The sequence below is a fragment of the Spongiactinospora gelatinilytica genome, assembly GCF_003236385.1.
Taxonomy (GTDB): domain Bacteria; phylum Actinomycetota; class Actinomycetes; order Streptosporangiales; family Streptosporangiaceae; genus Spongiactinospora; species Spongiactinospora gelatinilytica.
This window is the reverse complement of sequence record NZ_POUA01000006.1, coordinates 1-53759: the sequence shown is the minus strand read 5'-3', so window position 1 is coordinate 53759 and position 53759 is coordinate 1. Positions and strand designations below refer to the sequence as shown.

Below are 53759 nucleotides of genomic sequence, written 5' to 3'. Positions count from 1 at the left end.
AGCCCCGCCCGTGCCATCGATCCCCGCCGCCCGCACAGGCCGGTCGGAACGGCAGGGGCGTACGGCGCGGCCACGGCGGCTGCCGTCCGAATAGCAGGCGGGTGGGATAACGCCAGGCGCATAGCCGTACCCCTCGAGTTCGAAGGCGGCTTGCAGCCCCAGCCAAAGGCGTGGTCCATGCTGACATGCGGGCGTATGACGGTGGAGGCGTCTTAGCTTCCGCTGGTTCACAGGGGCACCCTTGCTGACTCCGATACACACCTGGGAGATAGGACATTTACACCATTAATTAACAAATTTCTCTTATGCCCCTATCGTTAATCACTTCCGATGCCATGATCCGCTTCTAGTGCAAAGTTTTGCTATTTTCTCTAAGATGGCATTTCTTTGGACCGAGGGGACCGCGGCGTGCCTTCTCGTAAAGTCGTGGGTTACGAACATGCTATCGAAAAAGCGATATCCATGTTCGGTTCGGAGGTAAAGCCCAAGCTCAGAGGGGCAGGCTGGCCCGAAGACCAACTGCGTGGCCCTCTGGAGACGCTCGTGAAGGTGGCTGGTCGCGGCCTCGGCCTCAGCGTCACGTTGACAGGGGAAGTCCCACTTGTCGACCTCGACGCGCGTCCTGACTATGCGGTTGAGGTCGCTGGAGCGGCAGTCGGACACATCGAGCTCAAAAGGCCGGGCCTGGGGGCCGATCCGGAGAAACTTGTCGGCCGCAACGCCGCGCAATGGGCAAAGCTCCGCCTCCTGCCGAACGTGCTCTACAGCGACGGCAACGAATGGGGACTCTACCGCAACGGGCAGCGGATCGGAGAGATCGCTCGCCTGTCCGGCTCCATCCGGACCGCTGGCGACCGGCTTGCCCCAGCAGACAGCGGGTTCGCTCGTATCTTGCAAGACTTCCTTACTTGGAAGCCTCAGCCACCCCGCAGCATCGGTCAGTTGGTTCGAGCTATTGCCGGTCTGTGCCGTCTGCTCTGCGAGGAGGTGAAGCAGGCGATCAAGCTGGAGAAGGCCGGTAAGCGGACCCGAGTCTTCACGGTGCTCGCCGAGGACTGGCGGCGCCTGCTTTTCCCTGAGAACAGTGATGAGGATTTCGCTAATCAGTACGCGCAGACTGTCGTATTCGCTCTTCTGCTGGCCCGCGTGGAGGGCATCGTCTTCGAGGGCGAAACCATCCACGGAATCGCCACCAAGCTCGGCAAGAAGCACTCCCTCATGGGCAAGGCCCTGGACATCCTGACCAGCGACTCTTTGGAAGGCCTGTCCACCACGCTTACCACGCTGCTGCGGATCATCAGCCCTGTCGACTGGAGCCTTCTCGACAACGGCTCGGGAGACGCCTACCTGCGGCTATATGAGGACTTCCTGCAAATCTACGACCCCGAACTGCGGGAGCGGACCGGCTCGTACTACACCCCCAACAAGGCCGTCTCCGCCATGGTCCGGCTCACCGAGGACATCGTGAGACAACGCCTCGACGTCGCCTCCGGGTTCGCCTCGCCCGAGGTGGTGGTCGTCGACCCGGCGATGGGCACCGGAACATTCCTCCTCAACGTCCTGGAACGCTCCGCCGCGGCGATCCGGGAGGAAGAAGGCACCGGCGCGGTAGGCCCCCGTCTGCGGGAGATGGTGGGTAGCCGTCTGGTCGGGTTCGAGATGCAGACCGGCCCTTACGCTGTGGCGGAACTGCGCCTGCACGCCACCCTCAAAGACCACGGCTCTACCGCACCGGCGGACGGCCTTCGCCTATACGTCACCGACACATTGGAGAACCCCAAGGACGACTTCGGTTGGCTCCCCAGCACCTACAAGCCGATTGCCGAATCCCGTAAACAGGCCAACAACGTCAAACGCCACGAACGGGTCATGGTCGTCATTGGCAACCCTCCATACGACGCGGTACCCCAAGGCGCCGGCAAGTGGGTAGAGAAGGGCGACCCCGAGTCCGGCGAAGCCGCCCCTATGGACAACTTCCGGCTCGACGGCAACGGCACCTACGAGTCGAAGATGTCGAACATGTACGTCTACTTCTGGCGGTGGGCTACCTGGAAGGTCTTCGACTGTCACAACGATGCCCCCTTCGGTGTCGTCACCTTCATCACGCCGAAGGCATGGCTCAAAGGCCGCGGGTTCGCTGGAATGCGCCGTTACCTGCGTGAGGCCGCGGACGAAGGCTGGATCATCGACGTCTCTCCAGAGGGACAGCGACCGGACGGCTCCACCCGCCTATTTCCCAATGTCGCCCAAGAGCTTTGCATCGCCATCTTCGTCCGCTGGCGAGACAGGCAGGACGGGCCTGCTGTGGTTCGCCATCTGCAGATCGCCGGGCATCGAGATGACAAGCTCGAACGGCTGTCGACGCTGGCGCTCACCGATCCGCAGTGGCAGGATTGCGCAGACGAATGGACCGCCCCGTTCCTGCCACCAGGCAGCGATCTATGGGAGACGAGCCCGAAGTTCGGGCACCTCATGCCATGGTCGTCGCGCGGGGTGACACCGGGACGGGTGTGGGTGTATGCGCCCGACAAAGCGACGCTGGCCGAGCGCTGGCGGCTTTTCCTCGCCGCTGATACCGATGACCGTCGCGAGATGCTTGGGGAGGCTAGAGACCGCAAGCTCGACAGCATCGTCCCTTCCTTGCCAGGCATCGCCTCGCGCGATGGGGTGACGCTCGAAGACGAGCACCGGCCCCATCCGAAGGCGGTAAGGGTCGGGTACCGGTCCTTCGACCGCCAGTGGATCATCCCCGACTACCGGCTGATGGAGGTCGGCCGTCCTCATCTGTGGCGGGTACGCAGCGCCCGTCAGGTCTACGCGGTCGAACAGAATGCCCAAGCTGTAACCGGCGGGCCCGGTCTCGTCTTCAGCGCTCTTATCCCCGACATGCATTACTTCAACAATCGCAGCGGATGCACCCGGCCCCTCTACCGGGACGCTACGGGCACCGCGCCGAACCTGACACCAGGGCTGCTGGAGATGCTGAGGCAGCGGCTCGGTGTGCCTGTGGAGCCCGAGGACGTCCTGGCCTACATCGCGGCGATCGGCTCTCACCCCGGCTACAGCGAACGCTTCCGAGAGGACCTGGAAGTACCGGGGGCACGCATCCCGCTGACGGCCGACCCTCGACTGTGGAGCCGCGGAGTGAAGATCGGCCGGCGGGTGCTGTGGCTGCACACCTATGGCGAGCGGTACGTCGACGCCGACGCCGGACGTCCGGCAGGTGTCCCCCGGCTTCCTGCGGCTGACCGACCCCAGTGCGTCGAGGAGATCCCTGACACACCGGACGGCATGCCGGACGGAAGGCTCACGTACGACCCGGCTACGCAAGATCTGCGGGTGGGGACTGGGCGGATCACGCCGGTACCGCCCGAGGTCCGGAGCTACGCGGTCTCCGGCATGAATGTCCTGGACAAGTGGTTCGGTTATCGCCGGAGGAACCCTGCGGGCAAACGGCGCCTGCAGCTTGATTACGTGGTCGCGTCCCGCTGGGCACCCGAGTGGACAACGGAACTGCTGGCCCTACTCAACGTGCTGGGGCTCCTGGTACGCGAAGAACCCGCTCAAGGCGAGCTGCTCGCCGAGATCTGCGATGGCCCGCTCATCACCGTAGAGGAGTTGACGAGCGCGAACGTTCTGCCGGTTCCCTCTATGGGTGTGGGTCCCCTGAAGCACAAAGAGGAAGGGGCTCTCTTCGATCTTTAAGCCTCGTAGCATTTTCTACGTCGACACGATCTTCCGGAGACGTCCCTACGTGCGGTTCGCCAGGAAGTCGCCACCCGGCGCGTGCACATACTGCGTGTGACCGCCAATCCCACCGGTGCAGGGACGATACAGCACGTCCGCAAACTACTCATTACCCCGGGACGCGGATCGGCTCGTTCGGCCTTTTCATCCGCGACCGAGAAACCAAGGTCCCAAAGTGTTCGACGAAATCTTCGCCGGTGCGCGTGACGGTGGTCAAGACGCCGCCGCGGATGCCGCGGGCGAACTGCTATGTCGAGCGGTGGGTGCGCACCCTATGGCTCGCGTGCACCCGCCGCATGCTGATCTCCAGCGAACGGCATGCCGTGCTGGTCTTGGTCGACCTGAGAAAGGACGAGACCTTCCACAGGCTGGCGCTGGATTCGGCGTACCGACGACAACCGTCTGCCAGGCAAGACTCATGACCTGAGCGCCGACCGCATTTGGGACATCCTGCGGGAACTGGATGAGGCCGGGATCATCGCCTTGGCCGAAAGACGCGCCAATGAAACCGAAGGCCTAGTCTACAAGGGCAAGAACAAGCCGGAGTTCGAAAAACCGGCCATCCGCTGCCATGCCAGGCTCCGCGGCGCTGCCGCACATACGAATGCCGTCTCCTACAGGGCGGTCCGAGCAATGTTCGAGCTGTGCGCGTCATCGGTCGCTAGGCTGCTGCCTGCTCTGGGCGGTGATCGCCTTCTCAGACCGCCGCACCCATTGCAGGGCGAGGCCGAGATTGCTCAACGCCCCGCCTTCGCCGTGCCGATCGCCGGTCTCACGGCAGATGGCCAACTACTTCTGGATGTTAAGGCTGGCAAGCATGGCGGGCATCGGACGCTGCGCGGTGGAGTTGGGTCGGCCGGTTGCCTCAAAGGGGAACAGGTTGTCGACCCACAGCAAACCGGAGAGCTCTGAAGGTATGTCCCAGCGTGATGATGGGAAAGTCGAGCTGCCGATGTAGCCATCGCCGATGTTGAACTGGAAGGTCATGCTCATCTCGCCTGCGAGAAAGTCGTCCAGTTCACGAAGTGTGAGGCCGGTGAAGGGATGCGCACCTACCGCCACAACCAGCGGGAGGTCGTGTTCGTCGACTATCCGGCGGTACTTGCTGATCTTTTCGCGGACTCCGGGGACGATCTGTGCTGCGCTGACTTGGCCTGCGATGGAGCTTGGCGGCTCGAAGCAGGCGCGGAGGCCGAAGGGAGATGGGATTTGGCGGCCGTACCGGTCCGCCAGGACCAGAAAGGTAAGGCCCAGACTGGTGGTTATCCTCGGTGGGCATAGCACACTGCTCAACGCCCTTTCGACCTCCCTCGCAAGCCGCTTGGCCTCTTTTGAGTCGGGCGGGTCAATCGGGCTGCCGGTTGACTCCAGCGTGAGCACCACACCGATCGGGATCTTTTTGAACTGCTGCGTCACTTGATGCCACGCTCGCATCGACCTGTAGGTTCTCTGCGGCGGGGAAGCGGTGTAAACCTCAACCAAGCACAGCGGCTCGCCGGTGGCCGCCATGACGGTCCAGTCCGGTGTCTGACGGCCCCAGAGGTGGTCGTAGACGGCGTTAAGCCCTGCTTGGCGCAGTGCTGCGCCAACGGCCATTTCGAAGTGGACTGACCAGTAGTGGTCGTCCTGCCACACCTTCCGCGCTAGCTGGTCGGCCTGCTTGGCAGGTAGGAGGTTCAACTGCCTGCTCAGCCACTCTCGACGCGGGGCGAACTCGTCGTTCACGGCGTTGTCGTAGGTCAGCTCACGCCCTTGCGGCGTTTTGCTGCCGTGGCGTCGGCGGTATTCCTCGACAAACGCCGGACCGAACCGGTTCGGGAAGGTTTCGGTATTAGTCACGTCACGAAGTGTTACATGGCTGCTACCCGTCCGAGGGCGAATCGTGCATCTCCCTACGGGGTGCACACCCACTCCCTGAGTGGGCGTTTGGTCCTTTCTGATCCCGAGTTCAGGTGCCGCGCCATGTGGGGGTGGTCTCGCCGGTGAGGCGGCGGGTCATGAGGTCGATCATGGCGATGTGGACCATTGCTTCGGAGTGGTCGGGGCGTGTTTCGTAGTCGCGAGCGAGGCGGCGGTGGAGCATGAGCCAGCCGAGGGTGCGCTCGGCCGCCCAGCGGCAGGGCAGGGGGGTGAAGCCTCGGGTGGCGGGGTCGCGGGTGACGACTTCGACGTCGATGCCGAGGATGGCGGCGCCGTCGATGACGGTGGTGCGGTAGGCGCTGTTGGCCCAGGCCTTGGTGGGGTGGGTAGCGGCGACCTGGGTGAGCAGGGGGGAGCCCGGCGGCGCTGTCGGAGACGCCGACGGCGGTGACCATCGCGGCGAGGAGCAGGCCGAGGGTGTTGACCACGATGCTGGGCTTGCGCTTGGCGATCTTCTTGCCTGCGTCGTAGCCCTGGCTGGGGGCTGGGACGTTGGCCGAGGTCTTGACGCTTTGGGTGTCGATCACGCATGCGGTGGGTTCGGCGTTGTGGCCTGCGGCGGTGCGCACAGAGCGGCGCAGCAGGCCGGACAGTCGGTCGAAGACGCCGTCCTTCTGCGAGTTGCGAAAGTAGGCGTAGGCGGTCTGCCGGGGCGGGTGGTCGTGCGGGAGGTAGCGCCAGGGGATGCCGGTGCGGTTGACGTAGAGGATGGCGTTCAGGATGGTGCGCAGGTCGTGCTCGGGCGGCCGGCCGATGGGCAGGGCACCGGTGCGGCGTTCGGCGCGCCAGTGCTGTAGGCGGTCAGGACGGGTTCGACGAGGGCCCATCGGGCGTCGGACAGGTCGCTGGGGTAGGGCCGCGGTTCGGTCATGTCTTGGGGTACTGCGGGGCGGAGGCGTTGGCCAGACGGCTGTTCGGCCGTCGATCAAAGTGGGGCGAAGCACTATGCTTCGGGATGAGACGGGATTATCGAGCCTAAAGGCGGTAAGTACCCCCCTTGAATCGCCTTCTTGGTTCCAAAGTGGGGCGAAGCGTGCGCCAGTCGGCGATCGATTGGTTGATGTAGGGCGGTAGATATGCCCCCATCTACCCACTAAAGGTGCGGCCGATCCAGCGGCTGCTGCGTGCTGCTCTGGGCGCGGCCATCGGTGCGGACGGGCGGATCAGACGGGTCCCCGACTTCCGGCGGGTCCGGCAGATCATCGGCTTCTCCCATGACGAGCAGCGCCGCGTGCAGTGGCTACACGATGATGCCCCGCTGCATGTGGAGTACGCCACCCCGCTCATCGACATGGGCCTGACCCGCCAGGGGTGCCAGCACCTGCTGGCCTGGCACGGACGCCCGAAGGTCGTCAAGAGCGCCTGCGACGTCTTCCCTGTTGAGTTCCGTGCTGTTGCGGTGCAGGGAAGACGTCGGCCAAGACAGCGCTCGATGGGGCAGGCTCAGCGCTTGGGCAGCAGCGCGTTGAGCCGCGTGAACAGTTGGTCGGCGCGTGCGATGGTGGCAGTATCAATGCTGGCCGCCAACTGAGACTGCTCGCGGAGGAGGGCCGCGGCCGGCTTGTAGTGGTTGAATCGCTTAGCGATCTTCCGCTTCTGGAAGACGGCTTCGATCTGCCGGACGATGCGTGGGTCTTTGGCGTTGAGCTCCGCGGCGGTGATCGGAGTCGCGAGTTCTGAGCTGTAGGCCCGGTTGACGAGCTCAAGGTAGAAGTCCCGCTCGAACAGGTCTTCAACGTCGGCGTCGGCGGTTCCGGTGAACTCCCTGATCTCGACAAGGCCGTTCTTGGCGAGCTGGCCGTTGTCCCGAAGGCGTTGGACAGCTCCGACGTCCTTGGTGCTGGAGTCAACGAGGACCGCGACGTTCAGCTTGTTTGCGCCCAGAAGTGTCACGAAGGTGGAGAGCTTGCCGGCGCCTCCGATGGGCGTCTTGACCCAGCGGGGATCAAGGCCAGTGGAACCGGCTGATTCGGCCACGTCCGTGAGGACGTCCAGATAGATCAAGTCGCTCGGGCCTTCAAGCAGCAACGTGTGTTCGCCGACGAACAGCGTCTGGGTCATTTCGACGCCCATCGCGGCCAGCAACGGGAAGGCGGTGTCCTCGTCGGCCTTGAAGATCTCTGCGGAGACCTTGGCGCCCCCTCGTTCCAAGTCGATGACCGTGCGGACCCGGTCGAGGTGCTCGGGGTCGACCATGAAGGGCGAGTGGGTCGTGTAGAGGACCTGATGCTTGGGCGCCAGCCGCTCGTCGATCAATCGAAGGAGATCCTCCTGGGCGCGGCCGTGGAGGGACAGGCCGGGCTCATCGAGCAGGAGGATCAGGTCGGTGGTGCCTGCCGCCTCCAACTCATTGAAGTAGGCCAGAAAGGAGAAGAACCAGACGAAACCACGCGAGCGCTCGTCGAACGGCACCGATGCCCGGTGCCGCCGGTTGAAGACGCGGACCTGAAGGATCGGCCCCTGATCGTCGGGAGGCAAGGCGCCAGGCTCCGGGGCGAGGGTCTTCAGCTGAACTTCCAGCTCCTTGTTCTGCGACCAGTACTCGAAGACCTCGTCAGAGATGACGTTGCCCGCGTTTTCCAGCTCGCGGATCAGGCGCTCGTGCTCGTCGGAATCGTTGAATTCCTCAGGGGTGACGCCGGCGATGTCGAGGAGGCTGAGCAGGGCCCGTTCTCCCCGGGTGATCTCGCCCGCCTGGCGGCGTCGGATCAAGTCGGGCAGGGACACCTTGCCGGGCATCGAGTCGTAGTCGTCGAAGTAGACGAACTTGGGCATCCATGCAGACGCATAATCGTCGATGAGATGCTTCACGAGACTGCACTCGCGCCATCCGCGGATCCGCTCCGCCAGTGCGTTCGCGCTGGAGGGCGGCTCCTCGAGTTCATCGAGAGCGTCAAGGAGCTTCGCCGTGGTGGTGGCGCTGCTGAGCGCCTGGGCAGCCGCAGCCGGCAGGTCCAGCGTGGATCGCAGGTGGTCGACGATGGCGGCCTCGTCATAGGGGATCGCGAAGATCTTCCTGCCGTCCCGGTAACCGATGGTCACCTCGAACTCAGGGTTGCGAAGCGCCCCAGGGCCCAGCTCCGCCTCGATGATCTTGATCTCCTCCTCGGTGAAGCGGAAGGTCGCCCGGACAACCGGGACCTGCTGCTTGACGGGGAGTTGCTTGCGTTCCTTCGTCTTGCGGGCCGGATAGTCGATCACCTCGTCGAACCCGACGCTCTCGACCGGCTTGAGCCGATAGAGCGCCTGCAGGAGGGTCGTCTTGCCCGATTCGTTCTTGCCGACGAGACAGGTGACGTCGTCCTCAATGTCGAAGGTCTCGGAGTCCTCGACGGAACGGTAGTCGGTGACACGCGCCCGGATCAGTTGCACTCTCGCGTAAGTCCTTTCGCAGGTCTGTGAGGAGACCCGGGGCTAGGCGGTGAGACGATGATCACATCGCTCTTGCTCTGCGTGTCTTGGGCGGTGCGATCGAGGTGAGTTCCAGACGTCAGTGTGGAGCGACCCGGGCGCCCGTCGACCTCGACGACGCCGGGGTCCTCAATGAGCTGATTGAGTCATAAAGCTGTATCAGAGCGTAGCGATTCCCTCCGACATTCCGGAGCCGATTTCCGTCGCCCTCGCCAGGTTCTGAGGGGTTTTGTGACCCGCTCGCCAGGAGGTCTATCGGGCGGCATCGAGATAGATGAACCTCCGCCGCCGGTCACTTCGGTCACCAACGGCCGAGGTGGGCTCAGGATCTGGCCGGAAGTGGCCTCACTCTGGCGGCCTGACCTGCCCTGGCCTGCCGGAGCTGGTGGTTCTCGACGGTCAGCACGTTGACCACCCGCGCGAACTCCTCGACCTCGGCGACGAGCCGCCGGTTCTCGGCCCGCGTCTCCTGGAGCCGGCTGCGGGCCCGCCCCAGCGAGCACGACAGCCTGATCGCGATGCTGACCAAGGCCGCCTGCGTCTACGGTGTGGCCACCACCGCCGACCTGATCGAGTACTTCCGCCTCCCGTGCGCCGCGGCGGCACAGGCGCTGCCCCACACCGGTCTGCTCGACGCCACGGTCGAAGGGTGGGAGCAACCGGCCTGGATCCACCCCGAAACACTGAACCAGGCCGACACACCAAGCACCCGCACTTCAGGCGCCTGGCCGGCCGCGCCGCCGGTGTTCCTGACCCCCGTTCGACAACCTGTGCAAGGCCATCGCGGTACTCCAGAACTACGAAACTGCCCAAGGATGAAAAAAGGTTCAGTACAACTCGTTCCCTTGCCCGAAGTGGGACGTTCACGGGAGCTGCTACGGCGTGAGCGTTTGACGGCGCAGGGATAGAAGGGGTGCCGACGGCACGCGCTAATGTTCCGTTGGCGCGCGTCCTGGTTGTGCTGCCCGGTTCTTGCTGCCCCGGGCTGCGCACAGCCCATGCACGATCCGGCTGAGGAGGCCGACCTCGCGGATCAAATACAACGACGGCTGGTCGTCAACGATCTGATCAACGAGTACCGCCGAGCCGCAGGGCCGAGACGCCCGAAGGCCAGGTGATGTGATGTGAATTTCGCGTGCATCCTTCATTCGGGTCTGGCGAGTGCGATGAGTGATTCCCAAGAACCTCGCGCGTTCTTGATGATGCTCTCTGTTGCAAATATGTATCGCCAGTTGCCGAACTCTGCATAGTCTCGCACAAAACGGGCCCAGTCTTCCGCTGCTCGCTTTTTGTCCTGTACTTCGGTGTCGTTGGCGCGATCGTCAGCCTTGCCTTCGACGACCCAATGAGTCTCGTTCGTGTCCAAGACGATGAAGTCCGGGTAGTACTTCTTGCCGTTGTCTCGCTCGATCCAGATAGGACCTGGATCGTAGTTGCGTAGCCACCATTGGACACTCGGGGATGAGTCGAACAGGTGCGCCAAAGCATACTCGGTACTCTTGGCATCGAAGGAAGCGACTGGCTCGATGGAGTGTTCCCACCCTTCGTACCAGAGGTCTTTGCGGAAGTTCGCCCACTTATTCACAACATTCGACGGCATGGGCGGTGGTGGCACCGTCGGAACGTCGATGGGCCGGAAGGCGTACGTAGGCTGGAGCTTACGGTTATCGTACGCGGCCTTGACGAGCTTGCCGAGAGCGATGGCAGCTTGCCGGGCGCGTAGCTCTCCCCACTCATGCCCTTGATCCTCGGCTGTGACGCCGGCGCCTTTCAGAAACTCGCGAACTACACGCTCGGCTGCTCGGGATTCGGGCAGGCTCTCCTCGGTGTAACCATTGTTCCAGATCCGGTCGTATAGATCGTCGCGGAGCTCGGCGACAGAGATGTGCTTTTGGGTAGCGTCCACGGACTCCGCTGCCTTGAGGTTCACGCCAACCGTGCCATCGACGCCCCGTTGCGCATCGACGGCCTGGCGCGCGAGTGTGACCTTGAACTCGTGTTCGTAGGCACGGCCCTCGGCTTGGGCAGCAGCGTCGGTGATATAGCTAAAGGAGAACCGGACGGGGAGGATTTCCTGTTCCCGTCGCGGGAAGCGAATTGTTGGTGCGCCTGCGACCTTGGCGCGCAGTGTGGAGACAGCCTTCCTGTCGCGCTCACCTTGGGCGATAGCATCGTCCATCGACTCCACCTGCAGCAGCAGCGAACCATCCACAATGTCGTCGCCCAGGAGGCGTGGACGGGAGGTGAAGTTCAGCATTTCCTGTTGTGATGGTTGGTCGTCGTCGTTCGGCCGGTTAGTCCCGAGGTCGGAGCGGGGACGGCCGTCGTCTATCTCCCCACCACCAACAGGCAGCACCCTCTGCAACAGAGCTTCCTTGTTGGCCAGGAGTTGCCTGTACGACTCGTGTGCTACCAGATCGACCGAGTCGACCATCGGCGTGCCGACTCGTCGCCCATAGGGAAGCCGCAGCCCGCGTCCAAGGACCTGTTCGGTAAGAGTTTCGGAGGCAAGGGCACGCAGGCCGACGATGACACCAATGTTCTTGACGTCCCAACCCTCCTTTAGCTTGTTCACCGAAACCACGGCGCGGACCGGCGAATCTGGCTCTTCTACCCCGGCCAGTGCACGCAGTGCGACCTCGCTGGACTGAGAGGTGATGGTCAGGACCTGTCCCTCGCCGGGAAACAAGTCATCGGCCGTTAGCCGTTCGGCGACTCGCTCTGCATCGGAGATGTCGCGGCAAACCACGAAGAGGACGGGATGGACAGGGAGCTTGCCCTGGCTTTCCGCCCACGCGGTCCAGGCAGCGTCCTTGATTCGGAGAAGATGACATGCGTCGGTCAGGACGGTTTGCTCGTCCTTGCGCCCATCCGGGCGGTAGACGATCACCGGAATCTTCACGTACCCATCAGCGATGGCCTCAGCCAGGGAATAGCGGAAGATCGGCTCAACCCCTGGAGCGGGCGTTGCTGTCAGACCAACCACTGCTCTTGCGCCCAGGTCGTCGATCGCCTGATTAAACGCCTTAGCTTTGGCGCTGTACACGTGGTGTTCGTCAGCGATCACCACCAAGTCGTCCACGCCTTGGAGATGTTGATACAGACCAGTTCCGATGAACTCGTCCTGGGCACGGACTCGGCGAGATGTTTTGTCGCTAGGCCGAATCAACTGCTGGACGTTGAAAACGAACAGCTTAGTGACGGTCTCGTCGTGTAGTGCATCACCCACCTGGCCACGGGCGAAGTTCTCTGACGTGATCACTAGCGGTTCGACATCATTACCAGCCACATACTTGGGGTGACCGGGCGTGAAGTTGGCCACCGTCTTGTCCTGGATGGTCGTGCCTGGTGTGACCACGAGAATGTTGCGGACTCCTTGCGCTGAGAGGTAGTCCACCAGGCCAGTGAGAATATAGGTCTTGCCTACGCCGGTAGCGAGGTCGCAGACCACTTCCCGACCGCTTCCGTCAGCGATTGTCTGGGCTACGGCGCGGATGGCGTCAGCGTTGGGCTTCCGAAGGTCGAGCCTGGCTGCAATGTCATCCACCAGCCCTGCATCATAGGTGATCCAGGTCACCGCACTGCCCTCCCACGTCGCACGAGGTCACGCGGTGCCTTCAGCACCCTTGACCCACGACTCAACTCGCTGACGAGACTCTCCGCTTCAGGGGTGACCCCTCTGCCCACCAGCACTACGCGCTCGCCTTCGTCCAGATGCCCAAGAACCCCACGTGCCACCACTTCGTCCACCACGCCATCGATGACGGCCAAGCGCGCCCGTCCGCGACGTCCGCAGAAAGGCCCGACCTCCATACCGTCGCAGGTGAAGCCAAGCTGCGCGGCCACGACTGCGACAAGATCTTCGCCTCGGGCCCATTCTGCAAGGAAGACACGATTCTTCGCGATCTCGAATGCGGACGGAGCCACATGCATACTCCGGAATCCGCCGCCGCCCGCCCATCCGACTGCCTTGGTCACTCCACCTGGGTCATCACCCGAGACGACCTTCTCCAGGCGCGGTCGGGTGAAGGTCTCCATTGTCCCTGTCGACAGTTCGGCAGCGATCCAGCGCCGTCCCATCTTGTGCGCGACCGCCGGGGTTGTCCCTGAGCCCGCAAAGACATCGACGACTACGTCGCCGCGATCGCTGGCAATCTCGATCACGCGCTTAAGAAGCGCCTCAGGCTTCGGGGTGGAGAAGATGCGTGATCGGTCGAACAGTCGCGTCACCTCGCCTTTGGCTTGGCGATTATCTCCCACTTCGTCATGCGTCCAGAAAGTAGTGGGGACAAGTCCCCCGAGTTCCGACTGAAATCGCTTTCTAAACGGGAAAGTCCGCCCGGTTTTGCCCCACCACAGCCGGTTGTCTTCGCGCAGTGCCTCAAAGGTTTCCTGAGAGCAGGACCACCACCGGTTGCCGCGTGGGGCAAATGCATCTCCATGTGGTCCTATCACCTCATAGCGGCCGTCTTCGTAGGCGTGCGAGGCAGTCAGATCGGATCTACGCCAGGGGCCGCGAGGGTCGTCGTCAGGATTCCAGAACTCCTGGTCGCTCAGCTCGGTGCGATCGATACGGTTTAGGACCAGGTCACTCTTGGAACGGGCATAAACAAGTAGGTAGTCGTGGACCGTCGAGAGATGCTGGGCCGAGTTGTTTCGGGCATGAATCTTCTGCCAGACAATGGTTCCTACGAAGTTGCCCCGCCCAAAGATCTCATCCATGAGTACCCGACAGTACGCCATCTCCGCGTCGTCCAGATGCACCCAAACTGATCCGCCGGGCGCCAAGAGTTCGCGGATCAGAAGTAGTCTATCGCGCATCATCGTCAGCCATACCGAGTGCTCAAGCGAGTCGTCATAGTGCTCGAATGCCTGGCCGGTATTGAAGGGAGGGTCGATGTAGACGAGTTTAACCTTCCCTCGATATTCCCGACTGTACTCCGGAGTGCGGGTGAGAGCCTGTAGTGCACTGTAGTTGTCGCCCTGAATGAGGAGATTATCCGAGGGCGTTCCCGTGACCTCGCCAGTCTTGCCAATCTCGCGCAGCAGGCGGATCTCGGTGACACGGGGATCCTGGCGGGATACCCACTCGTAACCGCCATCCGCCGTGTTCAGCAGGGACTCGTCTCTGCCGACCCAGGACAGAGCCAGACGCCCGCTCGCCACCTGCGATCACTCCCTTGCAGCTCGAACAGAGTGTGACCGTTCATCACACAGTCCAACACCGGATGCCACCGTACCGGTCCCCACCGACGAGACGAGCTCGATCGAGAGCTTCATATGCACCTTGGCGTGATCTCGCGATCATTTTCTGCACTGGCGCTATCAACAAGCCGCCTTCAGGGCCGCGCGCCGAGTCGCTATCCGGTCAGACCCCGAACCGGGCTGGTTGCGCCGCATGTGTCTGGCACTTCTGGCAGTGGCCCCGATGACGCCTTGAACCGCCACGATTCCGGCAGGCCGCCGCTCATGGCGGTACGACCGCCTCTATCGGGACGACCAGCGGACGGTGCCGCTCGAAGGCCGCGGCGTTCAGCGCGGTCCGCAAGGTGGCGTGGATCCGCACCACAGTGGCGGACGACAGATGGTGGCCGGTCGGCGAGGGACGGGACGTCAGCGTCGCGAGCAGTCCGTTGACTTCAGTGATCACCTAAGCTTGCTGCAGGGCAGCAGTGTTGCGACGACCCCTTGAATCCAAGCAGTACACCAGTGCCGCGTTCGCTGCTTTGGCCGATCGGCCGGGGGTGCGGTTGTCACTCGGGCGGCGGGGGCAGCGCTGGGACAACGCGGTGGCCGAGTCGTTCTTCGCCACGATCAAGGGCGAGGTGCTGGAGGGCCGGTTCTGGCCGACCTGGGCGCGATCTTCGAGTGGATTTGACCCGGTTTGGTGGACACCTGATCTCTGGGGAACCCGGGTTCCTGGAAGAAGGAGCCGACTGTGCCGAACAACGGTCCGCCGGATTTCGCCGGCAGATGGTGAAGCTGGTACGCGCCGGGCAGACGTGAAGGAGCCGGCTCAGGAGTTCCAGCCCTCCACGCAGTCGGCCCACACCTGGGTGCGCCAAGCCGACCTGGATGACGGCCGCCGCCAAGACGGCCTGGCCAGCACCGACAAGGACGAGCTGGCCCGGGTGCAGCGCGAGAACAGATTCTGCGCGAGGAGAAGTAGAACTTGCGAAGGCCGCAGGCGCTACACCCCCGTGCGACGTGACATGACCTCAGCGATGGAGGAGGCCGGGCCGCCGAGCCTGTTCATAGGGCCCCTTCAGACGCCACCGGGCATCGTAAGGGTCTTCTGCTCCCACGGACACGTGTGAGTTGGGCGGCGAATTCCACCTTCCGTCGATGGCGTTGTTTCCAGAGGACGGCGAGCCATCGGAGGGCGGTGGTGCGTTGGGCGGCACGGAAGCGTTTGATCGACGAGTGGTCGACTCCGAGTTCGGGTATGAGGGTGTCCCAGGTCTCGTCGCTGACGCTTCTGGCACTGATGTGCTCGATCAGGTCTGCGGCGTCGAAGGCGGGGCCGCTGCGGCCGGCGAACTCGAAGTCGACACAGCCGATCGTGCCGTCGTCCCAGAGCCAGTTGAGCAGGTTGGCGTCTCTGCGGGAGAAGACCGGCTCAGCGGGTTCGCTCAGGAGTTGCCGGTCTCCGGAGGCGTCCCACTGGGTGAGCAGGCGGAACATGTCGGCGGTGAGTGGGTCGTCGTGGTGATCGGCGAGTTGTCGCGGCCAGATGGTGGTCAGGCGGTGGATGTAGTGCGCGGCGGAGTCGATGCGGTCGGTCTCGGCGAGCAGGCCGCGCAGGGGGAGCTGTTGCAGGCAGGTGTGGGCGGTGGCCAGGGCCTTGAGCTGTGAGACGTCCGTGCTGTCCAGGTGCGTGCCGGGCACCATGGTCATGCCTATCGCCGGATGCTGGGGGTCTGGGGCATGCCAGAGTGGCAGGGGAACCTGTTCGATACGGTTTTCTGCCATGAGGGTCAGGGCTGACCATTCGCGGTCTGCCTGGCGTCGTTCATCGACCTTGTAGAGCTTGATGCAGGTCTCCTGGCCGGAGCTCGTCCAGCGGTAGACATGGTTGTTCCGGCCTCCGGTGAGTGGGCGCAGGGCCCATGCCGCGCACACGGTGTCGATCCCGGCTTGGTCGCCGCTGGCGAGCGCGGTGCGGAGTTCGGACAGCAGCCTGCTCGGTACTGGGGCATGCATGCAGACTCCATGATGATGCTGTGATTGCGCTGGTCAGCCTATGCATGGTCGGCTGGGTGTGCCGGGGTTCCGTTGGGGTTGGTCTGATGGGCGGCTGATTGTTGGACCGTGTGCTGGACGGCCTGCACGGTGGACATGGAGCCGGATCGGCGCTGGATAGAGTCAGTGGGCGTATTAGCCGTCCCTGCAGGTGCTTCTGGGCGACGATGCCATCGGAATCGGCCGGTAGGCCGGCCTCTGTTTCCCGTGCTGTGGTGAGCCTTGGCCCGGAAGCTGACGGGCCCGCGCTGCGCGGCTCACTTTTCTGGTTCGAGTTGTGTGCCCCGGTAGATACATAGGAGAGCCGAGAGCGAATCGGCATGGATGGTTGACCGTGCCCCTTGGAGCGTCGTTCTCTGTGTGAGAAAGTTCCCGAAAGCTTCTTCACGGAGGCAGGCATGAGGATCACCTTCTTGGGTTCGACCTCGCAGAACGGCGGCTCGCCGACCCTCTACGCGACGGACCGGAACAGTCTCGTGGTGCGCGGCTACCAGATCACGGACCCGCAGGCGCTCGCCGATCTCGGCGAGGTGCCCGCGGGCGAAGCCGACATCGAGATTCCGCTGGAGTTGCTGCGGTACTACACGCCGCCCGCCGCCCACGACGAGGCGACGAGTACGCCGACCGCGGAGGACAAGGCGAAGGAGGGGCGTTGACCCTGGTCTCCGGTGAGGCGTTCGGTGATCTGTTCAGGTCATTCGAGCGCACGGCGTTCCGGCTGGAACCGCGGGAGCGTTACAACTCTCCCGGTGAGCAGGAGCCGCTTCGCCGGTTCCTGGCCGGCGAGCCGGATGACCTGGGTTGGAACAGGCCCTGGCTTGATCTGATGGCCGAGCATGCGGCCAAGCGGAAGTTCGTGCATCGGGTACGGGTGGTATCGGTCCCGTTGTCGGAGTACTCACGCTTCGGCCTGTGGTGCGCGCAGTTCGCCCTCCAGGCCGGTGAGGACATCCGCTACCTTGATCGAGCGCGAGCGCAAGGCCTGCCGCAGGACGACTACTGGCTGTTCGACTCCAAGTGGGCCGCTGTGCTGCGATTCGACGACGATGACGTGCTGCTCGGCGCTGAGATCGTCACTGATCCGGCCACTGTCGCGGAGCTGGCGGCCGGTCGTGACGATGCCTGGCATCGAGCGGTCACCCGGGACCAATTTCTCGCAAGTCTGGCAGGGAGTAGGGCGCCTGAGTAGAAAAGGACGCGTGACCAGCGTCCAACGGGCCAGAGAGGCGCTCGGCACCAAGCTGCGCATCTTGCGCACTTCCGCCGGCCTGACAGGACGGGAGCTTGCCGAACGTCTCTCCTGGCCTGCCTCCAAGATCTCCAAACTGGAGAACGGGAAGCAGACTCCCAGTGAGGGCGACGTCATCGCATGGGTGAGCGCCACGAGCGATGACGAGCAGGATGCGGCATCGGCGCTGGCCATGCTGCGCGCCATGGAGTCGGCGCACGCGGAGTGGCAACGGCTGCTCAGCGGGGGCGCCCGCCACCATCAGAACACCTGGGCGGAGATGGAGCGTAAGTCCGCACGGCTGCGCGTCTTCGAGCCGGCCTTTGTGCCCGGCCTGCTTCAGACGGCGGGATACGCCCGGCATCGCCTTGCCCAAGCCGTCGCGGTGTTCGGCCTGGGCGACGACATCGACGATGCGGTTCGTGCCCGGCTGGCCCGCCAGGAGATCCTCTACGACCAGCGCAAACGCTTCCATTTTGTGATCACGGAGGCGGTTCTGCGATATCGGCTCTGCCCGCCGGCGCTGATGCTGGCCCAGCTCGATCGATTGGTCGCCGCCTCTACCTTGCCCAATGTCCGGCTGGGCGTGATCCCGTTCGAGGCGCCGTTCGTGATCGCTCCGGGCTCCGGGTTTTGGATCTTCGACGACCGTCAGGTCCTTGTGGAGATCTTCTCGGCTGAGTTGACCTTGACCCAGGATCAGGAGATCGACCTGCATGGGAAGGTGTTCGGGGCCATGGCCTCGGTCGCGTCCTACGGGGCGAACGCTCGCGCGGTCATCACCGGGGTGATGGAGGACCTACATGCGGGCCTGCCCGACGATGATGACGCAGACTCGTAGCTCGATGTTTCGCTGCGCCGCTGGATAAGGCTGAGTCACGAGAAATCTCTAGAAACATCCTCGATCCTCGGGCGGCGCGCATGCCACGCTAGCGGCGACATCCACGGTCCGTGCCTGGAGAGTGTCTGTGAGCACACCGTTCTCTTCCTGCTGCCGCAGGGCGTTGCGGCGGCACCTCCGTGCCACACCGGCAGGGGGGTCGAGCATCGCAAGGCCGCCGGGCTCGCGGGCTGACGGTGGCCTGCTCGCTCCAGGCCACGTTGCCGACCGGCCCTACGATCAGAAGGAGGGAGATCATGGCTGCTCAGACACCGAGTCTGACGGGCTCCGATGCCGATCTCGCGGACCTGTTCAGGTTGGACATCACGTTCATCGAGCACGGGCCGAACGCGAACGCAGTGATCGCCATGACGGACGACAACTGTGGCACCACCTGCCCGAGCACCTGCACCACTTCAGCCGGCGCATAGCCCGGCCCGCAGGCGCTTCCCGCGACGGTGGCAAGGGCCTGCCTTCTGGCAGCGCCTCTACGGCCAGCGGGTGCTCGTGATGCCGTCTGGTACGGATCGATATGGATTCCGGCGGATGGACACCGCGCTACTGCGAGCCACCACCCAACCCGGGGAACCGGCGCTGCCGCTGTGGCCGACGCCGGAGGCGGCGGCGAAGGCCGGACCTGACCGATGGGTCGCGTGGTTGCGTCAGACCTGGACCGACGAGCGGATCGCTGATTCCGTTGAGGTCGCCAGTCCAGCCTTGGCCGCTCGGATCGAGGCTGTGGTCGGCGGAGCGGTGATCGATGCGCGGCGCGCGCGGCGGATGGCGCTCGCGCTCGCCCGCTATGTACTGCGGGCCAGGTCACGCGCGATTCCGTACGGGCTGTTCGCCGGTGTCGTTCCGGCTGAATTCGGGACCGTGCCTGATGTGCGGTTCGGGCAGCGGCATCGTGGTCGGCTGAGGCCGAGTGCCGAGTGGCTGGACATGGTGACCTCTCGCTTTGAGCACGACCCGGTGCTACTGCCCCGCCTTCCCGTGGTCGCCAATACGCTGTGCCGGGCCGTCGGCGACCGGCTGCGGGTTCCCGCTCGGCCCGCCAGCGACACAGGCTCGCGCGAGGTTTCCTTACGGCTGACCCCTGCAGTGGCCTTCGTCATGGACGTTGCCGCATCGCCGGTGCCGTCCGGAGATCTGGCCGCGAAACTGGCGGCGAAACTTCAAGGCGCGTCCTTGGAGAAAATCGACGCGCTGCTCGGCGAGCTGGTGACGCGGCAGGTGTTGATCACCGCTCTGCGCCCGCCCGCGACCAGACCGGACCCTCTTGGATATCTCCTCGATCAGCTCTACGCGCTCGGTGCGGACACCTTGCCGCATCTGGCCCGCCAAATTCGCATGCTGACCGAGATCCGCTCAAGTATGGCCAAGTTGGACAACGTGCAGATCTTCTCCAAGGAGAGCCGGAGTTCGCGCGCCAGCGTGATGGAGAGCATGCGCGAACTCGCGCCGGCAGGCGACGCACCGCTGGTCGTCGATGTGCGGATGGACGGGCGCATCGTCTTGCCGGACACGGTTGGCCGTGAAGTAGAGAGGGCCGCCGAGGTACTGGCCCGCCTTGCCGCCTACCGGCAGGGCACGCCCGCCTGGCACGAGTATGCCGAACGGTTCGCACGCCGATACGGGCCCGCGGCCCTGGTCCCTGTCACTGAACTCGTCGATCCCCTGCTGGGCATGGGCTACCCGACCGGATATCCCACTTCCGCGCCAGCGACCCCGCCGACACTCACGGTGCGTGATGAGCGTCTACTCGCATTGGCACAGCGTGCGGCACTTGATGGTGCCACCGAGGTCATCCTGACCGACACGATGCTCACAGAGCTGCGGACGTCGGAAGAAGAAGCCCATTCCCGGCTGCCGCCGCATCTGGAACTCAATGTGCAGGTGTACGCCGAATCGCTCGACGCCCTGGCGAAGGGAACATTCACGGTACGAGTGCTCGGTGCCTCACGCGCGGCCGGAACCATGACCGGACGCTTCCTCCCCCTGCTGGAGCCGACAGACAAGGCGGGATTGGTCGCCGCGCTCACCCGCCTGCCTACCATCACGGACCAGGCGACCACCGTCCAGTTGTCATTCGCACCGCTACACGTCCGGGCCGATCACGTGGTGCGCGCTCCCCGCCTATCGCCGTCTGTCATCAGCCTTGGTGAACATCCCGACCCGGCAGCGGACCAGGTCCCGCTGAAGGACGTGGCGGTCGGCTGCACAGCCGACCGTCGATTGTTCCTCGCCTCGATGTCCCGGGAGCGCGTGATCGAAACACTGGCTCCGACGTCCTTGAACTACCGGTCCGCCGCGCACACTCCTCCACTCGCCCGGTTCCTGGCCGAGATCTCCCGCTCCTCCACCACTCAGGTCACCGGATTCGACTGGGGTGCGGCCGGTGGGCTGCCGTTTCTGCCCGCGCTGCGGTACGGCCGCATTGTCTTGAGCCCTGCTCGCTGGAGGCTGTCCCACGCCGATCTGCCCGGTGCGCAGGCGCCCTTCGCCGAGTGGATCGACGCTCTGTACGCCTGGCGTGAGCGGCGCCATGTGCCGACCCGGGTCCTGCTCGCCGAAGGCGACCAGCACCTACTTCTCGCCCTCGATCAACATGGTCCGGCTGAGCTGCTGCGCGATCATCTGAACCGCGCCGGGCGGGCGACTTTGATCCAGGGGCCCGAGCCCAGCGACCTCGGATGGTGCGAAGGGCGGGCCCACAGCCTCGTCGTCCCGCTCGTCTCGACCCAACCTCCGGCGCCATCGCCCCATGTGGGTGCTTCGACAGTGATCCGCCTGCGTGACCAGGGATCCATGCCGGGAACGCGACCTCGTTTGGATGCCGAGCTGTCAGTCGCCGCTGATGTACGAACCCAGGTCCTCCTCCGCATACCCGACCTGATGAAGTCACTCAGCCCTGTCACCGTGTGGTGGTTCGACCGCCACGGCGACCGCGAGGCGGTCTTGCACTTGCACATCGTGCTGCCCGGGGAAACGGGCTTCGGGGAGGCGGCCGAGGCCCTCGGTTCGTGGGCCGGCGTGCTTCGCGCGCAGGGGCTGCTGCGCGAACTCCAGCTTGCCGGTCATACCCCCCAGGTCGGGCAGTGGAGGACCGGTGAGGTATGGGCCGCGGCCGAGCGTGTGTTCCACACCGACTCCCGGGTGGTCCTCTCCCAGCTCACCATGCCCCACGGATTCGACGCGGCAGTAGTCGGCGCGGCGAACCTCGTCGCGTTGGCCACCGGTTTCCTCGGTGCTCCTGATCAGGCGATGCGCTGGCTCGCCGGCCGGCCGCGGCTTCGCCCTGCCCTCTCGCCCGTGCCCCGCCGAGTCCATGCCGACGCGGTCCGTCTCGCGAATCCGGCTGGGGGCTTCGCCGCCCTCCATCTCGGGCTCGGCAGTACACCGGCCGATCGTGAGGCGTGGCAGGAACGCGCGCAGGCACTTGATACCTGCCGGCACATGGCACGCCAGGACGAACGCAATGACCTGGATGCGATGCTGGCTGCGCTGTTCGACGCCCACGCCCGGCGGGCCTTCGGCGCGGATGACGTCCAGCGCCACTTCAGCCTGCATCTTGCGCGTGCCGCCGCTCTCTCTTGCCTGTACGCGAAAGGAGCAGCGTGACCTCGACCGCCCCAGCCGCCCAGTTGTCGGCCGCTAGCGGGGCCGCCGAGCAGATCGCGGATCGACTCGCCGAAGAGCTCGCCGTACCGCCACGGCTCGATGACCGGTTGCCGGGGTGGTGGCCGCAGTCCCTCGCCCACGGTGGTGTCGGCATCGCGCTGCTGCATATAGAGCGCGCGGCGAGCGGCAGGGCATCCTGGGGCCCGGCTCAGCACTGGCTGAGGTTCGTCACCTCCGGCGAACTCAGCATCGGCACCAACGCCGGGCTCTACTTCGGAGCTCCTGCCGTGGAGTTCATGGTCCACGCCGCCGCGCCGCATCTCCACGGCCTGGCCGAGCACAACCTGCCGACACTTCAGGAGGCCACTGATCGCGTCATCGGTCACCGCCTGGAGGCGGCTCGGCACCGCCTGAACGTGCGGCGGCGACCGACGCTGGCCGAGTTCGACGGCATCCGCGGCCTGGCCGGACTCAGCGCCGTCCTGCTCTGTCGTGCCGACCCCGCCACCGGCCCACTCGACCAGGCGCTCGCGCACCTGGTGGCGGTGACTGAACCGCTCATGGATGACCCGGACCTGCTGCCCGGCTGGTGGAGCGATATGGCGCCTGATGGCACGCTGTCCGTCGAGTTCACAGGCGGGCACGCCAACACGGGGATGGCGCACGGAATCGCCGGTGTGCTGGCCGTGCTCGCCATGGCTCTCCAGCGGGGATTCGCCGTCACCGGGCAGGCGACCGCCATCGCACGAATTCTGGCCTGGCTGGATCGCTGGCAGCAGCAGGGCCCGGCAGGTCCATGGTGGCCGTACTGGATCACCCGACCGATGTTGCGCACAAGCGGGCCCATCGAGCGGCGTCCACAGCGTCCCTCATGGTGCTATGGAACTCTGGGCGTGGCCCGCGCCCAGCAGCTGGCGGCGATGGCGCTCGGTGATCCACACCGCCGAGCACATGCCGAGGGCGCCGCCGCGGTGGCCCTATCCGATCCGCACCAGCTTCGCCTCATCAACGACTCCTCCCTGTGTCATGGGTACGCCGGAGTGATCCACATCGCCGGGCTGATGGCCACCGATTCGCCTACGCCGCGCACGCTCGCCAGCACGATCGCGCCTCTTCTGGAGCCGCTCACGCGTCACCTCACCAACCAGCAGGACCCCGGCTGGATGGAAGGCAAGGCAGGCATCGCCTTGGCCTTGCACGCGCTGGCCGTACGCCCGCGCACCGGCTGGGATCGCGCGCTACTGATCGCCTGACCCACCACACCCTCAATCGGGGAGCCGCCCGCTCATGACATCACAACGCCTCGGACAAGCTGTGCTCGCCGTCCTGGCCGGGGAGTCCTGCGAAGTCGCAGCCGACCGCTTCCAGTACCCCGAACCCGATCTGCGCAACGCCGCTGAGCTGTATCGGACGGCCGGCGAGGCGGCGCTGCTGCGCCTGGCCGAACGGGCGGCCTGGCTCCAAGTCACCCTCACCAGCACATGCCAGGACACCACCGGCCCCGGACTCTCGCGCACCGCGCTGGCCCGGCTCGCGACCGAGCTGAGCAAGGCCGAGGACGACTACGTGATCGACGGCTACCACTTCCTGTACAAGGAGGGCGGGCTACGGTTGCGCGTCCGCCCCAACAACGAAGCGGCAGAACACCGGCTGACCAGCATCTTGAACAACCTCACCGCTGCCAGCCAGATCAGCGGATGGACGCGTGGCATCTACGAACCGGAGGAATACGCCTTCGGTGGCCCGGCCGCCATGGAAGTGGCTCACACGCTGTTCTGCGCCGACTCCCGCATCGCCTTGACCACCGCCGGTGCCGTACCCACTCCCTACAGACCAGGTCGGCGCGAACTCGCGGTCCTGCTGGCCAGCGCCTTTCTGCGCGCGGCAGGCCTGGACTGGTACGAGCAAGGAGCGGTATGGGCGTTGGTCGCCGAACACCGCCCAGCGCCGCCGTCGCCGCCGCCCGGACAGGTGGTCGATGCGCGAAGCGCAATGCGCCGTCTGATGACCACCGTCCCTCCGGCGCATCGAGCCGGTGCGTACTGGACCGCCCGGCTGGCCGCGTTCGAGGCCGCCGGACGCCGACTCGCTCACCTCGCGCGTGCCGGGCAACTGCAGCGAGGCCTGCGCGCCGTCCTCGCCCACCACCTCATCTTCTCCTTCAACCGGGCAGGGCTGCCCGCCGGACAACAGGCCGTCCTTTCCTATCTCGCGAAAGAAGTCATCATGAACGAACCAGCCATCCCCACCTCCGAGGACGACAAGAGCATCGCTGCCCAGGCGGAAGCCCCCGCCGACGCCGAAGACCAAGCCATTCGACTCCGGGCCCACCTGGTCGCCGGACTACGAGAGCGTGGAGTGATCCATTCGTCGCGTATCGCCGACGCCATCGCGGCCATCCCACGGCACAAGTTCGTCCCCGGTGTGCCCCTCGTGGACGCCTACGCGGACGCGGCGATCTACACCAAACACGACCGGAGTAGCGGCCAGGCGATCTCCGCCGCCTCCCAGCCCACCATCGTCGCCATGATGTTGGAGCAGCTCGATGCCCAGCCCGGCGACAACGTGCTTGAGGCGGGCGCCGGAACCGGCTACAACGCCGCCTTGATCGGCCACCTGGTCGGCCCGCAAGGAAACGTCATCACGCTGGACGTGGACCACGACCTCATCGCTAATGTCCAGGCGAACCTCCAGTCGGCCGGCATCGGCAACGTCACGCCGCTCGTGCGAGACGGTGCTCTTGGCCACCCGGAAACGGCTCCCTACCAGCGGATCATCGCCACCGTGGGCGCGGGTGACATCCCTCCAGCCTGGCCCGATCAGCTCGCTCCCGACGGACTTCTCCTCGTGCCGCTCCGAATCCGCGGCGGGGTCTCCCGCTCGATCGGATTCGTCCGTGACCAGAGCGAGGGAGTCGAGCACTGGCACGCCACCTCTCATGAGATGTGCACGTTCATGCCGCTGCGCGGCATCGCGGATGACGCTCGCCGCGTGATCCCCCTGACTGATGACGGCCAGGTCAGCCTGCACACCTACCGTGATCAGCACATCGACTCCGATGCGCTGGCGACCGTCTTGCGACAGCCCGCCACCGAGATCTACACGGGGGTGATCTTCCGCAAGGGGGACCCATGGGAGTTCACCAACCTCTACCTGGCGTGCGCGCTGCCCGGCGGGATCGTGCGTATGCCCGCGGATGGCCCTGCCGTGCGATCGGGACTGGTACGGCCCCAGTTCCCCTGGGGAGCGATGGCGGCCGTGGACGGCGACTCCGTCGCCTATCTCACTCTGCGTGCGGGGCACGATGATGAGGGTCCTTACTGGGAAGGAGGCCTGATCGGACACGGCCTTCGCGGTGGTGAACTGGCTGCCCAGGTCGCCGAGCACCTGCGGGTATGGGGCCACGAGTACCGTGACACCAAGCCGACGATCCGCATGGCGCGTGGTGAGCATCGCGCCTCGCTGACCGGCCAGTTCGTCATCGACAAGCCCCACGTCCGGCTGGCCATCGACTGGAACTGAGATGAACCGGCAGACGATAGCCCGCCGGTTCCCGCTGGTCTCCCGCTCCCGGCCCCCGGGCCTCGCCCTTGCAGCCCGGGTCGCCGAGCTCCGGAAGATCGCCGAGGAATCGTCCGGGCTCGACGACCACCAGCGAGTGATCAGGGCCTGCGAGGTGTGCAACAAGGCGGCCTTGATCGCTTCGGACTGCGCTCTTCCGGAGCTCGCCCGCGAGCTGTGCTGGCGACAGTACGACGCGTTCACTCAAACCCGTCCCCTCCCTGTATGGGCGGGGAAGCTGGCCCTGCAACCTGTACTGAACATCGCTCGCCAACTGATTCGCGAAGGCGATGGGGATGGTGCTTACCAGGTCCTCCACGGGCTCCTCATCGCCGCCCTGAACCGAACCGACACCGAGATCGTCGGCCGGCGGGTCGATCTGCGAGGGTTGACCGAAAGCCCGGACGATCACGAACTGTTGAGCAAGCTGCTGTGGGCGGCACTTCTCGCCGACGGCGCCCGTGCGCTCGCCCTGGCCGGACGCTGGCAGGAGGCCGCCGAGCATGCCGCCAAGAACCGCGGCGTCGGCACCCGCCTGCTCGACGGTCGCCAAGTCACCATTGTGGCCCTTGTAGAACGCGGCGACATCGACAAGGCCGCTGCCATGGTGGACGAGACCTTGCCCGCTGAACTCTGGGAGAAGGCGGTGGCTGGCTTGCTACGCGTCTACTGCCTACAGGCGGTGGGCATCGGTACCGATGAGGACACCACCGCGATGATCCTGCGCACCCTCGAACTCTTTGAGTATGCCGACCCCTCGACGGCGGTCTTCCGCACACGGGTCGGCATGACCGCACTCGACCTGACCGCGAGCTACGGCCAAGAGCCTGCCCTCCGCTTGCAGAGGGCCGTGATGACCGGAGCGATGTCGGACGCCTACGCCAGCCGAGAAGTACTTGGGCACGCCTCTCTTCGCTCGGCGATGACATCGCGGCAGCAGCGAGCGATGCAAGCCATGGTCCAGGCGGCCGGCCTTGGAAGCGGCGCGATACCGCACGGTCTTCTGGTCGATCTCATGGCCTCGGTCGCCAGAGCCGAAGCTCAGTTGATCCCATGACCGGTGTGGCCCTTGAGGTAAGGGAGTCGATCTATGCATCTTTTCGCTGCACAGATCCCGTCATGCGAGCCGGTGCTTCAGCCAGGTGTACCCGGCCCTGGCTTCACTTTGATAACCAGCGCGGGCGGACTCGGGTCCGTACACAGCCTTGTAGAGGCGGAACAGAGTCCATAGTGCTGCGAGCCCTGTCACCAGATCGCCTGGCGCGGATCGCCACTCCCTCATGTCCATCAGCGAATTCTCCGCCTGCTGCGGGGGGTGACCGGCGGAGATCAGCCACGGCGTGAACATCACGGCGTCGAACCACGTAGCGCCCTGGCAGGCGAATCCCCAGTCGAGCACGAAGACGCTCCGGCCCACCATTCGGAAAGCCCCCGTGTGCATCTCATAGTGCAGCAGCGTGTCGCCCTCCAGTCCGGCCACATCAAGCCCGTCGAGCGCGGCTCGATACATCGCACGGTCGCCTTTCGGGAGCGCGCTGTCGTCGTCCAGCATGGCGTACGCCTTGGCGAGCATGCGTGTGATGTAACTGGACAATGGCGGCACTCCCGGAGGACACGGCGTGAGCAGGTCGCCCAACCGCGCAATGGTCGCCAGTACTCCGGGGACGTCCCGGGAACCAGGTGACAGGACCGCCGGTGATCCGTCCACGTAGGTGTGGGCGAGCGCGATCCATCCGTGATCAGCGCTGGACCACGGCATGCGCGGGGCCGGCACGACGATGGGCAGGATCCGTCCGGCCTGGCGCTCCCGCTCGTACAGCCAGGCGGCCGGATGGTCGGCAGGGCACGCCTTGAGCCATGTGCCCGCACCGGACTCGTGCAGCAGCCGGGCCGTAACGCAACGCGCGGGGCCGATGGCCCTGGACTCCGCCTTGACCACCGCGCCAAGGTACGTCTCCATGTCGGCGCGGAGCGGCTGCGGCAGGTTCTCCCATCGCATGCGCATCAGCGCTCCTCCTTTCACCGTTCGGGGCGACAGCTCCTTCGGGCGGCTCGTCGGCTTGGGCGGGAGCGGCCATCGCTGACTTTCTGCAGCAGACGTGTCCGGAAGACGCTCAGGCGGTCCAATGGCAGCCCTCTTGGAAAGGGCGCGGGCGGGCGGCGAACCTGGGGGTGGTGGACCGCCCGCCCACGCGGGCACGGGAGCTACCAGACTCCCCGTGCGGCGCGGTCCGGCCTGGGAAGGTATGGGGCCGCCGCGCGTCTTGGGTGGATGGGTGGCGCGGGCAGGGAGAAGGCCTCGTACCTGCCCGCGCCGGGCGGGCCCCCGACGGCCCGCCGTACGGCACGGCGGCGCCCATATCCGCACCACGCCGCCGTGCCCGATCATGGAATGCTCTCCCAGGCGTCACCGGCCACCGCGACGGTCGCGCCGTTCTTGCGGTAAGCGGTCAGCAGCGTCTCCCCGTACTGGTAGCCGATGCCCAGGACGGATAGGCGCGCGTACCGTACGCGGCCACGACCTGACGGGAGGGCGTCGAGGGTCTCGAACATGGCGGTCTCGGCCGTCTGTTCGTTATCGCTCACACCGCCAGCGCTGTGGTCGTGGGCTTCGACCTCCCAGACCACGAGGAGGGGGCGTGCGGTGCAGCCGAGGTGGGAGCAGTCAGACGGGAGTTGCGTCATGGGGCTCCTCCGCGATCTGCACTGGGGTCAGCAGCGCGTGGTCGTCGACCAAGGCTTCGGCGGCCCCGGCCACAGTGCCGCGATGCACGTAAAGCGGGATACCGGGTCTGAGCTCACGCGGGCTGTGCCACCAGATCCCGTCCTCTTGAACCATGGCGACGAGACCGTGGCAGACCGACACCAAGACTCTCCTCTGATCGTTGGTGAGGTCGGTGTGGATACCGTGCGCGGCGAGCGCGTCCTGAAGCCTTCGGGCGGTTTCCTGTAGAAGTGGAGGTGCCGAAGGTTTTGGGCGGGTCGGCCGGTAGACGAGCATGAAGGCGTTCATCAGCCGGCCGCCGGGATAGTTGCGTAATCCAGCTCGGTGGTCTCTGGCGCTCTTTGGCCCGCTGTGGCGTAAGGCATGATCGACCTCCAATTGTCCGTTATGGTATGAACGGGACATTTCTGTTACTCGGTCGTCCCGAGTGTGCGGGATTCTTGGCACCAAAGAATCTGCGGCCTGGTCACCACGAACAACCCGCCAGAACGGGGAACATGATGCCGGGCATCCCCGTCAGACGGGGAAAAGCTCGTTGATCTGCAGTGTTGGCGTGATTGCCGGTGTAGCGTTCGATTGTAAGAACGCGGTTACTCGGGACGGTGAAAGTGGCCGGCAGTCAGGGAGTTCGGCAGGCCCAGATGCGGCATGCGGCGACGCTGCGCGCCCAGGGATCGACATGGGTGGAAATAGCTGAGCAGATTCACCGGAAGTTCCGCGTGAACATGCGGGTCGCTTTCCGTATAGCGCGAGGATGGAGTCAAAGCGAAGCTGCGAGGGCCTGGAATCAGCGATGGCCGGATGACCCGAAGACCAACAAGATCATTTCATATTGGGAGGCGTGGCCCCAGGCCACTGGCCGACTCCCCAGTATGGACACGCTGGGGAGGCTCGCCGAGCTGTACGAGTGCAGTGTGAGTGCCCTGCTGTCGGACCACTACGACTTCCGGCATCTTGATCAGGCGTATCAACGCCGTGGATCCAGCGGGGCCCCGCAACCACCTGGCTCGATCGCGTCACCGGATACGGCAATGGCAGTAGCGCGAGGGGGACACATTCTTAAGCGACCGCGCCTCTCCCCTGGACTTCTCGAAGGTCTCACCGCGATGACACAGACCTTTCGCCAGATGGACTACCTATCCGGCGCGCGAAGCGTACACGGCGAAGTCAACGCTCATCTACGCCGCATGCTGGACTTGAGGGACCAAGGTCGAACTTCCGCTACCAATAGGGAACTGCTCTGTGCCACTGCCGATGTCGCCCAACTGGCAGCTTGGCTTGCGATCGATGGGCAGGAGTACACAACCGCCAAGCGTCACTGCCGACTGGCGCTCACGGTCGCCGAAGAGGCCAAGGATCACGGCATGCATGCCTATGTGCTCGGCGTGATGAGCTACATCTCGTTGCATGCCGGTCGCGGTCATGACGCACTGAAGCTTCTGAGCGCCGCAAGTGAGATGGCCACACATGCCGTGCCGCCGGCGGTCCGCTCGTGGATCGCGGAGGCGAGGGGTGAAGCCCTCGCTCTGGCAGGTGACCAGCGCGCCGGACTCTCGTCTCTGCACGCGGCCGAGGTCGCGTTCGACAAGGTGACCGAATCGACTGCGCCGCCCTGGCTGGCCTTCTACAACAGCCCTGTCCACGCGGCTCGCCTGAAAGGAAGATGTCTCGTTCGGTTGGGGCACGCGAATGCGGCTATCGAGGTGCTGAACGACAGCCTTCGTCAACTACCCCCTACGTATGTGCGGGAACGAGGAGGCACACTGATCGATCTGGCGAACGCTCTGGCCCAGGCCGGGGAAATCGACGAGGCATGCCGCATCGCGGCGCAAGCAGACGAACTCTCGCGGGCAACCTCGTCACAACGGAACCTACGCCGACTGCGGGAACTCCTGGTAGTGCTAGTGCCATGGAACCGATCCGCCTGCGTACAGGAGCTCGCCAGCAGGCTTCTACTCAGTTGAAATCGGCGCCCACGGTGCAGCGCCTTCTATGAACCGCCGCATATGGTGGGCGCTCGTCCTTCTTTCTGCTCTATGGGGCGCGGCATACCCGCTCATCGAGATCGCCCTTCAGGGGCTATCGCCCGTGCATGTGGTCCTCGGGCGGGTGGCCACCGCAGCGGTGATGCTCACCCCACTGGCCCTTCGCTACGGGGCGCTGCAACCGCTTCTTCGTCATCCCCGCGCGGTGATCGAGACCGCCCTGATGCAATCGACGGCTCCGCTGCTGCTGCTCACCGTTGGGCAGCAGTACGTTCCGTCGGGGCTTGCCAGCATTCTCGTAGGAGCGCAACCGCTGTTCGTCGCCCTGCTCGCGGTGCGTTTCGCGCCTGGGGAGCGACCACGGGGGTGGCCCGGCATTCTCGGGCTCGTTCTGGGCTTCCTTGGACTGATCCTTCTCTTCGGGTTCGATCTACGCGGCGGGCCGGAGGAACTACTCGGCGGCGTACTGCTTGTGGGGGCCGCCGTCTGCTATGCCGCCGGCGGGCTGATGATCCACCGTCGCCACGCCGACGCTGAACCGCTTGGCGTCGCCACGTGCTCCATGCTGGTAACCACCTGTGCTCTGCTCATTCCTGGTGTTCTTTCACTGCCCAGCAGCGTTCCGGACCTGTCGGTCCTCGGCGTCCTGATGGTTCTTGGGGTCGTCTGCACCGGTGGAACGCTGGTCTTGTTCTACACCTTGGTGAGCAGAGCAGGACCGGCACGGGCCGCGCTTGCCTTCTACCTATCGCCCGCGTTCGCCGTCCTCTTCGGTGTTACTCTGCTGCACGAGCGGCTGACCGCGGTGACCGCCTTAGGCTTGGTGGCCATCGTGGCGGGAGCTGCCCTTGCGGGTAGATCGGAGAAGACGGCGGCCTTGTGAATTGACACGAGGCCGAGCCCACCGCGCTTCGCTCTGAGCGAGCCTATGTACCCGGATGGGACAGGCCGAGCCGTTTGACGATTTCTGCGATTCCGGTTTCCGGCTCAGCGAAGTGTACGACGGCCATACCGAGGTCGTGGGCGGGGGCCAGATAGGCGGCGGTGTCGTCGGCGAAGATGCACTCGGGGGGATTGACGCCCAGGCGATCGGCGGCGAGCTGGTAGATGGCCGTGTCGGGTTTGCTGATGCCGACCTGGTCGGAGATGACAACGGTGTCGAAGTGGCGCTCCAGGTCGTAGGCATCGTAGACGTTGTAGTCGCCGCTACCCCAGGAGTTGGACAGCACGCCGGTGCGGAAGCCCTGATGCCGGGCTCGGGCGACCAGGTCCAGGACGGGCTGGCAGGGCTTCAGGTGGGCCCCGATACGGGCGATGATGCCGCGGCCAGGGATACCGAGCGCGCCGCCCAAGGTCTCCTCGAACTCGTGCTGGGTGATCCGTCCTCGCTCGGCATCGACCAAGCGGGCGCGGACCTCCGGACGAGTCGCCAGGACATACTCGATGGCGTTGGCCGCCAGGCCCTGACTCGCGCAGAAGGTACGGATCGCGGCGTAGAAGTCGGTGGTGATGACACCGCCGAAGTCCAGCAGGAGCGCGCGTGGCCTCATCGCATGCCTTTCACGTAGTGAAGGTGTTCGCCCAGCCGGCGTCCGGCCGCCGAGGGAGTCTGTCGCATGTGCTGGTGCAGCCGGTCCACTCGCTGAAGGCTGGCGGTGTGGCCGGTCTGCTCGATGATGTCCAAGGCCTTGATCGCGTGATCGGCCGCGTCCTCCATGCTCGCGGTGGCGGCGAGGGCCTCGGCCAGGTCGATGTGGGCGGTGCAGCGGTGTCGTTTCAATGACGGATCCAAGCAGGCCAGGGACTGGGCCAGGATGGCTTGGGCGTCCTGGTACCTGCCCAGGCGCATCAGGTCTCCTCCACGGTAGGCCAGGAGCTTGTCGCCGCCGAAGGATCCGATGCCGATCCACCGCCGGTCCGGCGCCGCATGTGTCAGGTGGATCTCCGCTTGGGCGAGGCGGCGTTGGCATTCCTGTTCCTGGCCGAGGGAGGCGTGCATCTCGGAGGTCACGGCCAGCAGCCAGGCGTGAGTGCGTGGATGGATTCCGCGGCGGGCCGTATCCAGGGCCGCGTCGGCGAATCCGAGACCGGCGTGCGCGTCCTTGTTTCCATAGGCGGCCAGGAACGCGCGCCCGCCGAGGGTGAAGGCCATCAACTCGGCGTCATTGACCTGCTGGGCGGCGCGCATCGCAATCGTGATGTAGGGCTTGGCCGCCAGAGGGTCGTCGAGATCCAATCCGAGCACGGTGGCCAGGAGCGTACCCATCTGGCCGATCAACGACACCACCCGGTCGCACTGTGCGCCCGCCTCAGCGGCGAATTCGGTGAGCAGGTTCAGAGTTCCGTGGGCTGGTGCCAGGAGGCAATGGGCGCTGGCCGAGCGGTAGGACTGCCGAAATCCCGACACGATCTGTTCCAGACCGTGGACGGTGTCGGCGTCCAGCCGCACGCTCTTCCCTTTGACCGCCGACAGCCGTTCCGTAAGGCCCTCTTCGATGCCGGGCCGGAGATGGTGCAGGACACTTGTCACCGTTGCCGAGGACTGCACCAGGAACCAGCGCCGCCGCTCAAGATCGCAGATGTCCCAGCCGGTGGGGTCGATCAGCAGGTGCTGGAGCGTCATCGGCGGCTGCGAGCCGTGGCCGCGTTTTTCGGCCTGGTCGGACTCCACACCGATGAGGTAGCTCAGCTCCACTCGCAGAACCGTGGCGATCGTCCGCAGCAGGGCGAGACTGTCCACCCGCATCACCCCGGTCTCCACCTTGGAGACCCAGCTTTCGGAGCGGCCGATCAGGGACCCGAACTCCAGTTGCGACAACCCTCTGCGGCGGCGGCTTTCCATGATGCGTTGCGCGATCAACCGATCATGCTCGTCCACGACCACCATGTGCCCCACTCGCTGGTCTGATGTCGCGGCCAAGTCTCCATCTCACGCGACGCAATCGCAAGATGACCTTACGTTATCGGCGAGCTTCTGGAGCTCTGCCCTACCCGAACCGGTGTCGGCCGGTCAGACCGGAGTTCAGCGGATTCACCACCGTGCTGGGCCGGAGCGGGGCTCCTACCTCGTAGCGGCACTGACGATCAGGTACCGGTCCCCTTCGTACCGTCCCCATGCATCCAGCGAAAGGGAAGGCATGGAGATACGGACCGGCGCGACGAACGCTCCGATCGTCGCCGCAACGATGGAAGTACCCCCGCACGGCGACGGCCGCCAGATCCGGAGACGCTTGGGCTGGCCCGGCCAGCCCGGGATGGGCGAGGTAGCCGCCGAGGTACGCCGCTACCTGGCCACCCTTCGAGCGAAGCAAGTGACGCTGCCTGACGATCTGCGCATGGTCAATGGCCCCGATGGGCTCGAAATGCGGCATCGACGAGTGGACGGGACGGCGTTGACCGAGCTTCCCGGACCCCAGGCCGCTGAGTTCGTCACAGCGGTTCGCCGTGTTGGCGATTGGGTGAACCGGCTGCACGACAGTGAAGCCCGGCTCGATCCCAGCCTGGCCGGCTTCGTGCTCGATCGCGGCGCGAACCTTACCTACGTCAAGGTCGTACCCCCGCTGCTGACCACCCGCCGCCCTGTGGAGACGACCCCCTGGCGGCAGATCCTCGGCGCGCTGCGCTACGACCGCAACGTCACCTTGTGCGCGATGGCCGGGTACGCGGCCCGGCACCTGCTTCGGACCCTGGAACCCGGCGAACCATTGACCGGCCACGGAGCCGCAGTGATCGCACTGTGCCCTGGCCATCCCCGTCCCAGTACACGCCCGGCCATGTGGTTCCACGCCCGCACCCGCGCGGCCGAGTTGGCCCTGACCGGCCGTATCGCCGTCCAGCAGGCAATGGCGGTGTACGCCGCTACCTCCATGCTCGTGCTTCGCGGGGTACCGCCCTCCGATCAGAGGGCCCACATCGAGGTCGCGCTCGCCGCGGCGGCTGCTCTGAGTCGCGACAGCTCCGGCAAAGCCCCGCGGATGTAACCGGAGAGCGCCGGACCACATGCCACCCCCGCCTGCCGGTCCACCAGGGGCGACCAAGCCATTTCTCTTTTCGGAGGTCATCTATGTTCATCCGCGCGGCCATCGTCGCCGTCTCTATCGCATGTGTCCTCATGCCGGCGGCCCCAGCCTCGGCCTCGGCCGAACGCCGGGTATGGGAGAGCGCCAACCGGCGGGGAAGCGTCACCGTCAACTCGGGACGCGACGTCGTCACCGTATGCGACTTCCAGGCCGATGACACCTACGTCGAGGCTGAGTACGCCACCAGCTTCCTGGCCATCCACAAGGTGGCCGACAGCAACGGTGCCCTCGCGGGCTGCGCCGTAGATCGAGTCATTCTGGGACGCGTCGATGTCTTCAAGCTCTGCTATGGCAAGCGTCACGTCTGGAGACAGTGCGATCAATCCATCTGGCTCAAGCACAGGAAATGATCTCGGCGTATGAGCGAGAGGCATTGCTCATAGCGAGGCCTGATGACCCATATTCGAACAGGAGGCTACTCTGGTGCGGGGAAGAGGCTTTGGCCTACAAGTGAATCAGCGGCTGCTTCCCCGGTCGCTGCGGTTGGTGCAACTTTCGACCGTGCTTCCGCTGGCTGCCGCCGCCTCGCTGGCTCCTCCTGTATCGGCCAATGCGGTACGTACTGACTGTCCAGAAGGTCTGACTCCACTAGCCGATCAGTACTGGGATATGCAGAAGCTCTGCGACAATCTGGCCCGGGACGCACTGAACGGCAAGTCGGACAATGTGGCCAACCGCTTCGAGGAGGCACAGCGATTTCCGGAACCCCATGTCGGCTCACCGCCTGTCGCGAAGGTACCGATCCCCCCGCAACCAAAATCTCGCCCCGACAGAGACGGGGTGGCCAGGCGACATCCACGTCCCAATCAGGAGGCGCCTGCGATCGATAGGCGGAATGAAAATGTTCGGCGCAGCCAGCCCATTGTGGTTGACTCGCCCCAGCCATGGACTGGAGGTGTAGGAAAGAAGACACACCGGGCGCAGGGGCAGAAAAAAGCAGAACACGACAGGTCGCAGGTGAAGAGGACACGGCCGGCCAAGCGAACAGCTCCAACACGCCCTCCCACGACTGAGCCCGTACCCGCACATCCATCGCCGACGCTCTCGCCCGCGACATCGAACAAAAAGAAGATGGGCCGCGCAGATCCGGTGGATCGACAGTCGGTTGGCGTCAATGTCGGCTCGGCCCTGTTGTTCGGGGTAATGGTGATGTTCGGTAGCGCGCTGCTGGCTCGCCGCCTTCGCAGTGCGTCACATTCACGCTCTGTCTCCTTGAGTCCTTCGGAGGCCGGTGCGGTGGCGGTGCAGCGCTCTCCCGTGGATCTGACGCCCACCTACTCCGAGGCCGACCTCGAGGGCGCGTCTCCCAGTCCACCGGTGCATCAGGACGCGACCCCCACGCCCGACATTGTGGCGGATCCCCCAGAGGAAGCCGCCCAAAACGCATCCGCGCCTTCCAGGGGCTCCTCGAAGGCGAAGGTTCAGGTGCTGGGTCCGTTGCGGGTGGTCGTGGGGGCCGAGGAGGTGTCCTTCCGGCGTACGGAGGGACGGGACCTGTTCGCGTTGCTGGCCACCTCGCGGGATGGAGAGTCCCCCGAGACGGTGATCGACCGACTGTGGCCTGATGAAGGAGAGCGGGGCATACGCAGGTTGGAGTCGGCGATCAGGGATATCAATGCATCGATGCGGCAGGCCACAGGCCTTGCCGCCGAGGTCAAGTTCGTGCTGAAGACTGGGCAGCGGCGGCGCTTGGCACCGGTCTACTTCGATGTTGACTGGTGGCGCTTCGAGGATAGCTATGTCAAGTCGAATACCGCGGAGAACGAGGCTGATCGGCTGAGTGCCCTTCGGCAGATGGTGACCTTGTACCAAGGGCCACTTCTCACCGACCGAGATGATTTGTGGTGCCTTCCGCTGCGCCAGGCCGCCGCCGACCAAGCTGTGAATGCTGCCCTGCGCTTGGCTGATTTGGAGTCGAGGAATGATCCGTACAGGGCTTTGGATGTACTGACGTTGGCCGTTGATCGGATCGATCCCTACAACGAGCTGTTGTGGTGTCAGATGATGACAATTCAGAGCGAGGCGGGCCGGTTGCCCGCGGTCCGGCGGACCTTCCAGCAGATGTCTGAACGGTTGGCAGAGATCGATGCTCAGCCAAGTCGGCAAGTTCGACAGACGTATCAGCGGCTCCTCGGATAGCCGAGCGCAACGCAGGTCAAGGCTTCGGCCGCCATCGTGTCACTGACCTCGCCCGGCATGGACGATCCCCCTGTCCCCCCGGACTTGACACGACATAGGCAGTGGCACGTTAATGTCTGGGCACCGACCCGCCGCACGTGATGCAGCGGCGGGGGCGCCTGGCGATACAGGATGAAGCGGCCTCCGACCGAGAGGCGTCTGTGGCGTTCGCCGAGCGCTACCACAGGGAACCGTTCGTTCGGTGCTGCGCTCAGCGTTGTCTTTTATGTGTGCGACCGGTGTAGCCGCTTAGATCGCCTCACCGTTCACGGCCGGTACCCGCAGGTCAAGCTGTGCGCGGACGATGCGTTGCGCCGCCCGACTCGCCTATGGGCGACCCCCGAATAAGTGCTCGCCCGTCCACGATGTCCCTCGCTTCTATCATGAAGGCAATCACCGTGCGTCTCCTCTGGAGACCACCAGCCTCCCTCTTCCCGCTTACGGGCCCCATCCTTGCACGGCCGGATAAGGCCGGCCCGATGTGATGCCGAGGCGCCCCGACGATGGGCGCTGACCACATCGCTGTGACGATATGCCGCATTTGAGCCCACGGAAACGTATTGGTTCGATCGGGTTCGTAGGTATTGGACACGACAATCTCAGTAGCAGGTGATATGCGATGGTAGCGGCGGACTTGTGGCCCTACCAGTAAGGTCATTCCGAACGAGCATCGTTTCCGGCGACTCTTTTCCTAATTCCGAAGATGAGGCGCAGCCACTGCGGCTGACGAGTTCAGCTCAACTGCTCCGCCTCATGTAGGCACGGCAGTTCAGTTGAGTTCAGTTAGGCAAGCCTCTCCAGCCGTCGCGGTGACTAAAAACATTTCGCGATCGCTTGCAATGCCTATGCGAGCCGAGCGATAGTCGAGCTCCACCAATCACGAACCGGCCACTATAAAACCGGTTCGGAATCGGAAAGGAGCCTTACCAAATGAACAGCCGAGTCACCGAATCCAATGCAACGGACGCCCACTACATCGCGACCGACACCGCCACCGTCAGTGCCCCTGACGTGGCCCCTACACCGTCAGTCGCCGGTGACGCCGACGCCGCCCGCACGGACCGCCATGGGGCCGTGTGGGCGGCGCTGCTGGCCAACCCCGGGGGGTCGGCAACCGCTGTCGGGGCCGAGGCGGGAATCAGCCGGGTCAGCGCTAGCAAGATCCTCAACGAGCTGGAGGCCGAGGGCCGGGTTACCCGTACGGCGGGCGGACACGACGGGCGGGGCCGTACCCCTGACCGTTGGTTCCCTGTGGTGTCCGACGCCGACAACGGCGCGGCGGACGGGTCCGGATCGGACAGCGTGAGTGATGCCCCGGTCGGATCGCCCGCTACCGGCGGGGTCGCGGCCCCGGACACCCCCAACCCCGACGCCGACGGTGCCGCAACGGTCGGCGCATTCGCCACGACGGCCGATGTGGCCCCGGTTGATCTTCCCGACGACAACGCGCCCGACACCGTCACCGGGGACTCGGCCGCCTCGGAGTTCGTCAGTATCGATGATTTCGACGCCTCACCGGCGGGCGAGGAGATCTTGGTGGGCGTCCCGGGGGCTGAGTCCGACAGCACCCCTGACTTCAGCCCGGCCTCTGTCCCCGCGTCCGCCGTCACCGACCCCACCGGCGAGGCTGACGAGGAGGAGACGGCGGCGGAATCCCCTCAGGTCGTGGACCCGGCGTGGACGCGTGCGCGGGCCGAGCTACTGGAGTTGGCCGACCTGCTCACCGGCGCGGTCGCCGAGATGGACGGTGATGGCGACCGGGTGATGGCGTTGGGCCGGTTGGAGATGTTCATCGCCAAGTCCGCACAGGCGCACCGGAACGCCCGCGCGGTCCTGACCGGCGTCGCGACCGGCCGCCCCGGTCCGACCAGGGGAACGGACAGCCGGTCCGGAGGCGCGACCGGCACAGCGGCGGTCCGGCCGGGGGCGCTACGGGATCGTGTGCTGGCCCACCTGACCGAGTACCCGGGTAAGGACTTCACGCCGTACGAGGTCGGCCGGGTGCTCGACAGCTCATCGGGCGCGGTGGCCAACGCGCTCGACCGGCTCGTCAGCCTGGGACAGGCCGAGCTGACCTGCGAACGGCCCCGCCGATTCACCGTCGCCGCCGGTCAGGGTGCCTGAGACGGGCCGGGGGCGGGCTGGCCTATAGCCCGCCCCCCGGGCCCGCTAGGACCTTACCCGGCACCATGCGCCGCCGGGCCCCTACGGCCACTCACATCCCGCGTAGGGGCGGGGTCTGACCGCCCGTCCATCCCATTCATCTCATTAGGAAGAGGTCTGTCATGGCTCACGAACTCGAAGTATTCGCTGACGGTTCCGCCGCGTTCGCCGCCGCCGGTAAGCCCGGCTGGCACCGGCTCGGCTACACCGCCCCCGGCCCGATGACCGCCGAGGAACTGCTCACCCACGCTCAGCTCGCCCGCTGGAACGTCCGTAAGGTCCCCGTCGGTCAGGTCACCGACCCGGACACCGGCCAGACGGTCACGGCCGAGGAGGACTTCCTGATCGTGCGTACTAACCCGCACACCGGCGCGCCGGAACGGCTCGGCATGGTCGGCAAGGACTACAAGATCGTTCACAACGAGGAGGTCGCCGAGTTCCTTCAGACCCTCGTGGACGAGTCCGGCGCGGTCTTCGACACCGGCGGTTCGCTGAACGGCGGACGCCGGGTGTTCGTCACCATGCGCCTGCCCGAACCGCTCATGGTCGGCGGCTTCGACCAGGTCGATCTCTACCTCGCGGCGTTCTCCCGGCATGACGGATGGGGCGCTTTCACCACCGTCGCCACCCCCGTCCGCGTCGTGTGCGCCAACACCGAACGCGCCGCGTTGCGCAACCACGCCGCCATGTTCAAAGTACGCCACACGGGCCACATCGCCGGACGCATCGCGGAGGCTCGCGATGCGCTACGGCTGACATGGCGGCACGGTGAGGCGTTCGCCGCCGAGGCCGAGAAACTGCTGGCCACACCGATGGACGTCAAGGAGTTTCGCCAGTTCGCCGCCGCGTTGCACCCACTCGGCCCGGACGCCAAAGACCTGACCCGGCGCAACCACGAACTGGCGATGCGGGAACTGGAGTGGCTCTTCACCTCCGCCCCGACCAACGAACCGATCCGGGGCACCCGGTGGGCCGCGTACAACGCGGTGACCGAACGGCTGGACCACCGCAGCCCGGTGATCGGACGGCGCGAGGCCGCGATCGTCCGCGCCGAGCGCGCGCTGCTGGACGACCACGCCAACAGCAAGATCAAAAGCCGCGCCTTCCACCTGCTCGCCGCCTGACCACGGTACGCCCGGCTCACCACTCCCGGGCGTACCGCTCATCCCCACCTCACCCCTGAAAGGAGAGAAAGCATGGGCTACTTCGAGTTCCGCGCCATCGATCACCACATCAAGGCGTGTATCGAGTGGACGAACGCGGTCGCGCGCCTCACCTACCTCGCCGACCAAGGCCAGGACTTCACCGCCGAGGAGATCTCCCGCGCCGCCGTCGCCCAGTACGTCTGTGGCTGGTGGCAATCGGTGATGGATCAGATCAACACCGGTGGGGCCACACCGGCGTACGCGATCACGCGTAGCCGGGTCCGAGCTGAGCGCCAACTGATCGGACAGGAACCGGCATGTCACGGTGAGCTGTTCCTTCAGGCCATGGCGCAGGCCCGTCGCCAGGCCGCCCAGCGGTTCCTCGCCGTCACGCAGACGCTCGCCGACGCCTTCCCCGCCCCCGAGAGGAGCCGATGATGATCTTGCCATGCGCACAGCCCTGCACTCTGGACCTTCACCTGCGGCAGGTGATCGAGTCGGTCACGCGGGCGCACGCGGCGGCAGCCGCCGAGCTGACCTACCGCATCGACGAAGGCCACCGGCTCTCGTCCACGTGCCTGTACAACACCGCCTACGGGCGGGATCTGCGTACCTGGTGGGGCACGGTGGTCAAGCAGATCGACGAGAACGAGATCACCGCAGATCATGCACTGCGCCGAGTGCGGGCCTGGGTCCGCCAGTACCTCACCACCGAGCCCGCCTCCAGCGCGCCCGGGACCCTGTTCGATCACGCCATCGCCCACGTCTCCCGGGCGGCGGCACGGGAGTTCCTCACCATCAGCGAAGAACTCCTCACCTTGCACGCCTTCTCCCAGGAGGAGGCCCAGTGAGCGTCTCGGCCCGTGAGGGTTCGGAGATCGAGGTGTTCCATCTGCTGGCGTGGCGCTGGAACATCACGGCGGCCAAAGGCTTCGCGGCGGGTCGTACCCCGAACGGCGCACTGGCACCGGCCGGATGGGCGGGCCTGTTGTCCCTAATCACGATCGACCCTGACCACGCTGGCAATGTAGACCTGTCAGAACCGGTGATCGCGGTCCCGGTGCCCGACGCGGGCGGCCCGCTCGTCATCGACGGCTGGCACCGGATCTACAAGGCCCTGACCACGGGAACGGTCCGGCTGCCCGCCATCCTCCTCACCGCAGAGGAGGAGCGGATCTGTCGGATCCATGGCGGCGAGAAGGGATACGGCTGGCGGTAACCGCGCCCCGGTGGCGCAGGTGGAGTGCCCCGGTTCGCGCACCTCGTGTGCGCAGCCGGGGCGCACCTCCTGCATCACCGGGTCACTCCCGAACAATGGGCCTACCGGTCAGCGGCCGGCCTTCAACTCGGGGGAAGCAGATTCCGGTCAACGCCCTCCGCGGCGAGGCGTTCATCGAGCTGGCGGCGCAACTCCTTCAGCTTGACAAGGCCATTCGGGGTTTGGACCTGCCAGAAGTCCCATCCGTTCACACTGGTACCTGTGACCGCGCAGGCGGCGGTAGTCGGTTTCAGATGAGGCTGCTGGCCATAGCGAATCCAACCGTCCGCACCCAGTACCGCCTCAGCCGGGTAAGAAGGCGACGACGAGATTAGTCTGGCGCCCGGCTGGATCAGCCCCGCCGCGACGAGGTCGGCCAGAGTGGTCGCACTTCTCATCCTGCGGCCACCTGGCCGAGATCTACTGCGCTCCGCTGTCGCTGGTCTGCTCGTGGGGCCCGTCGCGACGCCGTGGCCGATCAGGCGCAGGGCGCAGAGGACCGGCGGAACGTAGGACAGCATGTTCCTTTGGTCGTCGATGGAGATGCTGAGATCGCGAGGTCGGTTACCGTTATGGAGATCGACCTGCGGAGAATCATGAAGGATGTCATAGAGCTTTCCTTCTAGCCAACCGGTTTCGCCGCTGTGCAGGCTTGCTCCTCCTTCTCGGCGAACGAGCAGGGCCCGATACCAATGGCCGCGAGTGCGAAGTTGTTGCCGAACTCGTGTGCGCAGTCCCGGGAGGGAGGATTTGCCCACGTAGGCACCCCAGCGCCCTTGGGAATCTGGTCGATCCAGAAGCAGGTACGCCCCTGGTACATCCCAGGTGACATCGAGCCGGGAGAGATGGGCGCGTTCGGCAATAGCCATACCCACGACAGAGTGTCCGATGCTGATCTCCAATGGAGCATTAAGGTCCGCCGGGATCAGTGTCGTCAGTATCGTTTGTGTGGGTATGTGCCCTTCCATCTCATGTCTCCCCAGGTCGTGAATCCAGTCCAGATCTTCTGGAGAGTAGCGGATCAATAGCTAACTGTGACGACCGCTTTGCTGAGGCAGGACCACAGTGGAGCCGTGCGACGCGGTCGCCCGTGAGCGGGCCCGCTGGCGGGCGCTGCGCGTCGCCGTAGTGATCGCTGTCCTGTACGCCTCGGGGATACGCCGCGCCGACGCCGCGCAGGCCGGACTCGATAAGGGCTCCTCCCGCGCACGACCTCCACCGTCCGTTCATCGGCGTACGGCAGGGCGAGCGGTGGACCGGACAGGAGGCCGCCCGGGAGGTTCGCCCCAAACCTTCGAGCAGAGCCGGGCTGGAGGGGGCCAGGGCCCGAGGGCTAGCAAAGGTAAAATCCCAGCTCAGACAGCGTTTTCGGGTTTCCGGGTGTGCCCAGTTGGGTATACTGTAGTTAGAAACAAGGCGGGACGCACACCCGCCGCCCAACACACGAAGGAGTCCCCATGAAGGCCACCAAGGCCGCCCCGGCCGTCCGGACCATGCACTACCTCCCCAGCGTCACCATCCGCCTGACCGGCGCGGCCGAGAACCGCGTCGTCCCCCGCCGCGACCGGGACCGCGCCCAGGTCGATGTCTACATCCCCGGGGCCATCGTGATCCTCTGGGACGAGCGGGCCGCCTGGACCATGCTGACCGCCTGGCGCAACGCCGCCGGGATCGCCGAGCGAACCTTTGGTGCGCGCTCCGCCGCAGGCTACGAGGTGGCCAACCGGCACACCAGCCACATCACGATCGGCCTGCAGGGCAAGCAGTCGGTGGAGGTGTTCGCCCGCAACTACCTCCACTCCCGCAGCGGCTGCGGGGAGCTGGCCGTGGTCGTCGGGCCGCTGACCATCGTGGCCGACGACCGGGAGGCATACGACCAGCAGGTGGCCACCACGTGGCGGGTGGCCGCCGCCACCGCGAACGCGGTGTTCGACCGGAAGGGCCGCGCGCGCCGTACCGAGTAGTTACCCAGCGCCCCGGGGACGGCCCGCACGGGCCGCCCCGGGGTTATCCACAGAACAACGCTCCGTTCAGCGCGGGCCGGGCGGATCGGCCATCCTGGCGGAAGCACCAGCGCGACCACTCACGATCAACAAGGAGCATCATGTTCGAGATCCGCGACCCGGCCGGGCAGGCCCTCGGCAGTGAGGACACGCTGGCCCTCGCCGAGGCCCGGCTTGACGAGTTGACCCGCGACCGGCCCGGACAACCGCGCCAGACGGGCACTTGGACCATTACCGACACCACGACCGGCGTTGTGGCCGCCGAGCTGACCCGCTACCCCGGGCCGCCGCAGCCGTACCGGTCCGTCCTGGCCACGCTGGCCGACAGCGCGCCCCCGCCGGAGGATGGAAGGTAAGTGGCGGCCGGTGATACGGGCAACGCCCGCTCGCACACACCGGCCGCCGATTGGTCCCACCCACGAAGGAAGGAACACCTCTAGCTTATCGACCGGCCCTGACCAGGCTGGAGGATGGTGGACATGACCAGGGACGACGACGAGGACAGCGGCATGATCACCCTCGCCGAGTGGGCGAAGGAGATCGGTCGCACGCCCGAGCACATCGCCATCCGCTGGCGGCCGGCACGAGACTTCCCGCGCCCGGTCGGCCGCCGGCGGCGGCCGACCGGGCGCGGACCCGGCGAGGCGGTGTACGACCGCCGCGCCCTGGAGACCTGGCTCGCCGCATGGGAGAAGGCCCGCGCCCGCCCCCGCCGTCGCTATGAGGTCCCTGGCGATCCGGACGAGATGCGCACCCTGAATGCGATCGCCCGGCTGCTCGGCATCGCCGGCAAGAGCATCAGCCAGTACCGGCAAACGTTCGACGCGCACGCCGCCCGCCGCGAACACGGAGCACGCACCCTCTACCGCACGGGCGACGTCGTGAACCTGCTGAACGACCGGCCGGGAGCCGGGGTGGCCAGCGCCACCGAGAGCGACGCTCGCCGTGGGCGCGACCTCACCGACCAAGAGGCCGCGCGCCTGCAGGCCGCCGCCACCCCGGGAGAGTGGGCGGAAATCGCGCGGGACCTGCTCGCGGACGGGGCGAGCCGCCCGAGCATCGGCCGCGCGGTCGGCCTCACCGGCAACGCCGTCGAACAGCGGCTACGAGACCATGATCACATGTGACCGGGGGTGGTCCTCAGGAGGAACACGTACCGGTCAATACGCATGATCGGCGTTGGGTACCGATCCATGATCTCCCGCACGCCTGCCTCCAACTCGGCGGCGGTGGCGGATGAGACGGTAGCGACGTGATGTCTTGGTTTCTCTCCCTAGCGCCACTGGGAAGGAGACATCCCCTCATGCATCGGAATGAGAGCATCGTGTTCGCCACGATCGGCCCCGGCCGCCGCCTAGTGCGGCGTGGAATGGCACCGGCCCCCTGAGCTGATCGTCTGGGAAGGGTTGTGGTCCGTGAAACGCTTCTTAGTGCCTCCGACATCGATATGGAGCAGCTCCGCAGTGGTCGTTACCGTGCGGCCCTGCGGGCCATCGGGCGTGTGAAGCCGACCAGGTCCGGCCATTGGTAGGACGCGATCTTGACGACGTCTCTGCTGTTCGGTGCGTGGATCATCTGTCTGTTGCCGATGACGAGGCCGACGTGCTGGGGTTCGCCGCGGTACATCCGGAAGAACACCAGGTCGCCCGGCTTTTCCTGACCTCGTGGGACGGGAGGGCCGTAGCGCCACTGGTCAGCCGCTACTCGCGGGATGTTGAGTCCGGCCGCCTGGTAGGCCCGCATGGTGAGCCCGGAGCAGTCGAAGGCGGCTGGCCCTTCGGCTCCCCAGACGTAGGGCTTGCCGAGCTGTGCGTGTGCGTATGCGAGAACAGCGGAGACGCCTTCCCCTCCGACGGGTACGACGCAGAAGCCGGCGACGGCATCGACGAGGCGCTGGGAAAGCGGCTCCCATTTCGTGTAGGCGTCGGGGAAGGCGGACCGTTGTACGGCCTGGGCGGCGTGGGCGAGTGGAAGTCGCTCCCAGCGAGGAATTTTGACTAGGCGGTCGTAGAACTGGCTGGTCGCGTATGCGGGGTCGAGGATCTGCTCGGGACTTCCCCATCCTTGCGAGGGGCGCTGCTGAAACAGGCCCAATGAGTCGAGGTGGCCGTGAGAGGCGTTGCGGAGGTGGGACTCCTGCAAGGCTGTGGCGACCGCGATCACGGCCGCCCGTGTCGGCAGGCCTCGGTGCAGCGCGGCCTGGATGATGAGTGTGGCGTTACGCTTCTGCTCCTCGTCGAGGGTTCCGACGGGTTGTTGTGAGCTGTCCGGTCCGGGCGTTGCCAGGCAGCCGGGGCCGCCGGAGCTGGTGAGGACACTTCCGGCCGCCGCGATGAACAGCCCGATGAGCAGAAAGAAAGCGGCACCGGCCGCGGCGTACTTCACTCCTTGTCGGCTCCGGCCGGAGAGTCGGTGGCGCGGCCGAGGTGGGGCCAGGCATCGCCGAGTTCCGCCAGGCGTAGTCGTGGGCCTTCGGAGCCGACCGCCAGCCATACCGGTCCGGCTGGGCCGTCTCCGATCGTGGTGTGGACGGCGGTGGCCACGGGGACCTCTGCGCTGGTCAGCCGCTGGCGCAGGTTGGTCTCCCGGGCTCGGCTGGGCAGCCAGAGCAGCACTGGAGTAGAGATGCCGGTGGCTTCGGCGAGGTTGGCGTAGTCGGCGAGTTTGGCGATGACCTTGGTGAGGGTTTCGCTGCCGGTGTCGTGTTCGAGGAAGAAGTCGAGCTGGCGCCCGTTCTCGCTCCATCGGCCGAAGGCGTCGGGGCGGGCGAGGTCGCCCCAGAGCTGCGCGCAGCGGCGTTCGGACCACCATGCGCCCACCTCGGCCTGTCGAGTGGTACGGCGGGCGTGGTGGTGGAGGTCGGCGAAGAAGTCGTTGACGCCGATCTGGTGGCCGAGCCGCTTGGAGACGGAGATGGCCATGGCCCTGTCGGGGTGGTAGCCGAGCTGGGCGATGGTGGTGTCATCTTTGAGCGCCAGGACGGCGGCTCCCGCTCGGCCGAGGATCCAGTGGGAGGGGGCCGAGCCGCCGCCGTACGCGGTCCAGGGGCGAAAGCGGGTGATGGTGTGGAACGCGTGCAGGATGCCGAGGCGGCGTCGGGTCGGCTGGGGCAGGTTGAAGAAGATCTTTTGGATCTGGTGGGTGGTCAGGACTCGGTGTTGGTGCAGGTGGCTGAGGATCTCGTAGTCGCGCGGGGTCAGCCGGGCGGCCAGCTCGGCCAGTGCGGCGGCATCGAGGCGAGGCAGTCCGAGGGGCGTACGGGTCACCGGCATGTGATCTTCTCCCTGTTCGTTTGCTAGTGGTTGCGTGGGTCGGCGGACTCGCGTCGTCTGTTGCGTGGGGTCGGTTCGGGGCTGGCGGTTGAGAAGCGCTCGCGGGAGGCCTTGCGGATTTCTTCTTCACGGCCGCTTGTGATCGGTGGCAGTGGCCGGGTGCGTACGGTGCAGGGCGGGGTCTGCCGGCCGTCGATGATCAGCCGGATGGCGGCCTGGTAGGCGCCGAGGTGGGCCAGGTCGTGTGGGGTGATCAATGGAGCGGTGTGCGCCTTGAGGTCGTTGGCGTCCTTGGGGGAGGTGGTGAAGAAGATTTTGTTTCGGGCGTCGGCCGACAGGGCTTCGCGGAGGTCGGCGGGGAGCTGGTCAAGGTGCTGGTGGGCGAGTACGAGGGAGAGGCGGTAGCCGCGCGCCTCGGCCAGGACGTCGCTGATGTGGCCTGGGAGGTTGAGGAAGTTGTGGTGAAAGTCGGCCCAGAGCGCCCTGCCAGTGTTTCCACCGGTGGGTTTCTCCGGACCGCTTCCCGAACCGGACGTGCCCATTTCTGAGCATCCGGCTCTCCGCAAGTCCCGTTCGGGCATGGCGTTTCTCATCGGGTTGTCCCGCTGGTCCACGGATTGGGGATCGCCGCGCCCCGGTAGCGGTAGCGGGTCGTGCCCGCTGCACCGGGGTTGAACAAGGTCACCTCTCCGTCGCTGGGCCACCAGCCACCCCCGCAGTAGCGGCGGCGGAGTTCCTTCCAGTTGCTCTTGGGGTGCTTGCGGCGGATCCAGGCCCACACGTGCTCCCAGACGAAAGCACGCAGGTACTGGAAGGTCGCGAAGGACACCCCGGGCTGGAAGTAGGCGCACCAGCCCCGCAACATCCGATTCAGTGGGATGAGCAGGTCGGCCAGTGGTTGGTTCGTGGTCTGCCGGCACAAGGTCTTGACCTTGTCCTTGATGGAGGCCAGGGCCTTCTTCGAGGGATAGGTGTAGACGTAGTACCGGTCCTGGGTGCCCTTCTTGTGGTGGCGCTGGATGTGCCAGCCGAGGAAGTCCAGGCCTTCGTCGATGTGGGTGATCAGGGTCTTGTCCGGCGACAGGCGCAGGCCCATCGTCGCCAGGACCTTCTCCGCCTCCAGGCAGAGGGCCTCGGCGTCGTGCCGGGCGCCTGAGACCATCAGGCACCAGTCATCCGCGTACCGGACCAGCCGGAAGTTCGCAAGACCGTTGGCGCGGCGCTTGTCCCTCTCCCACCGGGTGTTGATCGGGCCGCCGGGGGCCTGGGCGAAGTGTTCGTCCAGAACCGACAAGGCCACGTTGCTCAACAGCGGCGACAAGATCGAACCCTGCGGGGTACCGGCGTCGGTCTTGCGCAGCATGCGTTCCTCATCGAGGATGCCCGCCTTCAAGAACGCCTTCACCAGAGCCAGGACGCGTTTGTCTCCGATTCGAACCCGCACCCGTCCCATGAGGGCGGGATGCGAGATCTCGTCGAAACATGCCTTGATGTCGCCCTCTATCACCCACCGAAACGTGCGGGAGGATAGGTAGCGCACCTCGGCCACCGCGTCGTGAGCCCGGCGATTCGGACGGAACCCGTAGGAACACGGAAGGAAATCCGCCTCGAAAATCGGCTCCAACACCAGCTTCAAGGAAGCCTGAACCACCCGATCCGTGATCGTGGCGATGCCCAGGCGGCGGAGCTTGCCGTTCGCCTTGGGAATCATCCGCTCCCGGACGGGTACCGGCTGGAAACCACGGTCCTTCAGGCAGGTCCGCAGCCGGTCGAGGTACTCCTCGACCCCGGTCCACCGCACGACCGATACCGCGGTGTGACCGTCCACTCCGGCGGTCTTGGCTCCCTTGTTGCCCCGCACCCGATCCCAGGCGACCAGAAGGAACGCCGGGTCGGTGACGAGATTGAACAGATCATCGAACCGTCGATGAGAATCTTGCTTTGCCCAGCGGTGCAGCTTGGTCTGGATCTCCAGTACCCGATCGCGAGCCCGGTAAAGGGCCAGCTCCGAATCGTCGGTATTCACCGGCGGCCTCCTGGCATTCCAGTGCTTCGGCTGCTGACTTGCTGGCCCCCTTCGCCATGTGCGCGGCTTTCCCGCGCTCGGACTACTACGGGGCCTCCGCCCCACCTCGTGGCCATCAGCCGACGACGTGCCTGCCCGCCCCGCACCTGGCGGGTGAGGGGGAAGGGCGGCCACGGGTGGTTCCCACGTTCACTGCGAGACCGGTTCGCGGAGGAGGTGCCCGACTCTGCCCCGGCAGCATCGCCAGTGGTACGCCGCAGGCTTTCCCACCGGCCTCCTGGTCGACGAATACAGTTCGACGTCGGAGTTGACCACACCGACGGCTGCCCGCCGGGGTCACGCACTGCAGACCAGCCCATATCCACCAGGTTTGAGCTGGCACATCGCTTACGGAGCCTCATACACCGGTTCCTCTCGTACACCTTTCCGCGTTGCTTGCCGGACCCGGCCCGTCTGGTGATGCCAGACCGTCCCGGCGTTGTCAGGACTGCTCCCGCCCTCCCCGGCGTCTCCCGGTTCGGGCTGTCCTCAGCTTCAGCAGCCAGCTGCGACTGGCCGCAGGTCGGGGTCTTTCACCCCGACCCGGTCTTGCAGCGCCTCGTGGCGCACCGTCTCATCGATGTAGAGGGCTGCGTCGGGGCGGGCGGATGCGGCGAGTACCGCCCGGCGGGTGGTGGCATGCCAGGTGTGGGCGAGCAGGATCGAGCCGAACAGCCGGGCGGCGTCATCGCCGAGGATGCCTTTGGGCAGGCGGGCGAGAATGAGACCGCCCTCGTCGAGAAGTTCGCCGATGGGGACGGTGGTGGTTGGGCTGGTGAGGGCGTGCCGGATGAAGGGCCGAAGCAGGACGGCGCGGAGCTTGTTCATGACCGGGCCGATCACGGTGGCCTGCCCGGCTGGGGTGAGAGCCTGGTAGGAGTCCCAGAAGCTGGCCAAAAGTTCGTCGCCCAGCCGGGCGGTGATCCGCGTGCGGTAGGCGGAGTCGGTGAGCAGCTTCGGTACGTCGGCCAGGGTGGCGCGCGGCCCGAGGACCTTGGTGAGGGTCAGGCACGTCGAGCGCAGGAGGTCGTCCACGCGTGGTCCCCAGGCTGTGGAAAAGCACCGGTGGAAGATGGTGACGATGGAATCGACGGCGAAGGCGGGGTTGGGACCGGCGAGGACGTTGATGACGGGTGGCGGGGCGGCGTCTTGCGGGTCGAAGACGACGGTTGAGCCGATCGCGCGGCTGGGCAGCCGGGCCAGTACGTCGGTGATCAGGTCGCCCTTCGGGTCGATCACCAGGGCGCCTCGGCTCGCTTCGGCGTCGGCGAGGACCATGTTGGCCAGTAGGGTGGATTTGCCGACGCCGGTGCCGCCGAGTACGTGGACGTGATGGCGGCCGTCCGGGACGGGCATGGCCACGGGCCGTCTGTGGCCGCTGTCGGCGTCGCCCAACACGCGGACGCGCTGGTCGGCCGGGCCGCTCGGTACGGCCGGCGACGGGGCGACGGGGCGCGCTCCGGCGCGGGTGACGCCCGGGGCGTCGATGTCCCAGGGCAGGTGGGCGAGCGCGGCCAGTTCGCCGACCGAGAGCAGATATCCGGAGCCGAGCTGCCGCGAACCCGGCCTGCTGGGGAAGAGCCGGGCGCGGCGCAGGTACTGGTGGCCGGAGGTGTACAAGGCGAAGACGCCGGCCAGGGTGTGTGCCCGGCCGCGCAACGGAGGCACCGCCTCGCCGGTGACCGTGTATCGGACGGCGACTTCGTAGCGGGGCTGGGCGGCTTTGGTGAGGATGGCGCGGACCTGGTCGGCGCGTTCGGGGAACATGCGGGCCAGTTGCCCGGCATGAGTGTGGCCGGACATGGGGGCGAGCTCGTCCAGGGCCTGTCCGAGAAGGCTGGCAGTTCTGGCTCCGCGCAGGGCGGCTGCCGCTCGGTGTGCGCGGCGTAGTCGTCTGCCGGTGGTGGGCCGGGCGAAAATCTGCACCAGGGCGTGCTCGCCGGGGCGCAGGCCGGTCATGGCGGCGAGCATCGAACGCACCGGGTCGTTGGGATGGTCGGTCTTGAGCGGGAAGTGCTCGGGGCGGCCGAGCAGGAGCCGTCCGCCTGCCGTGCGGGCTTTGGTGTTCAGCGGGGCGGTCGCCGGGTGGGTGATGATCGTCGTACCGGGCCAGGCCGCCTGGACGGCCTTCTCCACGGTGCCGGGCGGGACGGTGCCGGGCACCCAGAGCTGGATGCGGACACCTGACTCGTCGGCGATGTACTCCCAGACCAGATGCGGCTGACCGGTGAGCAGCCGTTTCCAGGCCGGGCGCAGGAGTCCCAGGAGGTGGCTCCACAGGACCAGCGCGCCGCTCGGGTCGGTCTGCGGGGGTGGGGTGATCTCGATGAGGCGTGAGCCGGGTTCGAGCCTGGTGTGTCGCAGGAGTGCCAGGCCGTGCCGTAGGAGGGCCAGCACGAACAGGACGCAGGTCACGGTCGCGCCGATGTGCCAGCCGTATTGGGCGAGCAGTTCTGGTAGCCGGGAGGGGAGGTCGCTCAGGGTGTCGAGTACTGCTTCGACGTCGCGATCGGTGAGGTCGCACAGGAGGCAGGGGCTCACAACGGGTCCCCTTCCTCGTCCTGCTGGTCGGTGGTGAAGGCGGGGGCTTGGCCGGGTTCGAGGCGGGCCAGTTCGGCGGGGTCGCTGGTGATCAGCTCGGTCTCTTCGGGGGAGGCGGTGGCGTAGAAGGCGGTACGGCTGGCGGGGCCGGCGATCAGGAGGGCCTCGCCGCGTTCGGCGGTGAGCAGGAACTGCCGTTCGCCGTCGGACAGGTCGAAGGCGTCGCCTACCGACTTGATGGCCTGGGGCGCCTGGCGCAGGAGGATCTGGCTGGCGGCGTTGGCCACGATGGCCTGACCGAGTTCGGTCGCGAGCAGGTCGGCGGCGTCCTGGGTGACGACGGCGAGCCCGGCCCAGTGCTTCCTGGCCGCCTTGGCCATCCGGAAGAGGAAGCGGGCGCCTTCGGGCTCGCGCATGAGGAGCCACGCTTCATCGACCACGACCAGGCGCTTGCGGCGGTCGCGGGGGTTGGCCACCCGCCGCCAGACGGCGTCCAGTGCCAGCAGTGTGCCGACCGGTTTGACCTCCTCCGGCAGGTCCCGTAGGGAGAAGACGATCAGGTGCCCGGCCAGGCTGGTGGTCGTGGGTCCGTCGAACAGGTGCCGGTAGGAGCCGGACACGTACGGGGCGAGCTGGCGGGCCAGCTCCTCGCCGCCCGGCTGGGCGTGCAGTGCGGTGACCAGGTCGGCGAGCAGCGGGGCGGGGCGTGTCCAGGTCGCCGGGTCGGTGGTGATCCCGGCGGCTGCGTAGGTGGCGAGGATGGCGGCGTCCAGTACGGCGCGGTCCTGGGGTGTGATGGGTGTGCCGAGCATGGTGGCGATGAGGGTCTGCAGGAAGAGCGCCCGGCGGGCGAGTACGTCGTCGGCCGGGCCGTGGCCGGTGGGCAGGTCGAGGGGGTTCCACCGCACGCCGGATGCGCCGAGGCGGAGGTAGGTGCCGCCGACGGCGCGGGCGAGACGGGCGTACTCGTCTTCGGGGTCGATGACGGCGATCTCGACGCCCTGGTACAGCAGGCGCAGTGTCTCCAGCTTGGTGAAGAAGCTCTTACCGGCACCGGAGCGGGCCAGGATGACGGAGTTGTGGTTGTCCTGGGCGAAGCGGTCCCACAGCACGACGCCGGAACCGGAGGCGCTCACGCCGTAGAGGACGGCGGTGTCTCCGACCGGTGTGGCGAGGTCCGGTGAGGTGAAAGGGAAGGCGGCGGCCAGCGCGGTGGTGTCGAAGCTGCGGCGAAGCCGGATGGCATCGGTGGCCAGCGGCAGGCTGGTGATCCAGCCTTGCAGGGCTCGGAAGGTGGTCGGCTGGGCGTCCAGGAGCAGGGAGGCGGCGAGCGCCTGGACGCGTTCGACCTCGGCCGTCAGTTTCTCGTCGGTGGCGGCGTGGACGGTGAGGTAGAGGCCGACCTTGAACAGGCGGCCGTGTCCCTGGGCGAGTCCAGCGGCCAGCTCGGTGGCGTCATCAGCGGCGGCCTCGGTACCGAAGTCCTGCAGGCGGCCGTGTTCGGCGTCGGAGCGGCTGGCCGATTCCAGGCGGGCGAGCTGACGGCGCAGCCGCATCGCGGCCACGGCCGGTGGGATCGGCTCGATGTGCAGGGACACGTCCAGGCGGCCGGGGTAGGTGAGCAGCGGTTCCAGCCAGCCTGCGCCGACGTCGCGTGGGTATCCGACCACGGCGAAGGAGGAGGTGTGGCCGTGGGGGAAGGCGAGTGTGCGCGCTCCGACCTCCACGGCTCCGGCGGCCGGTAGCGTGCTCGGCTCGTGGGCCCGGCCTTTCATGGGTCCTCCCTGGTGGTGACGGGCTCGTGGGGCAGCGCGGTGTCGGCGGAATGCCATCCGCCTGGGTCCAGGCACTCTGAGAGCACCTGGTAGGCGGTCTGGGCGTCGAGTACGCCGGCGGTGACGCCGAAAGCGGCGAGGTTTCGCGCGATCTCGGTTGCGCGGCGCAGGAGGACCGCCGCGGAGGCGTCGCGCCGCACCGCGCGTCTGCCGGGGGCCTGGTGGTCGCGAAGGACGATGAGGACTTGGCGGGCGAGCAGATCCGGGGAGGCATTGAGCCGGCTGAGGAAGGCCGCGTGCTGGTCGGCGGCGTGGGACAGCGCTGGATGGGGCAGGTTCGCGGCCTTCTGCTCGACGGTGTCGATCAGCTCGCCGAGGTCGATGGGGCGGGTACGGATGAGGATCTGTATCGGCGCTTCCAGGGAGTTGAGCCAGCGGCCGAACGCGGCGACCAGTCCGGCCTGTTCTGTGGTGGTGCGCAGGTGGAAGGAGAGGGTGGAGGTTTCGACCAGTACGGCGACGCCTCCCTCGGCCAGCTCCAGCGCGCCGTCGGTGCGGATGGCGCGTACCGGCAGGTTCAAGGGAGTGGGCAGCTTGCCGCGCAGACGGCACCAGCTCGGCGGCTCACTGACGCCTTCCGGTGCGGCCACCAGCCGCTTTGAGGAATGGGTGAACCGCAGAGCGGCCATGGCGAAGCGGTCCAGGGTGAGTCCGTCTCGGCGGCCGAGGGCGACAGCAAGCCCCACGGCCAGGACGGGCAGGAGTACGGCTGCCAGGACCACGATGGGCAGCAGGTGGTGGAAGAGGTAGTAGATGCCTGCGGCGGCTGCTCCGGTTGCGGTGATGATGAGGATCTGCCGGAAGGTGAGGCCATAGGCGATCTTGTCGGGGCGGTCGATGTCCGCCGGGATTCGAGCGGTCAGCGGCTCTTGATCGCTCATTGGCGGTGCCTTCTCGGGG

General features: G+C 66.1%; 45 protein-coding genes and 1 pseudogene. 25 read left to right on the top strand and 21 right to left on the bottom strand.

Translation table 11 applies throughout. The features are described from left to right. The first annotated feature begins 426 nt into the window (after nucleotides 1–426). Together C1I98_RS01590 and C1I98_RS01585 are read left to right on the top strand one after the other, a co-directional pair. Nucleotides 427–3705 (top strand): type ISP restriction/modification enzyme, encoded by a 3279-nt coding sequence (locus tag C1I98_RS01590; protein WP_146607237.1) that lies wholly within the window; start codon nucleotides 427–429, stop codon nucleotides 3703–3705. A gap of 245 nt (nucleotides 3706–3950) precedes the next feature. Continuing rightward, complete coding sequence (locus tag C1I98_RS01585; protein ID WP_146607236.1) at nucleotides 3951–4169, top strand: hypothetical protein; 219 nt, start codon at nucleotides 3951–3953, stop codon at nucleotides 4167–4169. A gap of 367 nt (nucleotides 4170–4536) precedes the next feature. Here C1I98_RS01585 and C1I98_RS01580 read toward each other — a convergent pair whose 3' ends face one another. Both C1I98_RS01580 and C1I98_RS01575 read right to left on the bottom strand, forming a co-directional pair. Then, nucleotides 4537–5586, bottom strand: coding sequence for a hypothetical protein (locus C1I98_RS01580; protein ID WP_146607235.1), 1050 nt, complete (start codon nucleotides 5584–5586; stop codon nucleotides 4537–4539). Between the two features lie 109 nt (nucleotides 5587–5695). Next, a pseudogene (locus C1I98_RS01575) lies at nucleotides 5696–6538 on the bottom strand (IS5 family transposase). A 228-nt stretch (nucleotides 6539–6766) separates the two neighbouring features. Between C1I98_RS01575 and C1I98_RS40260 the strand changes: the two are divergent. Continuing rightward, nucleotides 6767–7198: a hypothetical protein gene (locus C1I98_RS40260; protein WP_146607234.1), complete on the top strand. Its 432-nt coding sequence runs from the start codon at nucleotides 6767–6769 to the stop codon at nucleotides 7196–7198. Here C1I98_RS40260 and C1I98_RS01570 read toward each other — a convergent pair. Together C1I98_RS01570 and C1I98_RS01565 are read right to left on the bottom strand one after the other, a co-directional pair. Further along, a complete protein-coding gene (locus tag C1I98_RS01570) occupies nucleotides 7111–9039 on the bottom strand; it encodes an ATP-dependent nuclease (protein ID WP_111165247.1) in 1929 nt (642 codons plus the stop codon). The two genes, C1I98_RS40260 and C1I98_RS01570, sit on opposite strands and share 88 nt — an antisense overlap. A 361-nt stretch (nucleotides 9040–9400) precedes the next feature. Next, nucleotides 9401–9607, bottom strand: a complete 207-nt coding sequence (locus C1I98_RS01565; protein WP_111165246.1) for a hypothetical protein — start codon at nucleotides 9605–9607, stop codon at nucleotides 9401–9403. On the opposite strand from C1I98_RS01565, the gene C1I98_RS40255 reads away from it, so the two are divergent. Further along, complete coding sequence (locus C1I98_RS40255; protein WP_146607233.1) at nucleotides 9597–9986, top strand: winged helix DNA-binding domain-containing protein; 390 nt, start codon at nucleotides 9597–9599, stop codon at nucleotides 9984–9986. The two genes, C1I98_RS01565 and C1I98_RS40255, sit on opposite strands and share 11 nt — an antisense overlap. A gap of 236 nt (nucleotides 9987–10222) precedes the next feature. On the opposite strand, the gene C1I98_RS01560 is transcribed toward C1I98_RS40255, so the two are convergent. The 4 genes from C1I98_RS01560 to C1I98_RS01545 form a co-directional block, all read right to left on the bottom strand. Next, nucleotides 10223–12655 carry a DEAD/DEAH box helicase family protein gene (locus tag C1I98_RS01560; protein WP_111165245.1) on the bottom strand — a complete coding sequence of 811 codons (2433 nt, stop codon included), beginning with the start codon at nucleotides 12653–12655 and terminating at the stop codon, nucleotides 10223–10225. Further along, complete coding sequence (locus tag C1I98_RS01555; RefSeq protein ID WP_111165244.1) at nucleotides 12652–14244, bottom strand: site-specific DNA-methyltransferase; 1593 nt, start codon at nucleotides 14242–14244, stop codon at nucleotides 12652–12654. The genes C1I98_RS01560 and C1I98_RS01555 overlap by 4 nt, the downstream gene beginning before the upstream one ends. A gap of 301 nt (nucleotides 14245–14545) precedes the next feature. Next, nucleotides 14546–14728, bottom strand: coding sequence for a hypothetical protein (locus C1I98_RS01550; protein ID WP_111165243.1), 183 nt, complete (start codon nucleotides 14726–14728; stop codon nucleotides 14546–14548). Between the two features lie 602 nt (nucleotides 14729–15330). Then, the gene (locus C1I98_RS01545) at nucleotides 15331–16281 is read right to left on the bottom strand and encodes an aminoglycoside phosphotransferase family protein (protein ID WP_111165242.1); all 951 of its coding nucleotides are present in this window, start codon (nucleotides 16279–16281) and stop codon (nucleotides 15331–15333) included. 437 nt (nucleotides 16282–16718) lie between these two features. Between C1I98_RS01545 and C1I98_RS01540 the strand changes: the two genes are divergently transcribed. The 8 genes from C1I98_RS01540 to C1I98_RS01505 all read left to right on the top strand — a co-directional run bounded on the left by C1I98_RS01540 (nucleotide 16719) and on the right by C1I98_RS01505 (nucleotide 26667). After that, nucleotides 16719–16976 carry a hypothetical protein gene (locus C1I98_RS01540; RefSeq protein ID WP_199536653.1) on the top strand — a complete coding sequence of 86 codons (258 nt, stop codon included), beginning with the start codon at nucleotides 16719–16721 and terminating at the stop codon, nucleotides 16974–16976. Continuing rightward, nucleotides 16973–17509 carry a DUF6879 family protein gene (locus tag C1I98_RS01535; protein WP_111165241.1) on the top strand — a complete coding sequence of 179 codons (537 nt, stop codon included), beginning with the start codon at nucleotides 16973–16975 and terminating at the stop codon, nucleotides 17507–17509. The genes C1I98_RS01540 and C1I98_RS01535 overlap by 4 nt, the downstream gene beginning before the upstream one ends. A gap of 10 nt (nucleotides 17510–17519) precedes the next feature. Continuing rightward, entirely contained in the window at nucleotides 17520–18389 is an 870-nt protein-coding gene (locus C1I98_RS01530) for a helix-turn-helix domain-containing protein (protein ID WP_199536652.1), read from the top strand. A gap of 296 nt (nucleotides 18390–18685) precedes the next feature. Continuing rightward, on the top strand, nucleotides 18686–18859 hold the full coding sequence (locus C1I98_RS01525; RefSeq protein ID WP_111165252.1) for an FxLD family lanthipeptide: 174 nt from the start codon (nucleotides 18686–18688) through the stop codon (nucleotides 18857–18859). 115 nt (nucleotides 18860–18974) lie between these two features. After that, complete coding sequence (locus C1I98_RS01520) at nucleotides 18975–22049, top strand: lantibiotic dehydratase (RefSeq protein WP_158557851.1); 3075 nt, start codon at nucleotides 18975–18977, stop codon at nucleotides 22047–22049. Next, nucleotides 22046–23302, top strand: a complete 1257-nt coding sequence (locus tag C1I98_RS01515) for a lanthionine synthetase C family protein (protein ID WP_158557849.1) — start codon at nucleotides 22046–22048, stop codon at nucleotides 23300–23302. Before C1I98_RS01520 ends, C1I98_RS01515 begins: the two co-directional genes overlap by 4 nt. 61 nt (nucleotides 23303–23363) lie before the next feature. Next, entirely contained in the window at nucleotides 23364–25571 is a 2208-nt protein-coding gene (gene fxlM, locus C1I98_RS01510; RefSeq protein WP_158557847.1) for a methyltransferase, FxLD system, read from the top strand. Nucleotide 25572: 1 nt separating this feature from the next. Further along, nucleotides 25573–26667, top strand: coding sequence for a hypothetical protein (locus C1I98_RS01505; protein WP_111165236.1), 1095 nt, complete (start codon nucleotides 25573–25575; stop codon nucleotides 26665–26667). Nucleotides 26668–26727: 60 nt separating this feature from the next. On the opposite strand, the gene C1I98_RS01500 is transcribed toward C1I98_RS01505, so the two are convergent. The 3 genes from C1I98_RS01500 to C1I98_RS01490 form a co-directional block, all read right to left on the bottom strand. After that, a complete protein-coding gene (locus C1I98_RS01500; protein WP_111165235.1) occupies nucleotides 26728–27615 on the bottom strand; it encodes a phosphotransferase in 888 nt (295 codons plus the stop codon). Between the two features lie 380 nt (nucleotides 27616–27995). Next, nucleotides 27996–28196, bottom strand: a complete 201-nt coding sequence (locus tag C1I98_RS01495) for a hypothetical protein (protein ID WP_146607232.1) — start codon at nucleotides 28194–28196, stop codon at nucleotides 27996–27998. Nucleotides 28197–28275: 79 nt separating this feature from the next. Then, nucleotides 28276–28713, bottom strand: a complete 438-nt coding sequence (locus C1I98_RS01490) for a hypothetical protein (protein ID WP_146607231.1) — start codon at nucleotides 28711–28713, stop codon at nucleotides 28276–28278. Between the two features lie 263 nt (nucleotides 28714–28976). Here C1I98_RS01490 and C1I98_RS46505 point away from each other — a divergent pair, with 263 nt between their 5' ends. Both C1I98_RS46505 and C1I98_RS01485 read left to right on the top strand, forming a co-directional pair. Beyond that, nucleotides 28977–30299 carry an NsdA family TPR-like regulatory protein gene (locus C1I98_RS46505; protein WP_497843909.1) on the top strand — a complete coding sequence of 441 codons (1323 nt, stop codon included), beginning with the start codon at nucleotides 28977–28979 and terminating at the stop codon, nucleotides 30297–30299. Nucleotides 30300–30327: 28 nt separating this feature from the next. Beyond that, a complete protein-coding gene (locus C1I98_RS01485; RefSeq protein WP_111165232.1) occupies nucleotides 30328–31203 on the top strand; it encodes a DMT family transporter in 876 nt (291 codons plus the stop codon). A gap of 43 nt (nucleotides 31204–31246) precedes the next feature. On the opposite strand, the gene C1I98_RS41080 is transcribed toward C1I98_RS01485, so the two are convergent. Together C1I98_RS41080 and C1I98_RS01475 are read right to left on the bottom strand one after the other, a co-directional pair. After that, nucleotides 31247–31870, bottom strand: coding sequence for an HAD family hydrolase (locus tag C1I98_RS41080; protein WP_158557845.1), 624 nt, complete (start codon nucleotides 31868–31870; stop codon nucleotides 31247–31249). Beyond that, nucleotides 31867–33207, bottom strand: a complete 1341-nt coding sequence (locus tag C1I98_RS01475) for a helix-turn-helix domain-containing protein (protein ID WP_146607229.1) — start codon at nucleotides 33205–33207, stop codon at nucleotides 31867–31869. Before C1I98_RS01475 ends, C1I98_RS41080 begins: the two co-directional genes overlap by 4 nt. Before the next feature lie 250 nt (nucleotides 33208–33457). Between C1I98_RS01475 and C1I98_RS01470 the strand changes: the two genes are divergently transcribed. From C1I98_RS01470 to C1I98_RS01435, 8 genes are all read left to right on the top strand, one after another. After that, a complete protein-coding gene (locus C1I98_RS01470; protein ID WP_111165230.1) occupies nucleotides 33458–34300 on the top strand; it encodes a hypothetical protein in 843 nt (280 codons plus the stop codon). Between the two features lie 83 nt (nucleotides 34301–34383). Continuing rightward, nucleotides 34384–34749 carry a hypothetical protein gene (locus C1I98_RS01465; protein WP_111165229.1) on the top strand — a complete coding sequence of 122 codons (366 nt, stop codon included), beginning with the start codon at nucleotides 34384–34386 and terminating at the stop codon, nucleotides 34747–34749. 721 nt (nucleotides 34750–35470) lie between these two features. Beyond that, the gene (locus tag C1I98_RS41075; protein ID WP_158557843.1) at nucleotides 35471–36538 is read left to right on the top strand and encodes an AfsR/SARP family transcriptional regulator; all 1068 of its coding nucleotides are present in this window, start codon (nucleotides 35471–35473) and stop codon (nucleotides 36536–36538) included. A 969-nt stretch (nucleotides 36539–37507) separates the two neighbouring features. After that, entirely contained in the window at nucleotides 37508–38701 is a 1194-nt protein-coding gene (locus C1I98_RS01455; protein WP_146607227.1) for a MarR family transcriptional regulator, read from the top strand. Between the two features lie 161 nt (nucleotides 38702–38862). Further along, a complete protein-coding gene (locus C1I98_RS01450; protein WP_111165226.1) occupies nucleotides 38863–39864 on the top strand; it encodes a DUF932 domain-containing protein in 1002 nt (333 codons plus the stop codon). 72 nt (nucleotides 39865–39936) lie between these two features. Further along, complete coding sequence (locus C1I98_RS01445; protein WP_111165225.1) at nucleotides 39937–40323, top strand: hypothetical protein; 387 nt, start codon at nucleotides 39937–39939, stop codon at nucleotides 40321–40323. Further along, nucleotides 40320–40736: a hypothetical protein gene (locus tag C1I98_RS01440; RefSeq protein WP_111165224.1), complete on the top strand. Its 417-nt coding sequence runs from the start codon at nucleotides 40320–40322 to the stop codon at nucleotides 40734–40736. Before C1I98_RS01445 ends, C1I98_RS01440 begins: the two co-directional genes overlap by 4 nt. Continuing rightward, complete coding sequence (locus tag C1I98_RS01435; RefSeq protein WP_111165223.1) at nucleotides 40733–41104, top strand: hypothetical protein; 372 nt, start codon at nucleotides 40733–40735, stop codon at nucleotides 41102–41104. The genes C1I98_RS01440 and C1I98_RS01435 overlap by 4 nt, the downstream gene beginning before the upstream one ends. 122 nt (nucleotides 41105–41226) lie before the next feature. Here C1I98_RS01435 and C1I98_RS40245 read toward each other — a convergent pair whose 3' ends face one another. Continuing rightward, a complete protein-coding gene (locus C1I98_RS40245) occupies nucleotides 41227–42168 on the bottom strand; it encodes a restriction system modified-DNA reader domain-containing protein (protein WP_146607226.1) in 942 nt (313 codons plus the stop codon). A gap of 432 nt (nucleotides 42169–42600) precedes the next feature. Here C1I98_RS40245 and C1I98_RS01430 point away from each other — a divergent pair, with 432 nt between their 5' ends. The 3 genes from C1I98_RS01430 to C1I98_RS01420 all read left to right on the top strand — a co-directional run bounded on the left by C1I98_RS01430 (nucleotide 42601) and on the right by C1I98_RS01420 (nucleotide 44273). Next, nucleotides 42601–43107, top strand: a complete 507-nt coding sequence (locus tag C1I98_RS01430; RefSeq protein ID WP_111165222.1) for a hypothetical protein — start codon at nucleotides 42601–42603, stop codon at nucleotides 43105–43107. A gap of 140 nt (nucleotides 43108–43247) precedes the next feature. Continuing rightward, nucleotides 43248–43502 carry a hypothetical protein gene (locus C1I98_RS01425; RefSeq protein WP_111165221.1) on the top strand — a complete coding sequence of 85 codons (255 nt, stop codon included), beginning with the start codon at nucleotides 43248–43250 and terminating at the stop codon, nucleotides 43500–43502. Between the two features lie 123 nt (nucleotides 43503–43625). Next, complete coding sequence (locus tag C1I98_RS01420; protein WP_111165220.1) at nucleotides 43626–44273, top strand: hypothetical protein; 648 nt, start codon at nucleotides 43626–43628, stop codon at nucleotides 44271–44273. A gap of 343 nt (nucleotides 44274–44616) precedes the next feature. Here the strand turns inward: C1I98_RS01420 and C1I98_RS01415 are convergent, their stop codons facing one another. The 7 genes from C1I98_RS01415 to C1I98_RS01385 all read right to left on the bottom strand — a co-directional run bounded on the left by C1I98_RS01415 (nucleotide 44617) and on the right by C1I98_RS01385 (nucleotide 53740). Then, nucleotides 44617–45531, bottom strand: a complete 915-nt coding sequence (locus tag C1I98_RS01415; protein WP_111165219.1) for a C40 family peptidase — start codon at nucleotides 45529–45531, stop codon at nucleotides 44617–44619. Beyond that, complete coding sequence (locus tag C1I98_RS01410; protein WP_111165218.1) at nucleotides 45528–46418, bottom strand: replication-relaxation family protein; 891 nt, start codon at nucleotides 46416–46418, stop codon at nucleotides 45528–45530. The genes C1I98_RS01415 and C1I98_RS01410 overlap by 4 nt, the downstream gene beginning before the upstream one ends. A 23-nt stretch (nucleotides 46419–46441) precedes the next feature. Continuing rightward, a complete protein-coding gene (locus C1I98_RS01405) occupies nucleotides 46442–46999 on the bottom strand; it encodes a type IV secretory system conjugative DNA transfer family protein (RefSeq protein WP_158557841.1) in 558 nt (185 codons plus the stop codon). An 8-nt stretch (nucleotides 47000–47007) separates the two neighbouring features. Next, nucleotides 47008–48618 carry a group II intron reverse transcriptase/maturase gene (gene ltrA, locus C1I98_RS01400; protein WP_199536651.1) on the bottom strand — a complete coding sequence of 537 codons (1611 nt, stop codon included), beginning with the start codon at nucleotides 48616–48618 and terminating at the stop codon, nucleotides 47008–47010. 360 nt (nucleotides 48619–48978) lie between these two features. Beyond that, a complete protein-coding gene (locus C1I98_RS01395) occupies nucleotides 48979–51024 on the bottom strand; it encodes a type IV secretory system conjugative DNA transfer family protein (RefSeq protein WP_111165215.1) in 2046 nt (681 codons plus the stop codon). Further along, on the bottom strand, nucleotides 51021–52799 hold the full coding sequence (locus C1I98_RS01390; RefSeq protein WP_111165214.1) for a VirB4 family type IV secretion system protein: 1779 nt from the start codon (nucleotides 52797–52799) through the stop codon (nucleotides 51021–51023). The genes C1I98_RS01395 and C1I98_RS01390 overlap by 4 nt, the downstream gene beginning before the upstream one ends. After that, nucleotides 52796–53740, bottom strand: coding sequence for a PrgI family protein (locus C1I98_RS01385; RefSeq protein ID WP_111165213.1), 945 nt, complete (start codon nucleotides 53738–53740; stop codon nucleotides 52796–52798). The genes C1I98_RS01390 and C1I98_RS01385 overlap by 4 nt, the downstream gene beginning before the upstream one ends. Nucleotides 53741–53759 lie beyond the last annotated feature (19 nt).

Coding starts and splice junctions, on each gene's coding strand:
- C1I98_RS01540 (WP_199536653.1), top strand. CDS start 16,719: ATGAGGATCACCTTCTTGGGTTCGACCTCGCAGAACGGCGGCTCGCCG.
- C1I98_RS01425 (WP_111165221.1), top strand. CDS start 43,248: ATGTTCGAGATCCGCGACCCGGCCGGGCAGGCCCTCGGCAGTGAGGAC.
- C1I98_RS01520 (WP_158557851.1), top strand. CDS start 18,975: ATGGACACCGCGCTACTGCGAGCCACCACCCAACCCGGGGAACCGGCG.
- C1I98_RS01545 (WP_111165242.1), bottom strand. CDS start 16,281: ATGCATGCCCCAGTACCGAGCAGGCTGCTGTCCGAACTCCGCACCGCG.
- C1I98_RS01450 (WP_111165226.1), top strand. CDS start 38,863: ATGGCTCACGAACTCGAAGTATTCGCTGACGGTTCCGCCGCGTTCGCC.
- C1I98_RS01500 (WP_111165235.1), bottom strand. CDS start 27,615: ATGCGCATGCGATGGGAGAACCTGCCGCAGCCGCTCCGCGCCGACATG.
- C1I98_RS41075 (WP_158557843.1), top strand. CDS start 35,471: ATGGGCCGCGCAGATCCGGTGGATCGACAGTCGGTTGGCGTCAATGTC.
- C1I98_RS01485 (WP_111165232.1), top strand. CDS start 30,328: ATGAACCGCCGCATATGGTGGGCGCTCGTCCTTCTTTCTGCTCTATGG.
- C1I98_RS01445 (WP_111165225.1), top strand. CDS start 39,937: ATGGGCTACTTCGAGTTCCGCGCCATCGATCACCACATCAAGGCGTGT.
- C1I98_RS01475 (WP_146607229.1), bottom strand. CDS start 33,207: ATGGTGGTCGTGGACGAGCATGATCGGTTGATCGCGCAACGCATCATG.
- C1I98_RS01420 (WP_111165220.1), top strand. CDS start 43,626: ATGACCAGGGACGACGACGAGGACAGCGGCATGATCACCCTCGCCGAG.
- C1I98_RS01410 (WP_111165218.1), bottom strand. CDS start 46,418: ATGCCGGTGACCCGTACGCCCCTCGGACTGCCTCGCCTCGATGCCGCC.
- C1I98_RS41080 (WP_158557845.1), bottom strand. CDS start 31,870: ATGAGGCCACGCGCGCTCCTGCTGGACTTCGGCGGTGTCATCACCACC.
- C1I98_RS01455 (WP_146607227.1), top strand. CDS start 37,508: ATGAACAGCCGAGTCACCGAATCCAATGCAACGGACGCCCACTACATC.
- C1I98_RS01470 (WP_111165230.1), top strand. CDS start 33,458: ATGGAGATACGGACCGGCGCGACGAACGCTCCGATCGTCGCCGCAACG.
- C1I98_RS01465 (WP_111165229.1), top strand. CDS start 34,384: ATGTTCATCCGCGCGGCCATCGTCGCCGTCTCTATCGCATGTGTCCTC.
- C1I98_RS01430 (WP_111165222.1), top strand. CDS start 42,601: ATGAAGGCCACCAAGGCCGCCCCGGCCGTCCGGACCATGCACTACCTC.
- C1I98_RS01405 (WP_158557841.1), bottom strand. CDS start 46,999: ATGCCCGAACGGGACTTGCGGAGAGCCGGATGCTCAGAAATGGGCACG.
- C1I98_RS01505 (WP_111165236.1), top strand. CDS start 25,573: ATGAACCGGCAGACGATAGCCCGCCGGTTCCCGCTGGTCTCCCGCTCC.
- C1I98_RS01390 (WP_111165214.1), bottom strand. CDS start 52,799: ATGAAAGGCCGGGCCCACGAGCCGAGCACGCTACCGGCCGCCGGAGCC.
- C1I98_RS01525 (WP_111165252.1), top strand. CDS start 18,686: ATGGCTGCTCAGACACCGAGTCTGACGGGCTCCGATGCCGATCTCGCG.
- C1I98_RS01440 (WP_111165224.1), top strand. CDS start 40,320: ATGATGATCTTGCCATGCGCACAGCCCTGCACTCTGGACCTTCACCTG.
- C1I98_RS40255 (WP_146607233.1), top strand. CDS start 9,597: ATGCTGACCAAGGCCGCCTGCGTCTACGGTGTGGCCACCACCGCCGAC.
- C1I98_RS01385 (WP_111165213.1), bottom strand. CDS start 53,740: ATGAGCGATCAAGAGCCGCTGACCGCTCGAATCCCGGCGGACATCGAC.
- C1I98_RS46505 (WP_497843909.1), top strand. CDS start 28,977: ATGCGGCATGCGGCGACGCTGCGCGCCCAGGGATCGACATGGGTGGAA.